This window comes from Embleya sp. NPDC025285 (assembly GCF_055558835.1).
The window spans coordinates 56,318-108,452 of the sequence record NZ_JBVHLU010000029.1; the positions used below are offsets into that span (position 1 = coordinate 56,318).

Consider the following 52,135-nt stretch of genomic DNA (forward strand, 5'->3'; position numbering starts at 1 on the left):
TCGGTCTACGGCCTCGCCGAGGAGTTCCCGACCACCGAGCGGCACCACCCGTACGACAACGACACGCTCTACGGCGCGGCCAAGCTGTTCAACGAGGGCCTGCTGCGCAGCTTCCGGGCGATGTACGGCCTGGACTACGTCGCGCTGCGCTACTTCAACGTCTACGGTCCGCGGATGGACGTGCACGGTCTGTACACCGAGGTGTTGATCCGCTGGATGGAGCGGATCGGCAAGGGGGAACCCCCGTTGATCTTCGGCGACGGCTTGCAGACCATGGACTTCGTGTACACCGAGGACATCGCGCGCGCCAACCTCCTTGCCGCGCGCGCCGATGCGAGCGGCGAGGTGTTCAACATCGCGTCCGGGAGCGAGACTTCGCTGCGCGGGTTGGCCGAGCGGCTGCTGGTGGTGATGGGCGCGGACGGGCTGGGGATCGAGTACGGCCCGGCCCGGGCGAGCGGCGGGGTGACCCGACGGCTGGCCGATACGACCAAGGCGGCAAGGGAGTTGGGCTTCACCGCCGAGGTGGACATCGACGAGGGGCTGCGTCGACTGGTGGCGTGGTGGCGGGACGCGGCCTGATCCGACCGGAGCACCGAGGGGGTTCGGTGCGTACCGGGTGCGGGCGGGCGCGGCGGGGACATGGGTTGGCAGGGCGGACCGGGCTGGGGGAACAGGCACGATGAGCATGGAACGAATTCCGGTGATGCGCCCCTGGATGGGCGAGGAGGAGGCCGCCGCGGCGGCCGACGCGGTGCGCTCGGGGTGGGTGGCCCAGGGGCCCCGGGTGGTCGCCTTCGAGCAGGCCTTCGCGGACCATGTCGAGGTGCCCGCGGCGATCGCGGTCTCCTCGTGCACCACCGCGCTGCACCTGGCGTTGATCAACGCCGGGGTGGGGCCGGGCGACGAGGTCGTGGTGCCCTCGTTGTCGTTCGTGGCGACCGCGAACGCGGTGCGCTACGTCGGCGCGCGACCGGTGTTCGCCGATGTCGATCTCGGCACCGGGAACCTGACCCCGGAGACGATCGAGACGGTACTCACCGCCGCGACGCGCGCGGTGATCCTGGTCGACCAGGGCGGCATCCCCGCCGATCTGGACGGCGTGCGGGCACTGGTGGACGGCCGGGGCATCGTGGTGGTGGAGGACGCGGCGTGCGCGGCGGGCTCGACCTACAAGGGCCGCCCGGTGGGCGCGGGCGCGATGTCCGCGACCTTCTCGTTCCACCCGCGCAAGCTGCTGACCACCGGCGAGGGCGGCATGCTCACCCTCGCGCGCGAGGGCGCGGCGCCTCGGCTGCGCCGGTTGCGCGAGCACGGGATGAGTGTGAGCGCGGCCGACCGGGACGCGGCGGACCGCGCGGGCGGGGCGCCCGTGGTGGAGAGCTACGACGAACTGGGCTTCAACTACCGGATGACCGACATCCAGGCGGCGGTCGGCCTGGTGCAGCTCGGCCGGTTGCCGGCCATGGTCGCCCGTCGGCGCGAACTCGCGGCTCGTTACCACGAGTTGCTCGCCGACGTGGCGGGCCTGGAGACGGCTGCGGACCCGGCGTACGGACTGACCAATTATCAGGCGTTCTGGGTGCTGCTGCCCGAGGACTTCCCCGTGTCGCGCGACGACCTGCTCGGCGAGCTCGCCCGGGCCGGGATCTCGGCGCGTCGGGGGATCATGGCGGCGCACCTGGAGCCGGCGTACGCGGACGTCGAGCACGTGCCGCTGCCCGCGACCGAGCGGCTGACCCGGGACTCGCTGATCCTGCCGCTGTTCCACGAGTTGACCGAGGCGCAGCAGGACCGGGTGGTCGCCGCGGTGCGGGCGGCGGCCGGCGTCCGGGCGGCGGTCTAGTGTCCTTTCGCGACCTGCTCCTGGTCGGAGCCGGGGGATTCGCCCGCGAGGTCGCCGCGGCGATCCCGGAGTTCCGCGCGCCGCGCGGTAGTTCCGGATGGCGGTTGCTCGGTTTCCTGGACGATGATCCGGCCCGGTGGGACACCGAGGTGGACGGCTTCGCGGTGCTCGGCGGGGCCGACGCGGCGCACAAGTGGCCGGACGCCCTGGTGGTGGTGTGTGTGGGGAGTCCGACGAACTGGTGGAGCCGCTCCCGGGTGGTGGCCCGGCTGGGCCTGCCGGACAGCCGCTGGGCCACACTCGTGCACGTGAGCGCGGTGGTCCCGCGCACGTGCGAGGTGGGGCCGGGCGCGGTGTTGATGGCGCAGACGGTGTTGACCACCTCGGTCCGGGTGGGCGCGCACGCGCACGCCATGCCGCAGGTGGTGCTGACCCACGACGACGACGTGCGCGAGTTCGCCACGCTGGCCTCGGGGGTTCGGCTCGCGGGTGGGGTGACGGTGGGCCGGGAGGCGTACCTGGGGGCCGGTGCGCTGGTGCGCGAGCAACGCGTGATCGGCGCCCGGTCGCTGGTGGGGATGGGCTCGGTCGTGACGCGGGACGTGCCGCCGGCCGAGGTGTGGGCGGGGGTGCCGGCCCGCCGACTGCGGTCGGCGCCGATTCCCGCCGCCGAGCCGCAACGACGAGGGGGAGATGCGGATGAGTGCTGACCTGGACCGGATTCCGTTGGTGGACCTGGCCGCGGCACACGCCGAGGTGGCGGCCGAGGTCGAGGCCGGCATCGCCCGGGTGCTGGCCACGTGCGCGTTCGTGGGCGGTCCCGACGTCGCGGGCTTCGAGGCCGAGTACGCCGAGTTCTCCGGCGTCGCGCACTGCGTGGGTGTGGCCAACGGCACCGACGCGGTGGAGTTGGCGCTGCGGGTGCTGGGCGTCGGCGCGGGCGCGGGAGTGGTGATGCCGGCGAACACGTTCGTGGCGACCGCCGAGGCGGCCGTTCGCGCGGGCGCGCGGCCCGTGTTCGCCGATGTGGACGACGAGTACCTGTTGCTGGACCCGCAGCGGGCCGCCGAGGCGCTGGGCGGCCCGGTCGAGGTCCGTGCGCTGCTGCCGGTGCACCTGAACGGGCAACTGGCCCCGATGGGCGCGCTGCGGGCGCTGGCGGACGCCCGCGGGCAGGCCCTGGTGGAGGACGCCGCGCAGTGCCAGGGTGCGACCCAGGACGGCCGCGGGCCCGGCACGTGGGGGCCCGACGCGATCGCGGCGACCAGCTTCTACCCGGGCAAGAATTTGGGCGCGTACGGCGATGGCGGCGCGGTGGTGACGAATAGCGAGGCGTACGCGCTCGCGCTGCGCGAGATGCGCGACCACGGCTCGTCGCGCAAGTACGTGCACACACGCCTTGGCTTCAACTCGCGCCTGGACACCATCCAGGCCGCGGTGTTGCGGGCCAAGCTGGGCCGGCTGGCGCAGTGGAACACGCGGCGGCGAGCGGTCGCGGCCCGCTACGACGCGCTGCTGGCCGGGGTCGAGGGGGTGCGGGTGCCGCGGACCGCGCCGGGCAACGAGCACGTGTGGCACCTGTACGCGGTCCGGGTGCCCGAGCGGGACAAGGTGCTCGCGCTGCTGAACGAGGCGGGGGTCGGCGCCGGCGTGCACTACCCGGTGCCGGTGCACCTACAGCCCGCGTTCGCCGAACTGGGCTACGCGCGCGGCGACTTCCCGGTCGCCGAGCGGGCCGCCGAGCAGATCCTGACGTTGCCGCTGTATCCGCAGCTCACCGTCGCACAGCAGGAGCGCGTCGTGGAGGTGCTCGCGGGAGCGCTGAGCCGGCTGTGAGGCCCGGGTCCGACGAACGGCCGGCGGGTGCGCCCGCGCCCGGCGCGATCCGCTATCTCGGCCACGCGGGCTTCACGGTCGCGCACGCGGGCGTCTCGCTGCTGATCGACCCGTGGTTCCATCCGGCCTTCCTCGGCGCGTGGTTCCCGTTCCCGGACAACCGCGAACTGCTGCCCGGGGTGCTCGCGGGCGGGCACGACCTGCTCTACCTCTCGCACCTGCACGAGGACCACTTCGACGAGCGGGTGCTGGACCGGCTCGACCGCGGCATCACCGTGGTGCTGCCCAGGTACCGGTCCAAGTCGATGGTCAAGCGGATGGGCGCGCTGGGCTTTCGCGAACAGGTGGTGCTGGGTCACCGGGAGTCGTTCACGCCCGCGCCCGGGCTGACCCTGACCATGTTGCTGGACACCAGCCACAAGGAGGACAGCGGCCTGCTCGTGGATCTGGCCGGCTTCCGCTTCCTGGACCTCAACGACTGCAACACCCCGCTGGGCGAACTACCGGGCGACATCGACCTGTTGTCCGCGCAGTACTCCGGTGCGATGTGGTACCCGAACGCGTACGCGTATCCGGAGGAGACCCAGCGCAAGAAGACCGCCGAGGTGCGCTCGGACCTGTTCGACACACTGGTGCGCAAGGTTCGGCTGACCGGGGCGCGCGCGTATCTGCCCTCGGCCGGTCCGCCGGTGTTCCTGGATCCCGAACTGGCCCGGTACAACGACCGGGAGGAGACGATCTTCCCGCTGTGGGACGCGTTCGCCGACGACTTCGCGGCGGCCTGTCCCGGCGTGCGGGTGATCGAGGCCGCGCCGGGCGACGACCTGAGCGCGCCGACCGGACCGGTGGCCCACTGGCGAACCGACGCGTACCTGAGCGCGTACCGGGACCGCCGCGAGGCCGAGTGGCGGGCGTACGGGGACCGCGCCTTCGAGCCGGTCACGGCGAACGAACTGGACGCCTATCTGGCCCGGTTGCAGAGCTGGAACAAGCGCTTCCTGGGCGACTGGCGCAAGGATGTGCGGCTGACCTCGGACGGCGGTTCGTGGTCGGTGCGGCTGGGTCGGATCGCGGGCGACATCGTGTTCGAGGAGGAACCGGTGGATCCCGCCTACACGATCGAGGTTCCGCAGCGGGCGCTGCGCGCGATCGTGGACGGCGCGGTCGGGTGGGAGGAGGCACTGCTGTCGATGCGCCTGGGTCTGGCCCGCGACCCGGACGTGTTCGACCTGACCCTGATGAGCCTGCTGCGCTACGGCGAGCACCCGGCGCAGACCATGCAGATGGTCCGTGAGCGCGAATCGGCCGCGCACGGCGAGTCGATCGAGCGGTGCGGGGTGCGGATGCAGCGCTTCTGCCCGCACGCCGGCGAGGACCTGTCGCACGCGGACATCGAGGCCGGCGTGCTGGAGTGCCCGCGGCACCACTGGAAGTGGCGCCTGGACACGGGGGAGTGCGTGTCGGGCGGCACGGTGCCGCTGCGGGTCGAGCCGACCGGTCCGGATGCCCCGAGTCGGTGAGGGTCGCCGCCGCTCGCTCGAGACACACATTCGGGCCGCATGGGTTGACATAACGTCTCGCGCCTATCGGCAGTCGACCGGCTCGTCTTGTGTGCCGTCACCCTTGCGAGCGAGCCCGCGCAACCCGTTCGGCCTATTTGTAATAGAAGATCATTGATCGCGGTATTGCATCCTTTGTATGTCGATAACGACGCGTTAGGCATTCGAAAGGAGAACGTTCTTCTCCGGAACGTCCTGGTTTCGTCACGAGCGTGTCATGGCGTGTCGAGTGTCGGTCGCGCGGCGGTCACAAGTGCTGCGGTGTGGCCGTCCGAGTCATTCGCGTCCCTCGGTCGGGACGGGGTGGCGCCCGTGATGTCTGGGAGGTTGTCCATGAGCACCTGGGGATGGGTCTGCCAGGAGAACGGTTGTTCGTCGAAGTCCGACGGCGCCCGTCAGCGATACCGGTCGAAGGACGCGGCACAGGTGGCGGCCAAGGCGCACACCAAGGCCACCGGGCACAAGACGAAGATCGTCGAGTACAGGTAGTCGGCGGGCGTCACCCGCCGGACGCGGATGACGGCACGAGCGGGAACAGGCCGGGCCGGCGCGCGGTGGTCGACATCCACGACCACCGCGCGCCGGCCGGAACGGCCCTACAACACCTCGATGTTGGGTCCCGCGCCGAGCACCCGACGACAGTCGAGCACATAGTCGGCGGCACGCAGCAGATCCAGGTCGACGTCGTCGTGATCGACGAGCAGGACGACCGCGTCCGCGGCGGCCACCGTCTCCGCGGTCAACTCCACCCGCCGCAAACGGGCGTCCACGACCTGGGCGAGATCCACGTGCGGGTCGGCGGCGGTGACCTCCGCGCCCAGGCTCAGCAACAGCCGGGCCACGTGCGCGGACGGCGACTCCCGGGCGTCGCCGGTGTTCTTCTTGTACGCGAGTCCCACCAGCAGCACCCGCGAGCCGTTGACCGACCGGCGCCGGGTGTTGAACGCGGCGGTGAGCCGGCGGATCACGTAGTCCGGCATGTGGTTGTTGACGTCGTTGGCCAACTCCACGAAGCGAAAGCTCTGACCGAGCGCGCGCTGCACCCGCCAGGACAGGTACGACGGGTCGATCGGCAGGCAGTGCCCGCCGACGCCCGGCCCCGGGGTGAAGCGCAGGAACCCGAACGGCTTGGTCGAGCAGGCGTCGATCGCCTCCCACACGTCGATGCCCAGATCGTGGGCGAACATCGCGACCTCGTTGACGAGCGCGATGTTCACGTGCCGGAAGGTGTTCTCGATCAGCTTGACCAATTCGGCCTCCTTGGGCGAGGAGACCGGCACGACACGGTCGATCAGCGACCCGTAGAAGTCCTCCACGACCGCGAGCGAGGCGGCGTCCACCCCGGAGACCACCTTCGGGGTGTTCACCAGGTTCCAGGTCGGGTTGCCCGGGTCGATCCGCTCCGGGCTGTAGCCCAGGTGGAAGTCCCGGCCCGCGGTCAGGCCGGAGCCCTCCTCCAGGATCGGGCCGACCAACTCCTCGGTGGTGCCCGGGTAGGTGGTCGACTCGAGCACCACGCAGGCGCCGGGCCGCAGGTAGCGGGCCAGCGTGCGCGCGCACTCCTCGATGTAGCTCAGGTCCGGGACGCCCTCGCGCAGCGGCGTGGGCACGGTGATCACCGCGATGTCGTAGCCGCCCAGGTCGCGCGGCTCGGCGGTGGCCCGATAGCTGCCCGCGTCCAGGATCGCCCGCACGTGCGCGGACGGGATGTCCTCGACGTACGACTCGCCCGCAGCCAGTCGCTTGACCCGCCCCTCGTCGACGTCGTAGCCGACCACCTCGTGGCCCACCTGTGCGGCCCGAACCGCCAGCGGCAGCCCCACGTACCCCTGACCGGCGATGACAACACGCATCCGAGAATCCCCCTCCTCGCGCAACCGCCCACCCCCGAGCGGCTGGTGACGCAACGTCAGGTGCGGCCCGGCACGTGATCGGCACGCGGCTTGGCCACCACCCAGGACGACACGAGCCCGGCCACGCGTTCGCCGCGCACCACCGCCCCGGGAAAGCGCGAGAGCAACTCGCCCCGCCGGGCCGGGAAAACCGCGGGCGCCGAACCGACGACCCGCGAGCGCACCCGGTCCGGCATCAGATGCAGCGCCGGCAGCGAGGTCTGCGGATCGAGCGGGTGCTCGCGGGCGGCGGCGCGCAGCCAATAGCGCTCCGCGCTCGCGTGCACGACGTCGGCCAGTCGGGCCCGCGCGGTCGGCACGGCCAACCGATCCAGCAGCCCGTCGCACACCACCAGGTCGCAACTCCCGGACCACTCCAGCGGATCGGCCGCCTCGCGGACCAACCACGAGGCGAGCTCGGCGGACTTGTCCGCGGCGTCGACCACGCGCACGTGCGCCGGCCGGACCGGGGCGTGCCACCAGAACTCGGCCGAGCCGCCCAGGTCCACCACCCGCAGCCGCTCGATGTCCGGGAACGCCTCGCGGAACCACAGCCATCGCCGCGCCCGCGCCCCGGCTTCCACCTGCGTGCGCGCGGCTCCCGCGCGCACCGACCAGGCCCGGACCAGACGTTGCGGTGGTGACATCGTGCGCGATCCCCCCTGACGAGCCCGCGACCGAGCGCCCCGGGCCGAGCTCAGGTTATGGCCATAACCCGACCCCCACGCGGGAAACCGGCGAACCCGGGACGGCCCGGACGCGAACATGCGAACGGCCCCGGGGAAGGATCCCGGGGCCGTTCGCGGTCATCGCGAGCGGTCAGGCACTGGGCCAGACGATGCTCTGGATCTCGCTGTAGGCGGCCAGTCCGTACGAGCCGCCGTCGCGGCCGACACCGGACTGCTTGAAGCCGCCGAAGGCGGCCTCCATGTTGCGCCCGACGGTGTTCACACCGACACCGCCCGAGCGCAGCCGGCGGGCGATGCGATAGGCGCGCGTGCTGTCGCCGGAGAACACGTAGGAGAGCAGACCGTAGTCCGAATCGTTGGCGATCCGGATCGCCTCCTCCTCGTCCCCGTCGAACGGGATCACCGTGACCACCGGGCCGAAGAACTCCTCGCGCGCGATGGTCATCTCGTTGGTCGCGTCCGCGAACAGCGTGGGCGCGACGTAGAAGCCCTTCTCGAAGTCCGGCCGCTCGCCGCCGACCACCAGGCGGGCGCCCTCCTCGCGGCCCTTGGCGATCAACGCCTCCACCCGGCCGCGCTGCACCGCCGAGATGACCGGGGTGACCTGGGTCGCCGGGTCCAGCGGGCTGCCGACCTTCAGACCGCGCGCGTGCTCCGCGAGCCGCTCCACCAGCCGGTCGTAGATGCCGCGCTGGGCGATCACCCGGGTCGGCGCGGTGCAGATCTGGCCCGCGTAGAAACTCCACACGGTGCCGATGCCGTGCACGGCCGCGTCCAGGTCCGCGTCGTCGAGCACGACGCACGCGCCCTTGCCGCCGAGCTCCATGAGCTGACGCTTGAACGTGCGTCCGGCGACCTCGGCGATCCGCGAGCCGATCAGCGTCGAACCGGTGAAGCTGATCATGTCCACGTGCGGCGAGGCCACCGCCGCCTCGGAGACGTCCACGCCCGAGCCGGTGATGATGTTCAGCACGCCGGCGGGCAGCCCGGCCTCGGCCAGCGCCTCGGCCATCCGGTACACCGCCAGCGGGTCCTGCGGCGCGGGCTTGACCACGACCGTGTTGCCCATCGCCAGCGCGGGCGCGACCTTGCCCGCGGTGTTCGCGAGCGGGTTGTTGTACGACGTGATGCAGGTGACCACACCGACCGGCTGGCGGATCTCCTGCGCGCCGAAGATGCCCGCGCGGCTCAACGCGGTCTCCGGGGTCGGCTGCGGGTTGAGCGCGAACTCGGTCGGCTCCAGCGCGCCCTTGGCGTAGCGCTTGAAGCGCGAGTATGTGGTGCCCAACTGCATCATGCCCGCGACCGCGAGCGTGGCGCCGGTCTCGGCGGAGGCGAGCGGGACCACCTCGGCGCCCATCTTCAGGAACAGGTCCGCGGCCCGGTCCAGGATGCCGGCGCGCTCCTCGGGAGTGGTCCTCGACCAGGTGTCGAACGCCTCGGCCGCCGCCGCCGCGGCCGCGTTCGCCTGCTCCACCGACGCCTCGGGCGCCAGGCCCACGACCTCCTCGGTCGCCGGGTTGATCACTTCGTAGTGACCACGCTCCGGCTCGACCCATTCGCCGCCGATGTAGAGCTTCTGCTGCGCGCTGCTCATCGTGTCCGTCGTCTCCCCTGGTCCAGCCGCTGCCCCGGACTCCCGACGCGCCGTCGAAAATCCGACGACCCGTCAGATTCCTGTTCGCAGGCCATTGGACCCCCTAACAGTCGCATTGCCAAGAGGGTGGGGTAGGCGGTGCTGGTCACAGTCACGCATTGTCATCGCGGGCCACACGGACCCCTTCGGGCGTAGGGTTGTCGGGGAACCCCGGTCCTTTTCCAAGGTCGGGGCCGTTCGCGTTGCGGAGGATCCAACCGGCCCATGAGCCTGACCGGTCTGCTAGACATCGTCGTCCAGGACCCCGCCGTCGCCGAGGCGGTGCGGGCCGCGTCCGAGGGCCGCGGTACCGCCCTCGACCTCGTCGGACCACCGGCACTGCGCCCGTTCGTGGTGGCCGCCATCGCGGCCCGCGCGGATCGGCCCGTGCTCGCGGTCACCGCCACCACCCGCGAGTGCGAGGACCTGGTGGCGGCCCTCGGGTCGCTGCTGCCCGAGGACTCCGTCGTGGAGTACCCCTCGTGGGAGACACTGCCGCACGAGCGGCTCTCCCCGCGCTCGGACACCGTCGGGCGCCGCCTCGCGGTGCTGCGCAGACTCGCGCACCCGACCTCGGGCGGCCTCGCCGACTCCGGCACCGGAACCCTCAAGGTCGTCGTCGCGCCGATTCGCAGTGTGCTCCAGCCCCAGGTCAAGGGGCTGGGCGAGCTGGAGCCGGTGGCCCTGACCGCCGGCCTGGACATCGCCCTGGACACCGTCGTCGAGCAGCTCGCGGCCGCCGCCTACTCCCGGGTCGACCTGGTGGAAAAGCGCGGCGAGTTCGCGGTGCGCGGCGGCATCCTGGACGTCTTCCCGCCGACCGAGGAGCATCCGCTCCGGGTCGAGTTCTGGGGCGACCAGGTGGAGGAGATCCGCTGGTTCAAGGTCGCCGACCAGCGCTCCCTGGAGACCGCCGAACACGGTCTGTGGGCACCGCCGTGTCGCGAGTTGCTGCTCACCGACGAGGTCCGCGAGCGGGCCCGCGAGTTGCTCGAGGAGCACCCGGGTCTGGTCGAGATGCTCGGGCGGATCGCCGAGGGCATCGCGGTCGAGGGTATGGAGTCGCTCGCGCCCGCCCTGGTGGACGACATGGAGCTGCTCCTGGACGTGCTGCCGGCCGGGAGCCATGTGCTGGTCTGCGACCCGGAGCGGGTGCGCACCCGTTCGGCGGACCTGGTGGCCACCAGTCGCGAGTTCCTGGACGCCTCCTGGGCCGCCGCGGCGGGCGGCGGGGAGAGCCCGATCGACCTGGGCGCGGCGTCGCTGTGGAGCCTGGCGGACGTGCGCGAGCACGCCCGCGAGATCGGCGTGCCGTGGTGGTCGCTGAGCCCGTTCAGCGCGGACGCCGACGACGCGGGCACCGAGATCGGCGCGGTCGAGGTCGAGGCCTATCGGGGCGACGCGCAGCGGGTGCTGGCCGAGATCAAGGGCCGGCTCGCCGAGGACTGGCGCGTGGTGCTGGTCACCGAGGGCCACGGCCCGGCCGCGCGCTTCGTCGAGACGTTGTCCGGCGAGGGCGTGGCCGCCCGCCTGGACGGCGACCTGGCCCAGGTGCCCGACACCGGCATCGTGCACGTGACCACGGGCTGCATCGGCCACGGCTTCAGCTCCGAGCCGCTGCGCACGCTGGTGCTCACCGAGGAGGACGTCTCCGGCCAGCGCACCTCCACCAAGGACATGCGCCGGCTCCCCAGTCGACGGCGCAACATGGTCGACCCGCTGCAACTGCGGGCGGGTGACTTCGTGGTGCACGAGTCGCACGGCGTGGGGCGCTACGTCGAGATGGTCCAGCGCACCGTGCAGGGCGCGCAGCGCGAGTACCTGGTCCTGGAGTACGCGCCGGCCAAGCGCGGCCAACCCGGCGACCGGCTGTTCGTGCCCACCGACCAGCTCGAGCAGGTGACCAAGTACGTCGGCGGCGAGAGCCCGTCGCTGCACCGGCTCGGCGGTGCCGACTGGGCCAAGACCAAGGCCAAGGCGAAGAAGGCGATCAAGGAGATCGCGGGCGACCTGATCAAGCTCTACTCGGCCCGGATGGCCGCACCCGGACACGCGTTCGGCCCGGACACCCCGTGGCAGCGCGAGCTGGAGGACGCCTTCCCCTACATCGAGACGCCCGACCAGCTCTCCTCGATCGAGGAGGTCAAGGGCGACATGGAGAAGCCGATCCCGATGGACCGGCTGATCTGCGGCGACGTCGGCTACGGCAAGACCGAGATCGCCGTGCGCGCGGCGTTCAAGGCGGTCCAGGACGGCAAGCAGGTGGCCGTACTCGTGCCCACCACGCTGCTCGTCCAGCAGCACTTCTCCACCTTCTCCGAGCGCTACGCGCAGTTCCCGGTCGTGGTCAGGTCGTTGTCGCGGTTCCAGACCGAGACCGAGGCCAAGGCCGCCCTGGAGGGCCTGCGCGAGGGCTCGATCGACATCGTGATCGGCACCCACCGGCTGTTCTCGTCCGAGACGAAGTTCAAGGACCTGGGCCTGGTGATCGTCGACGAGGAGCAGCGCTTCGGCGTGGAGCACAAGGAGCAGCTGAAGAAGCTGCGCGCGAACGTGGACGTGCTGACCATGTCCGCGACGCCGATCCCGCGCACCCTGGAGATGGCGGTCACCGGCATCCGCGAGATGTCCACGATCACCACGCCGCCCGAGGAGCGGCACCCGGTGCTCACCTTCGTCGGTCCGTACGAGGAGAAGCAGATCGGTGCCGCGATTCGGCGCGAGCTGCTGCGCGAGGGCCAGGTCTTCTACATCCACAACCGGGTCGAGTCGATCGACCGCACGGCCGCGAAGATCCGCGAGATGGTGCCCGAGGCCCGGGTGGCCATCGCGCACGGCCAGATGCACGAGAACGCGCTCGAACAGGTGGTCGTCGACTTCTGGGAGAAGGAGTTCGACGTCCTGGTGTGCACCACGATCGTCGAGTCCGGCATCGACATCTCCAACGCGAACACGCTGATCGTGGAGCGGGCCGACAACTTCGGCCTGTCCCAGCTCCACCAGCTCCGCGGCCGGGTCGGCCGAGGCCGCGAGCGCGCGTACGCGTACTTCCTGTACCCGCCGGAGAAGCCGCTGACCGAGACCGCGCACGAGCGGCTCGCCACCATCGCCCAGCACACCGAGATGGGCGCGGGCATGTTCGTGGCGATGAAGGACCTGGAGATCCGCGGCGCGGGCAACCTGCTCGGCGGCGAGCAGTCCGGGCACATCGCGGGCGTGGGCTTCGACCTGTACGTGCGCATGGTGGGCGAGGCGGTCAACCAGTACAAGGAGCTCGCGGCGGGCGGCGGGGGCGTGGAGGAGACCCCGGAGATCCGGGTCGAGCTGCCCATCGACGCGCACGTCCCGCACGACTACGTGCCCGGCGAGCGACTGCGGCTGGAGGCGTATCGGCGGATCGCGGCGATCACCTGCGAGGCGGACATCGACGCGGTGCGGGCCGAACTGGTGGACCGTTACGGGCCGTTGCCGCAGCCGGTGGAGAACCTGTTGGAGGTGGCCCGGTTCCGTGCGCACGTGCGCGGCGCGGGCGTCGCCGATGTCACCCTCCAGGGCAACTTCGTCCGGTTCGGGCCGGTCGACCTGCGCGAGTCGCAGCAGTTGCGACTCCAGCGGCTCTACCCGAAGACCCTGGTCAAGACGGCGACCCACCAGATCCTGGTGCCCAAGCCGATGACCGCGCGGATCGGTGGTCAACCACTGCGCGACGTCGCGCTGCTGGCGTGGGCGCGAGACCTGGTGGACGCGATCCTGCTGGAGCCGATCGGCGCGGCGAAGAAGTGACCAGGAATCCCGGGCCGGCGCGACCCGCCGGCCCGGGACCCGGTGCGGCCCGCCGGCCCGAGACGTCGCCGGTCCGCCGACCCGGCCCGGATGATCTTGGCCAAAGTGCGGACTTCGAGCGTGCCCACCCGTATCTTTGATCGTTGGTCATGGGTCGCACGCCTGCCGTGGCCGACAGTCGCACCGCCGTACAGCGCCATCGAGCCCCGGGAGTTCGTGTGAGTCGCACGTCGCGTTCCGTCCCTGTCGATTCCGCGCACCGCCGGTGCCGGTCCGCGGCCCGGGCCCGGGTGGCCGCGCTGGGCCTGGTGCTCGTCACCGGTTTCGCGCTCACCGGCTGCTCGGAGTCCAAGGCCGGCGCCGCCGCCGTGGTCGGTGGGGACCGGATCGAGATCTCCACCCTGAACGCCAAGGTCGACAAGCTGGAGCAGGCGTTCTCCCGGAACAACCTGTCGCTGGCCGGCACGAGCGCCCAACTGGAGGCCAATCAGGCCGAGTTGGTGCAGCTCATCTCGCGACGGGTGGTCGACGAGGCGGCCCGGCGCAACCACATCACGCTGAACGCGACCCAGGTGCTCGCGGCCCGGCGCACACTGGAGGCGCGCTTCCCCAGCCCGGAGGCGCTGCAGGTCCGGCTGTTGCAGACCGGTGTGCTGCCCGGTGAGGTGGACGACTTCGTCCGCACCGAGGCGCTCAAGCCGGAGATCGCCAAGGCACGCGGGATCCAGCTCGGCTCGGCCGATGCCCAGGAGCGGCTCGAGGCGTACCTGAGCGACGTGGCGAGCTCGATGAAGATCACGGTCAACCCCAGGTACGGCACCTGGGACTCGGCGAAGCTGACCACGGCCGCCGCGGCGTACTCGTGGCTCGCCCCGGGCACCCAGCCCGCCGGGGCCGGCCTCACCGAGGTCGTGCCCGGCGCGGGGGGCGGCGCCTGACCCGGACCGTAGGCTGGCCGGGTGAGTGACTCGCCTGCTTCCGCGCCGCCCGCCCGTCTCGTCCTGCTCGCCGGGACCCACCGGGTCGCACCCGGTCTGTTGAGCTGGCCCGCGTGGCACACGCTGCGCGAGGCCACCGACACGCCGACCGGCTGCGTGTTGTCCGCCGACGCCGACCACCCGCAGCTTCCATATCTGCGCGAGGCGGGGGTCGAGGTCGAGATCCTCGACCCGGACGCGGGCTCGCGGGTGCTCGCGCGCCGGCTGCTGGAGCGGGCCCGGACCGGCCTGGTGGTGTGGCTCGCGGCCACCGACGACGATCCGGGCCTGGGCGCCGCGCTCGCGCAGGTCGCGGCGGGCGGTGAGGACACCGAGCCGATCCCGGAGATCGAGCTGTTGCCCGGCGCGTGGGACCTGCCGGGCGCGCGACTGCTCGACCTGGTCGCGGTGATGGACCGGCTGCGCTCGCCCGGCGGTTGCCCGTGGGACGCGAAGCAGACCCACGAGTCGCTCGCGCGGTATCTGGTCGAGGAGACCTACGAGCTGGTCGACGCGATCGACTCGGGGGACCGCGAGCACCTGCGCGAGGAACTCGGCGACGTGCTGATGCAGGTGTTCTTCCACGCCCGGGTGGCCGAGGAGGACGAGGCCGACCCGTTCTCGATCGACGACGTGGCCGGCGCCATCGTGGACAAGCTGATCAGCCGTCACCCACACGTGTTCGCGGACGTCGAGGCGGATACGCCGGAGGCGGTCGAGGCCAACTGGGACGCGCTCAAGGCGGCGGAGAAGAGCGACCGGGACTCGGCACTGGACGGGGTGGCGCTGAGCCAGCCGGCGCTGGCGCTGGCGGCGAAGTTCCTGTCCCGCACCCGCAAATCGGGTCTGACCGTGCCCACACCCACGCTGCCGACGGCCTTCGAGGACGACGACTACACCGGCCCCGAGGCGATCGGCGACCTGCTCCTGGCCGTCACCGAACTCGCGGCCCGCCACGGCGTCGACGCCGAGACCGCACTGCGCGCCGCGACCCTGCGCCACGGCGACCGGGTCCGCGCGGTCGAGCGCGGCTAGAAACGCACGAGGGCCCGGAACCGATCGGTTCCGGGCCCTCCTCGCGTCAATCGATCACACGCGGCGGAAGATCAGCGCACGCTTCACTTCCTGGATCGCCTTGGTGACCTCGATGCCACGCGGGCACGCCTCGGTGCAGTTGAAGGTCGTACGGCAGCGCCACACGCCCTCCTTCTCGTTGAGGATCTCCAGGCGCTCCTCGGCGCCCTCGTCCCGCGAGTCGAAGATGAACCGGTGCGCGTTGACGATCGCGGCCGGGCCGAAGTACTGCCCGTCGCTCCAGAACACCGGGCACGACGTGGTGCACGCCGCGCACAGGATGCACTTGGTGGTGTCGTCGAAACGCTCGCGATCCTCCGGGCTTTGCAGACGCTCGCGCGTCGGCTCGTTGCCCGACGTGATCAGGAACGGCATCACGTCCTTGTACGCCTGCATGAACGGGTCCATGTCGACGACGAGGTCCTTCTCCAGCTTCAGGCCCTTGATCGCCTCGACCGTGATCGGCTTGGACATGTCCAAGTCCTTGACCAGGGTCTTGCAGGCCAGCCGGTTGCGACCGTTGATCCGCATCGCGTCCGAGCCGCAGATGCCGTGCGCGCACGAGCGCCGGAAGGTCAGCGAACCGTCCTGCTCCGCCTTGATCTTCATCATCGCGGTCAGGATGCGCTCGGTCGGGTCGGCCTCGACCCTGAAGTCCTGCCAGTACGGCTCCGCGTCGGTCTCCGGGTTGAAGCGGCGGATCCGCAGCGTGATCGTGATCAGGGTGTGGTCACGCTCGGCGGCCGTGGCTCCGTGCCCCTTGCCGGGCGCGGTCTCTTCCACTACGGCAGTCATCAGTACTTACGCTCCATCGGCTGGTAGCGGGTGACCACGACCGGCTTGTAGCCCAGGCGGATCGAGTGCTCGCCCTTCGCGTCGACCTCGCGGTACGCCATCGTGTGCTTCATGTAGTTCTCGTCGTCGCGCGCCTGGAAGTCCTCGCGCGCGTGCCCGCCGCGGGACTCCTTGCGGTTCTGCGCGCCGACCACCAGGACCTCGGCGAGGTCGAGCAGGAAGCCCAGCTCGATCGCCTCGAGCAGGTCGGTGTTGTACCGCTTGCCCTTGTCCTGGATGGAGACGTCCAGGTAGCGCTTCTGCAGGCTCTTGATGTCCGCGAGCGCCTGCTTGAGCGTCTCCTCGGTGCGGTAGACGCCGGCGTTGGCGTCCATCGTCTCCTGCATCTCGGCGCGGATCGCGCCGACCCGCTCGGTGCCCGCGCTGTCCCGCAGCCGCTCGATCAGCTCGACGACCGTGGCCTCGGGGGCCTCCGGCAGCTCGACGAAGTCGTGCGTCGTGGCGTATTCGGCGGCGGCGATGCCGGCGCGCCGACCGAACACGTTGATGTCGAGCAGCGAGTTGGTGCCCAGACGGTTGGAGCCGTGCACCGATACGCAGGCGACCTCGCCGGCCGCGTACAGGCCGGGCACCACCGTGGTGTTGTCCGAGAGCACCTCGGCCTCGACGTTGGTCGGGATGCCGCCCATCGCGTAGTGCGCGGTGGGGTACACCGGGACCAGCTCGGTGGTCGGCTCGACGCCCAGGTAGGTGCGCGCGAACTCGGTGATGTCGGGCAGCTTCTCCTCGATCTGCTCCGCCGGCAGGTGGGTCAGGTCGAGGTAGACGTAGTCCTTGTTCGGACCCGCGCCGCGGCCTTCGAGCACCTCCAGGACCATCGAGCGCGCGACGATGTCACGCGGCGCGAGGTCCTTGATGGTGGGCGCGTAGCGCTCCATGAAGCGCTCGCCGTCCGCGTTGCGCAGAATGCCGCCCTCGCCGCGCGCGCCCTCGGTGAGCAGGATGCCCAGGCCCGCGAGGCCGGTCGGGTGGAACTGGTAGAACTCCATGTCCTCCAGCGGCAGCCCGCGGCGCCAGGCGATGCCCATGCCGTCACCGGTGAGGGTGTGCGCGTTCGAGGTGGTCTTGAAGACCTTGCCGAAGCCGCCGGTCGCGAAGATCACCGACTTGGCCTGGAAGACGTGGATCTCGCCGGTGGCCAGCTCGTACGCCACCACGCCCGAGGTGGTCTTGTTGCCCGCCTCGTCCTCGGCCAGCAGCAGGTCGAGCACGTAGAACTCGTTGTAGAACTCGACGTTCTGCTTGACGCAGTTCTGGAACAGCGTCTGCAGGATCATGTGGCCGGTGCGGTCCGCCGCGTAGCACGAGCGGCGCACGGCCGCCTTGCCGTGGTCGCGGGTGTGGCCGCCGAAGCGGCGCTGGTCGATCCGGCCCTCGGGGGTCCGGGAGAAGGGGAGGCCCATCTTCTCCAGGTCCAGGACGGCGTCGATCGCCTCCTTGCACATGATCTCCGCGGCGTCCTGGTCGGTGAGGTAGTCACCACCCTTGACCGTGTCGAACGTGTGCCACTCCCAGTTGTCCTCCTCGACGTTCGCGAGGGCGGCGCACATGCCGCCCTGCGCGGCGCCGGTGTGCGAACGCGTCGGGTACAGCTTGGTCAGTACGGCGGTACGGCTGCGCTTGCTCGACTCCAGGGCCGCGCGCATGCCGGCGCCGCCCGCGCCGACGATGACGGTGTCGTACTTGTGGGTCTGCATGATGCTCGTTCAGTCCTCGGGGTACTGGTCAGCTGCCGATGTTCGGGTCGAAGGTGAAGATCACCAAGGTCCCCAGGAAAAGCACGATCAGCGCGGACGTGTAGAGCAGCGCCTTGAGCCAGAACCGGGTCTGGTCCCGCTCCGCGTAGTCGTTGATGATCGTGCGCAGACCGTTGACACCGTGCAGCTCGGCGAGCCACAGCATGATGAGGTCCCACGACTGCCAGAACGGCGAGGACCAGCGGCCCGCGACGAACGCGAAGCCGATCTTGGACACACCGCCGTCCAGGACGAGCTGAATGATCAGGTGGCCGATGACCAGGACGACCAGGAGGACGCCCGACAGCCGCATGAACAGCCAGCCGTAGAGCTCGAAGTTGGTCTTGGTCGAACGCGGTGAGCGCTTGCTGCGCGGAGACTCGATCGACGGACCGCCGCCGTGGATCTTGGGCGCGTTTTCGATGGTGGCGGACACTTCAGCTCCCGAAGATGGTCTTGATCGAGTGCTGCAGGATCGGGTAGGCACTCCCGGCCATCAGCACGACCCAGACGCCGACGACAGTCCAGAGCATCTGCTTCTGGTAGCGCGGGCCCTTCTCCCAGAAGTCCACCGCGATGATCCGCAGACCATTGAGTGCGTGGAACAGGATGGCCGCGACGAGCCCGTACTCGAGCAGGTTGACGAACGGGTTCTTGTAGATCTCGATCGTCTCGTCGTACGCCTCGGGCGATACGCGAACGAGTGCGGTGTCGAGGACGTGCGCGAACAGGAAGAAGAAGATGAGGACGCCGGTGACTCGATGAGCCACCCATGACCACATGCCTTCCCGGCCGCGGTAGAGCGTTCCAGCCGGCACGGAAACTACCCTCCGGGTGCGGTACAAGGGGGACGCGGCCGGCTGGGAGGGTGTCCGCATTCCGTGTCGGACCCTCTGGTTGTCGGTCGGCCCGGCCGGGTATCGGTCGCCCGGCCCCGGCCATGGTAGCCACCGATGAGGGAGCCTCTTGTGCCAGGGCGCGCGATGTGATCCATTCCGCATGACGGAGTGGAACCATCCGGGTGACCCGGACGTCGAGGGTCACGATTCGCTGACGCCCCGTCAGCACCCGTACGGGTGAAGCCGCACGGGTGCGGACGAAAGATCGAGGCAAGCGCTGCGCCGCAGGTCGAAGATGTGACCGGCGGGTAGGGCCGGCATCACATCGGCAGTGCGTATTCATCGGCCCCGTCGGTCCATACGATGCGACCCATGACGGAGGCTACTGTCGATGGCGGCACGTCTACCGGGTCCACCTTCGCGAGCCAATTCCCGCAGCCCACGCGGGAACAATGGCAGCGCCTCGTGGCCGGCGTGCTCCGCAAATCGAAGGTGCTGGGCGAGAACGACGCGCCCGAGCACCCCGAAGACCTGCTGGCGACCACTACCTACGACGGCATCAAGCTGTCCCCGCTGTACACGGAGGCGGCCGCCCGGCCGGGCGTGCCCGGGCTGAGTCCGTTCGTCCGGGGCTCGCGCGCGGCCGGACACGCCGCCGACGGTTGGGACGTGCGCCAATCGCACGCCGACTCCGATCCGGCCCGCGCCAACGAGAGTGTGCTCGCCGATCTGGAGAACGGGGTCACGTCCGTCTTCCTGCAGGTGGGCGACGGCGCGCTGGCGCCGGCGGACCTGGCCCGCGCGCTCGACGGCGTGCTGCTCGACCTGGCACCGGTGGCCCTGGCCACCGGTGCCGACTTCGTCGCGGCCGGCGACGCGTTGCTCGCGGTGTTCCGCGCGAGCGGCATCGCGCCGGGCGAGCCGCGCGGCAACCTGGGCGCCGACCCGATCTCGCACCACGCGCGCACCGGGGCGGGCGCCGACCTGGTGGCCGCCGCGGACCTGGCGGCCCGCGCGCACGCCGAGTTCCCCGGCCTTCAGGCGATCGCCGTGGACGGGCAGCCGTACCACGAGGCGGGTGGCTCGGAGGGCCAGGAGCTGGGCGCGGCCACCGCCGCCGGTGTCGCGTACCTGCGCGCGCTGACGGCTGCCGGGCTCGACGTGGACACCGCCCTGGGCCTGGTCGAGTTCCGCTTCGCGGCCACCGCCGAGCAGTTCCCGACCATCGCCAAGCTGCGCGCGGCCCGCCGGTTGTGGGCCCGGGTCGCGCAGGCGTCCGGTGCCTCCCCGGCGGCCGGCGCGCAGCGCCAACACGCGCTCACCTCGTGGGCGATGACCACCCGGCGCGACCCCTGGGTCAACATGCTGCGCACCACGGTCGCCTCCTTCGCGGCCGGCGTCGGCGGCGCGGACGCGGTCACCGTGCGCGCCTTCGACGCGGCGATCGGCCTGTCCGACCCGTTCTCGCGGCGGATCGCCCGCAATACCCAGGCGCTGCTCCTGGAGGAGTCGCACCTCGCACAGGTGATCGACCCGGCCGGCGGCTCGTGGTTCGTCGAGCAACTCACCGACGACCTCGCCCGCACCGGCTGGGCGTTCTTCCAGGAGATCGAACGACGCGGCGGGATCGTCGCGGTGCTCGACTCGGGCTGGCTCGGCGAGCGCCTGGCCGAGGTCCGAACCCGGCGGGACCGGGACATCGCCCACCGGACCGACCCGATCACCGGCGTCAGCGAGTTCCCGAACCTGACCGAGGCGCCCGTCGTGCGCGAACCCGCGCCCGACGTCCCGGTCTCCGCCGCCGGGCTGCCCCGGGTGCGTTACGCCGAGGCGTACGAGTCGCTGCGCGACGCCTCGGACGCGCTGCTGGCCGCGTCCGGCGAGCGCCCGAGCGTCTTCCTGGCCACCCTGGGCCCGCTCGCGCAGTACACCGCGCGGGCCGGCTTCGCGACCAACCTGTTCGCCGCCGGTGGCATCGCCGCCGTCGAAGCGGGCATCACCGCGGTGGACGAGGGCGCGGTCGAGCAGATCCTCGAGCGCTGGACGGCGGCCGGCCGCCCGGCGACCGCCGTGCTCGCCTCCTCGGAGAAGCTGTACGCGACCCTGGCGGCACCGGTGACCGCGGCGCTGCGCGCGGCCGGCGCCCGCCGGATCCTGATCGCGGGCCAAAAGGCGCACGGAGCGGAGCCGGACGGGTACGTGTACACCGGGTGCGACGCGCTCGAGGTCCTGCACGCCACGTACCAGACCCTGGCGGAATCCCCGGAGGGGGCGAAATGAGCATTCCCGACTTCACCCAGGTCGAGCTCGACGCGCCCGCGTCCGGTGACCTCGACGCGTGGCGGGACGCCGTGCGCGAGGAGACCGGCAAGGACGCGGACGCGCTGACCCACGACACCCCCGAGGGCATCCCGCTCAAGGCGCTGTACACCGAGGAGGACCTGGAGGGGCTCGACTTCCTGGGCACCTACCCGGGCATCACGCCGTTCCTGCGCGGTCCGTACCCGACGATGTACGTCAACCAGCCGTGGACGATCCGCCAGTACGCGGGCTTCTCCACCGCCGAGGAGTCCAACGCCTTCTACCGGCGCAACCTGGCGGCGGGCCAGAAGGGCCTGTCGATCGCGTTCGACCTGGCCACCCACCGCGGCTACGACTCGGACCACCCGCGGGTGACCGGCGACGTGGGCATGGCGGGTGTCGCGATCGACTCGATCTACGACATGCGGCAACTCTTCGACGGCATCCCGCTGGACCGGATGTCGGTGTCGATGACGATGAACGGCGCGGTGCTCCCGGTTCTCGCGCTCTACATCGTCGCGGCGGAGGAGCAGGGGGTGGCACCGGAACACCTGACGGGGACGATCCAGAACGACGTCCTCAAGGAGTTCATGGTCCGCAACACCTACATCTATCCGCCCAAGCCCTCGATGTCGATCATCTCCGACATCTTCGCGTACACATCGCAGAAGATGCCGAAGTTCAACTCGATCTCGATCTCCGGCTACCACATCCAGGAGGCCGGGGCCACCGCCGACCTGGAGTTGGCGTACACGCTCGCGGACGGCATCGAGTACCTGCGCGCCGGTGTCGCGGCGGGCCTGGACATCGACGCGTTCGCGCCGCGTCTGTCGTTCTTCTGGGCGATCGGGATGAACTTCTTCATGGAGGTCGCCAAGCTGCGCGCGGCGCGCCTGCTGTGGGCCGACATCGTCAAGTCGTTCGGCGCGAAGAACCCCAAGTCGTTCTCGCTGCGCACGCACTCGCAGACCTCGGGCTGGTCGCTGACCGCGCAGGACGTGTTCAACAACGTGGTGCGCACCTGCCTGGAGGCGATGGCCTCGACCCAGGGGCACACCCAGTCGCTGCACACCAACGCGCTCGACGAGGCGCTCGCGCTGCCGACCGACTTCTCCGCCCGGATCGCGCGCAACACCCAGTTGTTGCTCCAGCAGGAGTCGGGCACGTGCGACGTGATCGACCCGTGGGGCGGCTCGGCCTACATCGAGCGGCTCACCCACGACCTGGCGGTCCGCGCCCGCGAGCACATCGCCGAGGCCGAGCGGGCGGGCGGCATGGCGTCGGCGATCGCCGAGGGCCTGCCCAAGCTGCGGATCGAGGAGGCGGCGGCGCGCACCCAGGCCCGGATCGACTCGGGCCGGCAGTCGGTGATCGGCGTGAACAAGTACCTGGTCGCCAGCGACGAGGCGATCGACGTGCTCAAGATCGACAACAAGGCGGTCCGCGAGGGCCAGTTGGACAAGTTGCGCAGGTTGCGCGAGGAGCGCGACGAGGACGCGGTGCGCCGCGCGCTGGCCGCGCTGTCCGGCGCGGCGCAGGCCGACGTCGAGGGCACCCGGCCGCGCGACCTCGAACACAACCTGCTCGCGCTCGCGGTGGACGCCGCGCGGGCCAAGGCCACCGTCGGCGAGATCTCCGACGCGCTGGAGTCGGCCTACGGGCGCCACCAGGCGCAGATCCGCACGCTGACCGGGGTGTACCGGGAAGAGGTGGGCATGTCGCCGAACGTCGAGACGGCCCGCTCGCTGGTCGCCCGGTTCGAGGAGTTGGAGGGCCGCCGCCCGCGCATACTGGTCGCCAAGATGGGCCAGGACGGGCACGACCGGGGCCAGAAGGTGATCGCCACCGCGTTCGCCGACCTCGGCTTCGACGTGGACGTGGGCGCGCTGTTCCAGACGCCGGGCGAGGTGGCCCGACAGGCGGTCGAGGCGGACGTGCACGTGGTCGGTGTGTCCTCGCTCGCGGCCGGTCACCTCACCCTGGTGCCGGCGCTGCGTCAGGAACTCGCCGCGCTGGACGCCGAGGAGATCATGGTCGTGGTCGGCGGGGTGATCCCGCCCGCCGACGTGCAGCCGCTGCTGGACATGGGCGCCACGGCGGTCTTCCCGCCCGGCACGGTGATCGCGGACGCCGCGGTGGACCTGCTCAGGGGCCTGTACAGGCAGTTGGACCACGAGCTGCCGGTCGACTGATGGCACGCGTGATCGACGTCGGCGCGTACGCCGAGGGCGTGCTCGCGGGCAACCGGACGATCCTGGCCCGGGCGGTCACGCTGGTCGAGTCCACCCGGGCCGACCACCGCGACCTCGCGCAGGAGTTGCTGGTCAAGTTGTTGCCGCACGCCGGCGGTGCCCACCGGGTGGGCATCACCGGCGTGCCGGGGGTGGGCAAGTCCACCTTCATCGAGACGCTGGGCACCCGGCTGACCGGCGAGGGGCATCGGGTCGCGGTGCTCGCGGTGGACCCGTCCTCCTCGCGGCACGGCGGCAGCATCCTGGGTGACAAGACCCGGATGGGCCGACTCGCGGTGGACGACAACGCGTTCGTGCGCCCCTCGCCGACCGCCGGCACCCTGGGCGGCGTCGCGCGGGCCACCCGCGAGTCGATCGTGCTGATGGAGGCGGCGGGCCACGACGTGGTGCTGGTGGAGACGGTCGGCGTGGGCCAGTCCGAGACCACCGTGGCGAACATGGTCGACTGCTTCCTGTTCCTGACCCTCGCGCGCACCGGCGACCAGCTCCAGGGCATCAAGAAGGGCGTGCTGGAACTGGCCGACGTGGTCGCGGTGAACAAGGCGGACGGCGAGTACGCGCTCGCCGCCCGCCGCGCGGCCCGCGAACTGGCGGGCGCGCTGCGTCTGATGCGGCGCGCGGGGGAGTCGTGGACCACGCCGGTGCTGACCTGTTCCGGCCTGTCCGGGGAGGGTCTGGACGAGGTCTGGGAGACCATCCTCAAACATCGGCGCACGCTGGAGGAAACCGGCGAATTGGCCGAATTGCGCCGCCGGCAACAGGTCGACTGGACCTGGGCGACGGTGCACGACTCGCTGCTCGCCGAGCTGCGCGGGCACCCCTCGGTTCGGGCTATCGTGCCCGACCTCGAACGCGACGTCCGCGACGGCCATCTCACCGCGACGCTTGCCGCGTCTCGCATCCTGGACGCGTTCCATGGGCGGCAAGGGCAGTCCTGATCAATGGGGCGCTTGGTTGATACGCGGCCGAGTGGGCAGAAGCCCGCCAATGACGAAACGGACGGACAGTCATACCCCTACCGGCGGTAGCGCATGCGCCGGCGGGAGGCTTTTTTCTCACCCGAACGGGGGTAATTCGCTCTCTACCACGTCGCGAAGGCCGATGCAACGTACTCTTGCGTGGGTGAGCGAATCCCTCCACGCCCAGGCCGCCGCCAAAGCCGCGGCTTTCGCCGACGAGCTGGTCGCCTTTCGACGCGACCTGCACATGCATCCGGAGCTGGGTCGGGAGGAGTTCCGTACCACCGGGCTCATCCGGGAACGGCTGGTACGCGCGGGCCTGAGCCCGCGGCTATTGCCCGGCACGGGCCTGGTGTGCGACATCAGACCCCAGCGGGCCTCGCCCGGCACCCGGACCGCGAGTGAGCGGATGATCGCCTTCCGCGGCGACATCGACGCGCTGCCGGTGGACGACGTCAAGGACGTGGCCTACCGCTCGACGGTGCCCGGCCGCGCGCACGCGTGCGGCCACGACGTGCACACCTCGATCCTGCTCGGCACGGGCCTGGTGCTCGCGGAGTTCGCCCGGGACGGGCTGTTGCCTCGCCCGGTGCGGCTGATCTTCCAGCCCGCCGAGGAGAAGCTGCCGGGCGGCGCGCTCGACGTGATCAAGGCGGGCGGCCTCGCGGGTGTCTCCGAGATCCACGCCATCCACTGCGACCCCAAGGTCGAGGTCGGCCGGGTCGGGCTGCGCGCGGGCGCGATCACCTCGGCCTGCGACCGGGTGGTGGTCACCCTCACCGGCGCGGGCGGCCACACCGCCCGTCCGCATCGCACCACCGACCTGGTCACCGCGCTGGCCAAGCTCGCCTCGGAGCTGCCCTCGGCGTTCTCCCGGCGGATCGACCCGCGCTCGGGCGCGAGCCTGGTGTGGGGGCGGATCCAGTCCGGCTCCGCGCCGAACGTGATCCCGCAGCACGGCGAGCTGGAGGGCACCCTGCGCTGCCTCGACCTGGAGGCGTGGCGGCAGGCTCCGGACGTGATGCACGAGCTGGTGGACGCGATCGCCTCGACCTACGGCGCCAAGTGGGAGCTCGAACACCACCGGGGCGTGCCGCCGGTGGTCAACGACCCCGACGCGGTCGCCTCGATGCGCACGGTCGCCACCGGGGTGCTGGGCGCGAGCGCGGTCGAGAGCACCGAGCAGAGCCTGGGCGGCGAGGACTTCTCGTGGTTCCTGGACCAGGTCCCCGGCGAGCTCACCCGGCTCGGCGTGCGACCCGCCGGGCACCCCGTATACGACCTGCACCAGGGGAGTTTCGACGTCGACGAGCGGGCGATCGGGGTCGGGGTGCGACTCTTCGCCGGGCTGGCGTTGCGGCCCTTTCGTTGACCCCGACCGGACCGGGTGCGCGCCGCGCGGGCGGGTGCGCCGAGAAGGGACGTATGCGGAACTGTTAACCGCCGCGACCCCGGTCCCCGTTCCTCCCGCGTTCGTAAGTCTGTAATGTTCCGACCCGGTGCCGTTCGATCACGTGCGGCACCGGGTCTTTTCCGTCTGTCACGTCGCGGACTGCCCGGTTCCGCGCCGACCCGTTTCCGCTCCGGCTACTCGGCCGGGCTAACGGGGCGTGTTGCGGTGGCGATTCACGGTTTTTGTCGCTCATATTCTTTTACTAGGTATGCTCTCCGACGGCTAGCAGGTCTACGCGCGTTTACCAGGGATGCAAGCGCGTCAGAGTCTGCATCTGGGAGCAGCGCCCGAAGGGGCGCTCATCGGAAGGAGACACCCGTGCGCCGGGTATCCAAGGTGACCGCGGCTGCGGTCGGCGTCACTCTCGCCCTTACTGCCACCGCCGCGTGCGGTAGCAAGCCCAAGGACGACGACAAGAAGTCGAATGGCAGCAGTGCCACCCCGGGTGGTACGCAAGCGACCAAGATCGACTTCAAGGCATGCATGGTGACGGACACCGGCGGCATCGACGACCGCTCCTTCAACGCCTCCTCGTGGGCGGGTCTGCAGCAGGCCAAGTCGGAGCTCGGCGTCGACGTGAAGTACATCACCTCGAAGACCGAGAACGACTACGTGCCGAACCTGAACAGCCTCGTGAACGACAAGTGCGGCCTGATCATCGCGGTCGGCGGCCTGATGGCCGACGCGACCAAGGCCGCCGCGACGACGCACAAGGACCAGAAGTTCGCGATCGTCGACTCGTCCAGCATCGAGCCGAACGTGCAGGGTCTGCAGTTCAACACGGCCGAGGCCGGCTTCCTCGGCGGCTACCTCGCCGCGGGCTACTCCAAGACCGGCAAGGTCGCCACCTTCGGCGCGAAGGCGATCCCGCCGGTCACCGTGTTCATGGACGGCTACGTCCAGGGCGTCAAGTACTACAACCAGACCAAGGGCAAGAACGTCCAGGTCATCGGTTGGGACGAGGTCAAGGGCGACGGTTCGCTCACGGAGAAGTTCGACTCGCCCTCCGACGGTGAGCGCACCGCCAACGACTTCATCGCCCAGGGCGCCGACGTGATCATGCCGGTCGCCGGTCAGACCGGCCTCGGTGCCACCTCCGCCGTGCAGAAGAGCAACGGCAAGGCGAGCGTCATCTGGGTCGACACGGATGGCTACGAGAGCGCCTCGCAGTACAAGACGGTGTTCCTGTCGACCGTGACCAAGGACATCAAGGGCCAGGTGTTCAACGCGGTCAAGGCCGCGGCGACGAACCAGTTCACCACCAAGTCCACGATCGGCACGCTGGCGAACAACGGGGTCGGCCTGGCGCCGTTCCACGACTTCGACGCGAAGGTCCCCGCCGACCTCAAGAGCGAGCTGGACACGGTCAAGGCCGACATCATCAGCGGCAAGATCAAGATCACCTCGAAGAACCAGCCGAAGAGCTGACTTCGACGATCGGGCGCCGCGGAAGCAGATTCCGCGGCGCCCGTGTCCGTACCGCCCGGGCCCCGAGGGGACCCGGGTCGAACCCGTAGCGGCCCCTCGCGGGGGGCGTAGCCGAGGAGGTCTCCGCGTTGAAGCTCGAACTGCGCGGAATCACGAAACGGTTCGGGTCGCTGGTCGCCAACGACCACATCGACCTGACCGTCGAGCCGGGGGAGATCCACTGCCTTCTCGGTGAGAACGGTGCCGGCAAGTCGACCCTGATGAACGTGCTCTACGGGCTCTACGAGCCCACCGAGGGCGAGATCGTGGTCGACGGCACCCCCCGCAAGTTCCGGACCGCCGGCGACGCGATCGACGCGGGCATCGGCATGGTCCACCAACACTTCATGCTGGTCCCGGTCTTCACCGTCGCCGAGAACGTCATGCTCGGCCACGAGGAGACCAAGCCGCTGGGCTGGCTGGACCGCCGTCGGGCCCGCAAGAAGGTGCTCGACCTCGTCGACGAGTACGGCCTCAAGGTCGACCCGGACATGTTGGTCGAGGACCTCCCCGTCGGTCTGCAACAGCGGGTGGAGATCCTCAAGGCGCTGGTGCGCGACGCCAAGGTGCTCATCCTGGACGAGCCCACCGCGGTGCTCACCCCGCAGGAGACCGAGGAACTGTTCCGGGTGATGCGCGCGCTGCGTGCCTCCGGCCACTCCATCGTGTTCATCACGCACAAGCTCAAAGAGGTCAAGGCGGTCGCCGACCGGATCACCGTGATCCGGCGCGGCAAGGTCGTCGGCACCGCGGACCCCGCCTCCTCGGAGAAGGAACTCGCGTCGCTGATGGTCGGCCGGCCGGTCAAGCTGGTGGTCGACAAGCCCGAGGCGAAGCCGGGCGCGGTCCGGCTGGAGATCGACGACCTGACCGTGCTCGACGGCAACGGCCAGGCCGTGGTGGACCGGGTCGACCTGCGCCTGCGCGAGGGCGAGATCCTGGGCATCGCGGGCGTGGACGGCAACGGCCAGAGCGAGTTGACCCAGGCCATCCTGGGCCTGCGTACGCCCGCCGCCGGGAAGATCAGCCTGGACGGACACGACCTCGCGGGCCGCACCCCGCGGCAAATCCTCAACTCCGGCGTCGGCTTCGTGCCCGAGGACCGTCAGCACGACGGCATCGTCGGCGAATTCACGGTGGCCGAGAACCTGGTGTTGGACATGGTCACCCAGCCGCCGTTCGGTCGCCGCGGATCGATCAACCCGGGCGCGGTGCGCGACAACGCGCGCAAGCGGGTCGAGGAGTTCGACATCCGCACCCAGACCATCGACTCGCCGGCCGGCACGCTGTCCGGCGGCAATCAGCAAAAGGTCGTCGTGGCGCGCGAACTCTCTCGCCCACTGCGGCTGTTCATCGCCTCGCAGCCCACCCGAGGGGTGGACGTGGGGGCGATGGAGTTCATCCACAAGCGGATCGTGGCCGAGCGCGACGTCGGCACCCCGGTGATCATCGTGTCCACCGAGTTGGACGAGGTGGTCGCGCTGGCCGACCGGATCGCGGTGATGTATCGCGGTCGGATCGTGGACATCGTGCCGCCCACCACGTCCCGGGGCGACCTGGGTCTGCTGATGGCCGGCGTGATCCCGAACCGGGACGGGGCCCAGGCGAGTGCACCGGCCGGCGCCACCGCGGCGACCACGAAGCCGGACGCGGCCGAGACCGCCATCGACAGCGACGAAACCCCGGGGGAGGAGGACCCAGCGTGACCGAGGACAACAAGAGCACGCCCGGCGAGCCGAGCGAGGCGAAGCCGGCCCTGAACGAGAAGACGGCCGGGCCGGGCGGGGCGAGCCCGTCGGCGCCGCCGAAGCCCTCGCTCGGTCGGGCCGTGCTCGACGCGATCATCACCGGCAACTCGGCCGTGGTGACCTTCCTGGCGATCGTGCTCGCGCTGGTCGTCGGCGGCATCCTGATGATCCTCGCGGACCAGGACGTGCTCGACGAGTACAAGTACTTCTTCGCCGCCCCCGGCGAGGCGCTCTCCAGCTCCTGGACCCTGGTCTCGGACGCCTACACGGCGATGTTCAAGGGTGCGATCGTCAACCCGGACACCTTCTCCGACGGTTCGGTCGAGGAAATCTTCCGGCCGATCTCCGAGACGATCACCCAGGCCACGCCGCTGATCTTCGGCGGTCTCGCGGTCTCGATCGCCTTCCGGACCGGGTTGTTCAACATCGGTGCGCAGGGCCAGATCATCGCCGGCGCGGTGTTCGCGTCGTGGGTCGGGTTCGTCGTCGACCTGCCACCGGTGATCCACCTGGTCTTCGTGATCCTCGCCGGCGTGATCGGCGGCGGCCTGTACGCGGGCATCGCCGGTTTCCTCAAGGCCCGCTACGGCGCGCACGAGGTGATCGTGACGATCATGCTCAACCACATCGCGGTGCTGCTGCTCGGCTGGCTGCTGACCACCGACGCCTTCCGCCGGGGCGGTCAGTCGCAGCCGATCGGCAAGGACGCGAACGAGAACGCGGTGCTGCCGAACCTGTTCGGCGACAACCTGCGGATCCACTTCGGCATCATCCTGGCGCTGCTCGCGGCCGGGGTCTACTGGTGGCTGCTGAACCGCTCCACGCTCGGGTTCGAGCTGCGCGCGGTGGGCTCCAACCCGGACGCGGCGCGTACGGCGGGCATGAGCGTGGCCCGCGCGCAGATCCTGGCGATGGTGATAGCCGGTGCGATGGCCGGTCTCGCCGGTGTCTCGCAGGTGATGAGCTCGACCAACCCGGCGCACACGCTGACCCCGAGCATCGACGCCGGTATCGGCTTCGACGCGATCACCGTGGCCCTGCTCGGCCGTACCAAGCCGCTGGGCACCGTGCTGGCCGCACTGCTGTTCGGCGCGCTGCGCGCGGGCGGCTCGACCATGCAGGCGTCCGCGAACGTGTCCGTCGACATCGTCATCGTCATCCAGGCCGTGATCGTGCTGTTCGTCGCCGCGCCGCCGCTGGTGCGCTCGATCTTCCGGCTGCGCGGGGCCCGCAAGGGTGCCGAGGGCGGGCCGTTGGCCGCCAAGGAGACCGTGGGGGTCCAGGCATGAGCGAGCGGAACCCTGAAGGAGGCACGCAGGTGGCGGACACCGTGATCGCCCCCCACGTGGAGGCACCGGTGAACCCCACCGGCGAGGCCGCCGACGTGGTGCGGGCCGCGGCTCGCAAGAAGGCCCTGATCACGGGCATCGGCTTCGTCCTGGTCGGGCTGTACGCGCTGTGGGCGTTCGGCTTCGGTACCAAGAGCGGCGTCGACGCGGTCTTCGGGATGAACGTGCCCAACCGCGACACCACCGAGGTCGGCGACCTGTCGCTGCCCGCGCGGGCCGTCGCGATCGCGATGTCCGTGGTGTGCATGATCGCGGGCGGGCTGCGGATCGCGCTGGATCGCTCGCGCATGGCGATCCGCCTGAGCATCGCGCTGTTCCTGGTCGCGTTCGTGATCGCGTTCCTCGTGTGGGCGGTCGCGGGCAAGCAGATGTCCTTCGCCGGCGCCCTGCAGAACACGCTGCTGGCCGCCGTGCCGCTCGTGCTCGGCGCGCTCGCGGGCGTGATCGGCGAGCGCTCCGGCGTGGTCAACATCGCCATCGACGGTCAGTTCCTGTTCGGCGCGTTCGCCGCCGCGCTCACCGCCTCGGTCACCGGGTCGCTGTGGGCGGGGCTGGCCGCGGGCGCCGTGGCCGGTGGGCTGATCGGCGCCCTGCTCGCGGTCTTCGCGGTGCGCTACCTGGTCGAGCAGGTCGTCCTCGGTGTGGTGATCAACCTGCTGGTCACCGGCATCACCGGCTTCCTGTACACGCAGCTCCTGCAGAAGGACCCCGAGGGTTACAACAACCCGGGCGTGTTCGAGAACATCCGGATCCCCGGCCTCGCCGACATCCCGGTGATCGGCCCGGTGCTGTTCGACGTCAACATCATCGTGTACCTGATGTACGCGCTGGTCGTGATCGTGCAGCTCGGCCTGTTCCACACCCGCTGGGGTCTGCGGGCCCGCGCGGTGGGCGAGCACCCGACGGCGGCGGACACGGTGGGCATCAAGGTCAACGCGACGCGCTACCGCAACGTGATGATGGCGGGCCTGATCGCCGGCATCGGCGGCGCGTTCCTGACCATCGGCACGGTGGGCACGTTCTCGAAGGACATGACCTCGGGCGCGGGCTACATCGCGCTCGCGGCGGTCATCTTCGGGCGCTGGCGTCCGCTGGGCGCGGTGGCCGCGGCGCTGCTGTTCGGCTTCACGAGCGCGCTGGCCACGTCGTTGCAGCCGCTGAACACGTCGATCCCGAGCCAGTTCCTGCAGATGATGCCGTACGTCGTGACGATCTTCGCGGTGGCCGGTCTGGTCGGCAAGGTGCGCGCGCCCGCGGCGGCCAACAAGCCCTACACGAAGGGCTGACGGGGGTGCCGGAGATTGATTGGCGCGCGCTGCGGGACGCGGCGACCGCGGCGATGCGGGGTGCGTACGCGCCGTACTCGAAGTATCCGGTCGGCGCCTCGGCGCTGGTGGACGACGGCCGGATCGTGTCCGGGTGCAATGTGGAGAACGCGTCGTACGGTCTCACGTTGTGCGCGGAGTGCGGCCTGGTGTCCGCGCTGCACGCGAGCGGCGGCGGCAGGCTCGTGGCGTTTTGCTGCGTGGACAGCGAGGGCGCGGTCCTGATGCCGTGCGGGCGCTGCCGACAACTGCTGTGGGAGCACGGCGGCGCCGAGATGTTGTTGGAAACCAAGCACGGGGTACGGCCGTTGCGGGAGATCCTGCCGGATGCCTTCGGGCCCGACGATCTTCGCTAGCACGAGCTCGTGACCCGAACAGGTCGCCTCGGCGGCCAAGAGAGAACGGACAGCATGGACGCGATTTCGGTCATCCGTACGAAGCGGGACCGCGGTGAACTGACGGCGGCTCAGATCGACTGGGTGGTCGATGCGTACACGCGCGGCGAGGTCGCGGACGAGCAGATGTCCGCGCTCGCGATGGCCATCCTGCTCAACGGCATGAACGCGACCGAGATCAGCCGCTGGACCGAGGCGATGATCGCCTCGGGCGAGCGGATGGACTTCTCGGGGCTGTCCCGGCCGACCGCGGACAAGCACTCGACCGGTGGCGTCGGCGACAAGATCACCCTGCCGCTCGCGCCGCTGGTCGCCGCGTGCGGCGTCGCCGTCCCGCAGTTGTCGGGGCGCGGGCTGGGCCACACCGGCGGAACGCTGGACAAGCTGGAGGCCGTGCCCGGGTGGCGTGCGGCGCTGTCCAACGACGCGATGATGCGCGTGCTCGAGGACGTCGGCGCGGTGATATGCGCGGCGGGCGACGGTCTCGCTCCGGCGGACAAGAAGCTGTACGCGCTGCGCGACGTGACCGGCACGGTCGAGGCCATACCGCTGATCGCCAGCTCGATCATGAGCAAGAAGATCGCCGAGGGCACCGGGGCGCTGGTGCTCGACGTCAAGGTCGGCTCCGGCGCGTTCATGAAGGACCTGGCCGACGCGCGCGAACTGGCGCGCACCATGGTCCGGCTGGGTGTGGACCACGGGGTCAAGACGGTCGCGCTGCTGACCGACATGTCCACCCCGTTGGGGCTGACCGCGGGCAACGCGCTGGAGGTCCGCGAGTCGGTCGAGGTGCTCGAGGGCGGCGGTCCGGCGGACGTGGTCGAGCTGACCCTCGCGCTCGCGCGCGAGATGCTCGCGGCGGCCGGGCAGACCCGGATCGACCCGGCGGACGCGCTGCGCGACGGCTCCGCGATGGACGTGTGGCGCCGGATGATCCAGGCCCAGGGCGGCGACCCGGACGCGAAGCTGCCGGTGGCGCGCGAGACCCAGGTGGTCACCGCGGCCTCGTCCGGCGTGCTGACCCGGATGGACGCCTACGAGGTCGGCGTCGCGGCCTGGCGCCTGGGCGCGGGCCGGGCCCGCAAGGAGGAGCGGGTCCAGGCCGGCGCGGGCGTCGAACTGCACGCCAAGCCGGGCGACATGGTCACCGCCGGGCAGCCGCTGATGACTCTGCACACGGACACGCCGGAGCGGTTCGACTACGCCAGCGAGATCCTCGCCGACGCGGTCACGATCGCGCCGGCCGGCACCGCCTTCGAGGCCACCCCGATCCTGATCGACCGGATCGGCCCGACGGCCTGACGCTCCCCCGCGCACGACGAGGCCCTCGACTCCCGACCGGGAGCCGAGGGCCCGTTCGTGTACGGGCAGGCTCGCGTCCGGCAGCCGTCCGCGCGGCACCCGGGGCACGACACATCGGTCCTCCCGCGCGCCGACGGACCCGCCGAGATCCCGGGACGGATCCCGGTCACGACCCCGCGGCGCCGTATCGGCCGTGGAAGACGTTGCGCTCCAGGGCCCGGCGCCCGGGATGGCGCCGCTCCTCGGCCGGTCGGCCGACGGCGACGATCAGCGCGATCGCCAGGTCGTCGCGGTCCGCGACGCCGATCGCCCGTTTGACCAGGTCCTCGTCCCAGCCGTTCATCGGCGACGTGGCCAGACCCAGTTCGGTCGCGGCGAGCATGACGTACGTGGCGGCGATCATCGCGTCCTTGACCGCGTACTCGCGCAACAACCCGCGCGCCGCCAGGCCTTGCTGGAACTCCTGGGAGGCGGCCGCGAACATGGTCACGAACTCCTCGCTCCAGGCGCCGTTGCGGCGTGCCGACGCGTACACGTCGGCACGCTCCTCGCGCCAGGCCTGCGGCTCGGCGACGAAGACCAGCAGGACCGGCGCCTCCAGGGCCTGCGGTTGGCCGCCGGTGGCCTCGATCAGGCCCGCGCGGCCCACGTCGTCGGTGACCACCACGATCGAACGGTCCTGGAGGTTCCAGCTCGTGGGGGCCTCGACGGCGAGTTCGAGCAGCGTGCGCAGGGTTTCGGCGGGGACCGGCTCGGGGCGGTAGTGGCGGACGGTGCGGCGGGTGCGGATGGCCTCGGCCACCGAGTGGGCCCGGATCGAAGTGCCGTTGCCCGACCCGTGGTCGGCCGGTGTGCGGGTGTTCGACGTGTGGTTGCTCATGGCCACAATTCTTGGAGAGTCACTCTCCAGAAGGAAGTAGGCACTAATTGGTGCGCTACTCTCCTCTCATGGTGACCATCGTCGAATCGGTCGGCCTCCCCGCCGACGTCTACAGCGCCAAGTGCGCGACGCGTCAGGTGCTGGACCACATCGCCGGCAAGTGGACGGTGCTGATCGTGGACGCGCTGCGGGACGGCACGATGCGGTACACGGACCTGAGCCGGCGGATCGAGGGGGTGTCGCAGAAGATGCTCACGCAGACCCTGCGCAGCCTGGAGACGGACGGCTTCGTGCTGCGTACGGTGACCCCGACCATCCCGCCCCGGGTGGACTACGAACTCACCGAGCTCGGCCGCAGCCTGGGCGGGCCGATCCGCGCGCTGCGCGAGTGGACCGAGACGCACATCAACGAGATCGAGCGGGCCAGGATCGTGACCGCCGAGCGCAAGGCGGCCCAGGGCTACTGACCGCGTCGGTCACAATGCCCGCAGGAGCAGCGCGGTGATCGCCACGGCCGAGGCGAGGATCACGAACAGGCAGCCGAGCAGCGCGCAGCCCGCGCGCACGGTGTGCGGTCGGTACACCCGGCCGAAGTCGTCGCGGTCGCCCGGGCGGGGTCCCGGGGACGGGTCGTGCCGCTCGTCCATGGCGCCCCGGCATGCCAAAGCCGGCGGAGGGCCCGATCGGGCCCTCCGCCGGCCTGTGCGCACCGTTCAGGCGGTGGAGCGCACGTGTTGCGCGCGGGGCCGCCGCCGGATCGCCGCGGACGCCGTCGCCGCGCCGGTCACCCGGCCGTTGAGCCCGAAGGCCACCCACCCCGCCGCCGCCATCAGCACCAGCACGAGGAGCACCGCGCCCGCCCAGCCGTGACCGTGGAAGGCGACGCCGCCGATCGGTCCGCCCACGCTCGCGCCGAGGTAGTAGGCCGCCAGGTACAGCGCGGACGCCTGCGCGCGGCCCTCGGTGACCCGCAGGCCCACCGCCGAACTGGCCGCCGAGTGGCCCGCGAAGAAACCCGCCGTGAGCACGATCAGGCCCACCACGACCAGCGCCAGGTTGTCCGGCAGGGTCAGCAGCGCGCCCGCGGCGGTGATCGCCGCCGCGGCCCACAACGTCGCGCGGTGCCCGATCCGGCCGACCAGTCGACCCGACGCGGCCGAACTGAAGGTGCCCGCCAGGTAGATCACGAAGATCGCGCCGACCACCGTCTGCGGCAGCCCGAACGGCTCGGCGAGCAGCCGGTAGCCGAGGTAGTTGTAGACCGTGCCGAACGCCGCCATGAAGACCATGCCGAGCAGGTACAGCCGGCGCAGCACCGGATCGGCCAGGTGCGAGCGCAGCACGCCGGTGAGTTGCCGGGCGGTCATGGTCGAGGGGGTGAAGTTGCGCGACGGCGGCAGCAATACCCGGAAGGCGACCGCCGACCCGAGCGCCAGCAGGCCGACAGCCACCAGCGCGACCCGCCACCCGCCCAGGTCCGAGGCCAGGCCGGTGACCAGTCGGCCGCCCATGCCGCCGATGCTGTTGCCCGCCACGTACAAGCCCATCGCCGAGCCGAGCGAGGGGCCGTCGACCTCTTCGGCGAGGTAGGCCATCGCGGTCGCGGGCAACCCGGCCAGCGCCACGCCCTGCACCGCGCGCAGCGCCACCAGGGTGCCGAAGTCCGGTGCGAACGCGGCCAGTACGCCCAGCAGGGCCGCGCCGAACACGGAGATCGTCATCACCCGGGAGCGGCCCCACCGCTCGGACAACATGCTCACCGGGATCACCGCCAGGGCCAGTGCGCCGGTGGTCACCGACACGGACAGGCTGGCCGTCGCGGGGTCCAGGTGGAACCCGTCGGACAACTCCGGCAGCAGCGTCTGGGTGGCGTAGAGCATCGCGAAGGTCGAACAGCCCGCGGCGAACAGTGCCAGGTTGACCCGACGGTAGGCGCGCGAGCCGCGCGTGTGCCGGACGGGAGCGGCGGTGATCGGGTCGGTGGTTGGGGCGGGGTCCGAAGCACTGTTCGATGCGGGCATGTGTACGAAACTAGGCCGCGTCGTTTCATGCGTCCAATGCATGTTTAGGCCACAATCCATGCTGTGTCGTATGACAGCAGATCAGCCGAGGTTTCCGCGGCCATCGCCCCGCTCCTGACGCAATTCGCCGCGGTCGCACGCGAGGAGCACATCACGCGGGCCGCCGCCGGGCTGGGTGTTCCGCAGCCCACGCTCAGTCGCACGATGGCCCGACTGGAGGCCGACGTGGGTGTCCCGCTGCTGGCCCGGACCGGGCGCGGGGTCGTGCTCACCCGGCAGGGTCACACCCTGCTCGGCTACGTGGAACAGGCGCTCGCGCTGCTGGAGCGCGGGCTGGACGAGGTGATCGAGGACGCGGGTGGGGCGCGCGGCAAGGTCGCGTTCGGGTTCCTGCACACGATGGGCCCCGAGGCGGTGCCCGGCCTGCTGCGCGCCTTTCGGGTACACCACCCCGGAATCCGGTTCCAGTTGGTCCAGGACTCCGCCTCGGCGATGTTGGAGCGGATGCGGGCCGGCGAACTCGACCTGTGCCTGACCGCGCCGCTGCCGGACGCGCCGGACCTGGCCGTGCGCGCGCTGGACGATCAGCGGCTCTACCTGGTGGTGCCGGCCGACCATCGGCTCGCGCACCGCCGCCGGGTGCGGTTGGCCGAGGCGGCCGAGGAGGTGTTCGTGTGCATGGAGCCGGGCTACGGGATGCGCCGGATCACCGACGCGCTGTTCGCCGAGGCGGGGTTCGTGCCCAGGATCGCCTTCGAGGGCGAGGAGGCCGAGACGTTGCGCGGCCTGGTCGCGGCGGGCCTGGGCGTGTCGCTGCTGCCCGCCCCCGACGCCCCGCGCCCGGGCACCGTACACCTGGCCGTCACCGCCCCCCGGGCCTTCCGCACGATCGGCCTCGCCTGGATGCCGGCCCGCCCCGAAACCACCCCCGTACGCCTGTTCCGCGAATTCGCCCTCGGCCGCCGCGGCCATCTCCTGCACCCCGAGCATGCCCAGCCCACCCCTCGCGACCCGGCGCCGCCACAAGCCGCCCGGTAGGCCACCCGCAAAGCCGGCCCGAGGAAGAGCAGATGATCTACGCGCGTAGGCAGTAAAGTCCTTTCATGTACAGCAGTCACCCGAACACGCCCGCTGCCTCGCCCACGGTCGAGCAGATCCGGCGCGCACCCAAAGTCCTGCTCCACGACCACCTCGACGGTGGGCTCCGCCCCGCCACGATCATCGAACTCGCCGAGGCAATCGGATACGACCGCCTCCCCGACACCGACCCCGAGGCGCTCGGCACGTGGTTCCGCGAGGCAGCCGACTCCGGCTCGCTGGAGCGCTACCTGGAGACCTTCGACCACACCGTGGCGGTGATGCAGACCCGCGAGGGCCTGTTCCGGGTCGCCGCCGAATGCGCCGAGGACCTCGCCGCCGACGGTGTCGTCTACGCCGAGATCCGCTACGCCCCCGAACAACACCTGGAAGCCGGCCTGACCCTGGACCAGGTGGTCGAGGCGGTCGAGGCGGGTTTCCGCGAGGGCGAGCGCCGCGCGGCCGAGGCGGGCAACCGGATCAAGGTCGGCGCGCTGCTCACCGCGATGCGGCACGCGGCCCGCTCGCTGGAGATCGCCGAACTCACCAACCGGCACCGCGACATGGGCGTGGTCGGCTTCGACATCGCCGGCGCCGAGGCGGGCTTCCCGCCCACGCGCCACCTGGACGCGTTCGAGTACCTCAAGCGGGAGAACAACCACTTCACCATCCACGCCGGCGAGGCGTTCGGCCTGCCGTCGATCTGGCAGGCGCTCCAGTGGTGCGGCGCGGACCGCCTGGGCCACGGCGTGCGGATCATCGACGACATCACGGTCAAGGACGACGGCGGTGTCGAACTCGGCCGGCTCGCCGCATACGTGCGCGACAAGCGCATCCCGCTGGAGATGTGCCCGACCTCGAATCTGCAGACCGGCGCCGCCACGTCCTACGCGGATCACCCGATCGGCCTACTGCGCCGACTCTATTTTCGGGTGACCGTGAACACTGACAACCGTTTGATGAGCGGTACGTCGATGACCCGGGAGTTCGAGCACCTCGTCGAGGCGTTCGGCTACGGCTTGGACGACCTGGCCTGGTTCACCGTGAACGCGATGAAGAGCGCCTTCCTGCCCTTCGACGAGCGGCTCGCGATGATCAACGAGGTGATCAAGCCCGGCTATGCCGCGCTCAAGTCGGAATGGCTTTTCGGTCGGAACTGACCTTTCGTGGGTGCGCCCGACCGATTAAGACCGATTCAGACAGATTCGGACCGGTTCGGATCGCGGGCGCACCCCGAGGCCCCTCCGGGTTCGGGTGAACGGTCCGGCCCGGCTCGAAGGGGATGTTTTGCGCATTCCGCGTCCGATTCGCTACGTTGCGGTCTCACTTCGTAACGGGGTGTGTCTCGCCCCGCCCGAATCGAGAAACCGAGGATGCACATGCGATCGGTAACGCGTAAGGCGGCCATCACGGCCGGGCTCGGCGCGGCAATGGCAGCGGGCGCCGCAGGCTCCGCGAGCGCCATGCCGGTGACCGACCTGGTCGAGGGACTGGCCCCGGCCGCCGCAACGGCCCAGGCGGCCCTGCCGGATGCCGCCGCGCCGTTCCCGCTGTCCCAGGTCACCGACCAGCTCCCCGTCGGCGAGGTGCTCACCCCGGGCCACACGGCCGGGACCATGGCCCGCAGCATGGAGCAGGGTATGACCGGCTTCGCCGCGCAGGGCGCCCCGGCCAAGGGCGGCCTGGGCTCGCCGCTCAACACGCTGCCGACGGGCGAGTCCTCGCCGCTTGGTGGTACGCCGCTCGGGGACCTGCCGCTGGGTGGCCTTTCTCTCTGACACCCGCATCGGGTTCCGCACCTGCCGCCGGGCCGGGTCGTCGGCGCGGAACCGGTCGGTCCTGTCGTGCCACGGGCCGTGTCCATCGCGCGTCGATCCTGCGCGAGGACACGGCTTCGTCGCGCCGCACGCACGGCGTCGCCGCGCCCGCACGGCTTCGGCCCGCCGGCCCCGCCCCCTCACCCGCCGCCGACCCGTCACCGGCCGGCGACCCGTCACAGCGAGTCGTACATGTCCTTCGCCACATCGCCCAGATACGGCCCCGTCATGGTGCGCGAGTTCCGCGTGGTCACCCCCAGCGAGACGTTGCTCACCAGGTAACTTCGCCCGTCCACCTCGGCGAACCAGCCGCCGCCGGAGGACCCGCCGGTCATCGTGCAGCCCATCCACAACATGTCCGGCTGCGGCCAGCCGTCCTCACGGAAGTCCGTGGTCGGCGACGAGCACGTGTAGAGCGCGGTGCCGTCGTAGGGCGTGTCCCCCGGGTAGCCGAACGACTGCACGCGAAGGTGTCGCGGCGCGTTCCAGAGCACGTCCGCGCCCGCCCCCGCCGTGTCCTCCAGAGTGCGCCCGCCGCGCGAGTCGACGATGAAGGCGCCGTAGTCGAACGGTGACGCGCTCGCGTCCCTGCCGCCCGGATCGGCGTTCTGCGCCCACTGGTTGCTCACCGTGATCCGCCGGGCCGGCCACCGTCCGTACGGTTCGCGCTCCGCCGGGGTGCGACCCGCGCCGTTGTACGCGGGCACGAAGGTGACCCTGTCGTAGAAGTCCCCGTCCCGGCCACCGTGCAGACAGTGCGCCGCCGTCCACACCATGTTGCCGGTGGAGTGGTGCACGACCGTGCCGCTGCACTCGGCGACGCCCTCCGGCGTCCGGAAGAAGATCTTGCCCCGGATCGCCGTGTCGGGCTCGGTGTACGGCGGGGTCACCCGGCGCGCCTGGATCGTCGGCGGTTGGCGGTAGTCCGCCTCGGGCTGCTGCTGCTCCTGGTCGGGCAACTGCGGCGGCTGTTGGTCGGGCGAGATCTCCGCGCCCCGGGGCTTGGCCTCGTCCTGCCGGTCCTGGTCCCAGAACCCCCGGGTGTCCTCGACGTCCCTGTCGCTGTACTGCTTCGAGTTCATCGCCTGGGTGCGCCCGGCCTCGACCGCCAGCGTGCCGCTGAGCACCAGCCCGACCAGGGTCACCAGGACGCCGGCGAACACCGACATCGTGATGATGAGGTTCTTGTTGTGCGTGCTTCCCGGTTGCATGTCCCCGCCCCCCGACCGAGCGCACGGCCCGGAACCCTCCGGTCCCGCGAGACCACTCGATCGAACCGCCTACCCATCCGTTGATCGGATGATAGGCGCCGATGCGGTCGGGCCGTTGCCCCGTCCCGCCCGGCTCAGTCCTGGGGCAGCAGGATCCACAGCGCGATGTACAGCAGGAACTGCGGGCCCGGCAGCAGGCAGGAGAGCACGAACACCACGCGGACGGTGGTGACGGACCAGCCGTAGCGGCGGGCGATGCCGGCGCAGACGCCGGCGATCCGGCGGCCGTGACGCGGGCGACTGAGGGTCGCGGTGCTCATGGTCATGGCGGTTCCTCCTCGATGCGGCGGCGCCTGACGCGGCGTCGTCGTACTTCGAAGGTAGGACGATTCGGACCCGGCCACATCCATCGCAGGACCCGCCTTGCTCATCCGCCTTGGGGAGTAAGGGTCTTCCCGGAGGGGCGGGACTGCGGCCAGTCCTTGTCGAACGCCGACGGCGGACCGGAGGCCCGGGCGCCGGGGGACGGCGTGGCAGTGGTCTTGCGGCTGATGTCGAGGTAGTTCTCGCACCGGTAGCTCTCCGGCGGCGTGCGCCGACCCGCGAGCAGCACCGTGTCGCCGCCGGACGCGCTCTGCAGCGTGCAGACCACCTGCCCGAGCGCGATCGTGGCCAGCGCCGACAGCGGCGCGTCCAGCCGGAAGAGGGTGGGCGGGTCACCCTCGCGCCGGTCGGCCGCGATCAGGCCGCCGGCGGGCAGCGCGGTGGTGTACCCCTCCAACGCCTCGGCGTCGTTGGGGCCCAGGTGCAACTCCTCCAGGAGCTGGTTGACCTGGTCGGTGCGTGGCTTGTCCGGGACCGCCTCGGCGGGCCGCAGCACCAACCGCCCGCCCCGGGGCAGCGCCTGGAGCCGGTTGTCCTTCACCAGGTAGACGATGTGCCGCTCCGAGCCGGGCAGCCGGCTCTGCGCGGACGGCGCCGTACGATTGGCCGGCTTCCCGGCCCCCACCGGTCCCTCGGTCGGCCGGATCCCGCACGACGTGAGCGCGGCGAGCACCCCGGTCGTCGCGAAGATCACGATCGGAAGCCGCCGGCGGGGTCTCAACGCCTGTCTCCTCGCTCGTCGTGCGTGCCGGCACCGTTGCCGCCGAGGTCGGCGCCGGCGTGCTCCGGGTGCTCCGCGTTCTCGGCGTCCAGGTCGGCGTGCACACCGTCGTCCTCGACGCCCTCGTCCGGGTCGATTATCTCTTCGAGCTCGGGTGGCACCAGCGGCAGGCGCAGGGTGAACTTGGCACCGCCGCCCGGCATGTTCGACGCGTACGCGGTACCGCCGTGGATCCGCGCGTTCTCCATCACGATGGACAGTCCCAACCCGCTGCCCTCGGACCGCGCCCGCGAACTGTCCGCCTTGTAGAACCGGTCGAACACGTGCGGCAGTACGTCCTCGGGGATGCCCGGGCCGGTGTCGGAGACCTCGATCACGAGATCCTCCTCCGGACCGGCGAGCATTCCGGGTATCGCCACGCGCGGTTCGTGGTGGATCTCGACGGTCACCGGCGAGCCGCCGTGCCGCAACGCGTTGCCGACCAGGTTGGAGACCATGACGTCCAGTCTGCGCGGGTCCACCCGGGCCAGGATGCCCCGGGGTGCCCGAAGGTCCACCGCGTCCATCCAGGCGCGCGCGTCCAGGCACGCGGTGACCAGGTCGGTGATGTCCACCTCGTCCGCGACCAGCGCGGCGGTGCCCGCGTCGAAGCGGGACACCTCCATCAGGTCCTCGACCAGCGTGGCCAGCCGCTCGATCTCGGCGACCACCAACCGGGCGGCCGGCGCGCCCTGCTCGCCGAGGCTGTCCGCCTCCTCCTCGAGCAACTCGCTGACCGCGGTCATCGCCGCCAACGGGGTGCGCAGTTCGTGCGAGACGTCCGCGACGAAGCGGCGCGAGGACGACTCCAGCGCGCGCAACTCGGCGACGCTGCGCTCCAGCTTCTCCGCCGCGTCGTTGAACGTCCGGGACAGGTCGGCGAGTTCGTCCGAGCCGCGCACGTCCAGCCGGGTGTCCAGGCGACCCGCGCCCAGCTCGCGCGCGGCGTGCCCGAGCCGGCGTACCGGGCGCAGGATGTGCCGCGCGGCGAACAGCGCGACCACCGCCGCCGCGCCCAGCGCCAGCAGGGTGCCCACGATCAGGTAGCGGGCCAGCGAGTTGAGGTCGGCCTGTTCGTCCTTGAGCGACTTGAACATGTAGCCGGTGGGCCCGTTGGGCACCACCTTGGTGCCGCCGACCAGGTAGGGCTGTCCCTCGATGTCGATCCGCTGGAAGTACATGTGGAAGCCGCCACCGCCGTCCGCGGTCTGCACCACGCGCTGCAGCTTCGCGGGCACCCGCTCCAGCGGGAACCGGGTCGGGTCGGAGGCGACCGGGCGGCCGTCGGTGCCGACCAGGACCACGGAGTAGCCGAAACTGCTCTCCCGCATCTGGTCGACGGCGGGCCCCAGATCGGCCTGGTCCGGGTGCTCCGGGAGACCCGCGGAGACTCGGCCGAGGTTGTCCCGGAACTCGGTGAGCACCGAGTCCTGCGCGCGCTCCAGCACGGCGGTCCGGGTCAGCCAGTAGGCGATGCCGGACGCGGCGACCGCGGCGATCAACGCGACCAGCGCGAAGGCGACGAGTACCCGGAACCGCAACGAGCGCAGCTTCAGGGTCGGGGCGACCCGGCGGACGATCCGGCGTACCAGCGGCGGCCGGCCCGTCACTGGGGCGGGTCGAGGCGGTAGCCGACGCCCCGGACGGTGCGGATCAGTGTCGGCGCGGACGGGGTCTGCTCCACCTTGGCGCGCAGTCGCTGGACGCACGCGTCCACCAGGCGCGAGTCGCCGAGGTAGTCGTGCTCCCACACCAGGCGCAACAACTGCTGCCGGGAGAGCGCCTGACCGGGCCGCCGGCTCAGCTCGACCAGGAGCCGCAGCTCGGTCGGGGTGAGCTGGAGCTCCTCGCCGGCCTTGGTCACCGTCATCGCGTTGCGGTCGACCACCAGGTCGCCGAACACCGACGCGTCGGACACCTCGCGCTCGCCGCGGCGCAACACCGCGCGGATGCGGGCGTCCAGCACGCGCGGCTGGACCGGCTTGACCACGTAGTCGTCGGCGCCGGACTCCAGGCCGACCACCACGTCGATGTCGTCGTTGCGCGCGGTGAGCAGGATGATCGGCAGCGAGTCGGTGCGGCGGATCCGCCGGCACACCTCGAAGCCGTCGATGCCCGGCAACATCACATCGAGCACGATCAGGTCGGGGCGCTGCTCGCGCCACCGTTCCAGGCCGGCCTCACCGGTGGCGGCGGTGACCACGCGATGGCCCTGGCGCCCCAGGGCGAGTTCGAGTCCGGTTCGTACGGACTCGTCATCCTCGATAAGCAGCAGGTAGGGCACGCAGGCCATTGTGTCTGACGTCACGGCTGGGAAGAACACGGGGAGGCCCCTTCCGGTTCGCCGCCCGAGGTCGCTGTTGCATACCTGTGACAGCTCGCCGACCTGACGATGAAGCCCGCCCAGCAGGCTGTACATCGTGAACGAGCGCCGAACCGGGGGAGAAGTCATGCAGTCCCAGACGCAGTCGCAGGGCATCCGCAAGGACAACCGCCGTACCGTCGTCGCCCTTGCCCCGCTGAACGGCAACGCGCGTAGTGCTTCGTGCACGGACAGTGTCGACGACGAATTCACCGCGTATGTCCGTGAGCGCCGGTCGGCGCTGTTCGCCACCGCGTACCACCTCACGGGTGACCGCAACGAGGCCGAGGACCTGTTGCAGAGCGCGTTGATGAGCACGTACCAGGCGTGGGGTCGGATCCAGGACAAGGCCGCGCTGGGCGGTTACCTGCGCCGCACGATGACCAACCTGCATATATCGGCCTGGCGTCGTCGCCGGATCAACGAGTACCCCTCGGAGGAGCTGCCCGAGCGTCCGGACGGTTCGGACTCGATGGGCGACACCGAGTTGCGTGCGGTGCTCTGGCGCGCGCTGGCCAAGCTGCCCGAGCCGCAGCGCACCATGCTGGTGCTGCGCTACTACGAGGGTCGCACCGACCCCGAGGTGGCCGAGGTGCTCGGATGCAGCGTCGGCACGGTCAAGTCGAGCATCTGGCGCGCGCTGCGCCGGCTGCGCGAGGACGACGCGCTGAGCTTCGGTGCCGACGAGGCGTTCGCCGAACTCGTCGCCTGAGCCCGGGACTTCGTCGCCCGAGCTGTGCCCGGTCGGCCGATCCCACTCGTGTTCGCGATCCGCGTGCGCCGTGCGCACTCGCTCGCCCACGTCTTTCTCTCGTGTCGCGGTATCCCTGTGCAGTTGTGCGTCGTACCGGTGTCGATGCGTCCCGGGCCGAAGGTGTGTCATCGGCAGGGACGGCGGATGGGGCTGTGACGGTTCCGTCGAATTGGGAGCGAATTCGGGACATCGGCGCACGGGGCGCCGAATTGCGCTCGACGTAGCCGAGTGGCTACGTTGCGTGGTCAATCTCCTAGTCGACTGGGAAGGGCCACCGCCATGTCCTCCGTTCTTCGCACCGTGCTCGCCGCCACATCCCTCGGCGCCGCCGCCGCGTTCGGCATCGCCGGGAGCGCCACGGCCGCGCCCGTCGCGCCCGACGAGATCTCCCGTACCGACGTGCCCGCGGCCGGCCAGGGCGCCGCTGCGGCGACCGGAGCCGTGCTCGGCGTCGTGGAGCGCGCGCAACTCAACCCGATGAACGGCGGCGGCCTGAACCCGCTGTCCAACAGCGTCGGCACCGACGTGGGTGACACGCCGGTCGGCACCAGCCTGGTCACCGGCGACCTCGCCGACGGGATGACCGTGCAGGAAGCGCTCGATCGGCTCTGAGCCGGCCGGCCACCGCACCCGGCGCCCGTCGGCGCCCTGCCGCGAGGCCCGCGCCCGTCTACCCTGAGCCGCGAACACGGCCACGGGGAGGCAGTCGGATGCGGCAGGAAACGGATCGTTTGCGGGAACCGGCGGCATGGGCGCTGGTCGGCTTCGTGGCACTGCAGTTGGCGGTCGACGCGTTGCGCGTCCTGTTCGGCGTGGGCTCGGGGGTGCACGGCTTCCGGGCGCGTGCCTACGGCGGTCAGTCCGCCCTGCTCGACGTGCTCACGCCGGTGCTGCTCGCAGGCGCGGTGCTGCTGGCGACCCATGCCGGCCGGCCCACGTCCCGGGCCCGGGTGATCACCCGTGTCGCGCTCGGAGTGCTCGCCGTACAGGGCGCCGTGGGACTCACCGCGGCGCTGGGCGGGCTCGCCTACGACGGCGGCGGGTTCGCCGACATACCGGCCGGGGCCCGGGTCGAACAGAGCGCGATCAACGTGGGTGTCCTGGTCATGTTCGCGCTGTGCGCCTGGTTCCTGATCGTGGTCCTGGGCGCGCCGGTCACGCCGACGGTCACCCGCGGCAAGTCGCTGCCGCATCAGGAGTGGCTCTCGCACGGGCGGGACGCGACGGGCGCCGGCCAACCGGTGAGCACGTCCGGGCAGTACCCGGCGTACTCCGGGACGGGCACCCGGTACGCCGGGTCCACCGGTGAACACGTCACCCCGACGGACGCGGACCGGACCCGGGCGAGGGGTTCCGAACCGAGTGCCGAGCCGGCGTCCACGCCGCCGCACGGCGCCGCGACCGGGCCACGGGCCGCCGTTTCCGAGACCGGCCCGCAGACCGTCGTCTCCGCGAGCACTCCGGGCACCGGCACCCCGGCCGTGCCGCCCCGGCCGGCCACTCCGCCGGCGCCGCCCACGCACGGAGGGACCCGGCCGTGACCGCCGAGGTCGAGACCGAGTCGGCGCGGGAGATCCCGCCGCCGCCTCGGCTGTGGCGGGTGCGCCGGCGCACCCGCACGTTCGGCCGCAGCGTGGTCGGCCTGATCTTCGCGGGCGCGGTGCTGGTGACGGGGGCGCGGCTGCTCGTGTTCGACGCGATGTGGCCGGTCGCGATCGTGACCGTCTTCGCCCCGTACGCGGCGGTGGCCTCGGTGCTCGTGCTGCTCGGGGCCGCGCTGCTGCGGATGCGGCTGACCCTGCTCGTCGCGCTGGGTCTGGTGGTCGTCCACACCCTGTGGATGTTGCCGAGGCTGACCCCTGCCGATGCTCCCGCGCCCGGCGGCGCGCGGTTGCGGGTGATGACCTCGAACGCCTACTTCGGCAAGGCGGATCCGGTACGGATCACCGACCTGGTGCGCCGCGAGCGGGTGGACGTGCTGGCCGTGGAGGAGTTGACGCCCGAACTGGCGGCGGGCCTGGAGCGGGCCGGCCTCACCCGGGAACTCCCGTACTCGGCCGGGACCGGCGAGCCCGGCGCGGCCGGACTGGCGATCTACGCGCGCCGGCCGCTGACCGAGGAGCGGCCGTTGCCCGAGCGGACCACGATGCCGATGCCCGGCGCCACCGTGGAGGTGTCCGGGCGCCCGGTCCGGATCCAGGGCGTGCACACCATCCCGCCGATGCGCGGGCAGGCCGGGAAGTGGGCCCACGACATGGACGCGCTGCGCCGCGAGGCGGAGCGGCGCACCCTGCCCGCGATCTTCCTCGGCGACTTCAACGCGACCTCGGACAACGCCTCGTTCCGCGCGCTCACCGGCGCCGGGCTGCGGGACGCGCACGAGGAGCGCGGCCGGGTCCTGGCGCGCACCTGGCCGATGGCGTACTTCCACGGCCTGCCGCCGCTGTTCGGGATCGACCACGTGCTGGTCACGGGCGGGATCGAGGTGGTCTCGGTGTCCGAACACCGCGTGCCGCACACCGATCACGCCGCGGTGATCGCCGAGCTGTCGCTGCGCTGACCACTCGTCAAGATCCCGTCGGGAATGCCCTCACCCGCGTCGACGCCGCGTCAACAGGCCCGAGACGGTCGCCGCGCGCGGCCGGCGTCGAGTCTCGTAAGGCGGTTCGCCCGGCGACCGCACCTTCGCAACTCCGAGGATTCGATCGCATGTCCGCTCTGTTCGCCCTCTTCGCCGTCGTCGTGATCGTCCGCGTCCCGGCCACCTGGAAGCTCTCCACCCGGCGGGCCGCCGACGCGAAGGGCCCGGCGACGCAGACCCGCGCCGATCACGTGCTCGCGGCCTGAAGACGCGAGGACCGTCACCCGCGTGGGTGACGGTCCTCGCGCTGTCGCCGCCCGGAGCGCTCCGGCGATCAGTGCCCGGTCGGGTGCCAGACCGTGCGGGTCTCGGTGAACGCCAGCATCCGACCCGTGCCCGGGTCCGCCGACCAGTCCGGCTCCTTGGCCTCGGGGCGCAACACGCGCTTGAGGTTGTCCGCCGCCGCGATCTCCAGGTCGCGCGCCGACGCGACTCCCGCGTCCGGCGCCACGCCGGTCAGGTCGATCGCGTTGACGTCCTGGTGGGACGCGAGCGTCGGGGCGATCTCCGCCGGGTGCCCGGTCAGGATGTTGATCACCCCGCCCGGCAGGTCGGACACCGCGAGCACCTCGGCGAAGGACAACGCGGGCAGCGCCGAGGAGCCGGCCGCGAGCACGACGGCGGTGTTGCCGGTGGCGATCACCGGCGCGACCGCGCTCGTCAGGCCCAGCAGCGACGAGCGCTGCGAGGCGATCACCGCGACCACGCCGGTGGGTTCGGGCGTGGACCAGTTCGCGAACGGACCCGCGACCGGGTTGGCGCCGCCCGCGACCTGGGCGAGCTTGTCGGTCCACCCGGCGTACCAGACCCAGCGGTCCACGGCCGCGTCCACCGACGCGAGCGCCTTGGTCCGGCCGATGCCCTCGGCCGCGGCGACCTCGGTCGCGAACTGCTCGCGCCGACCCTCCAGCATCTCGGCGATCCGGTACAGGATCTGACCCCGGTTGTAGGCGGTGGCGCCCGACCAGCCCGGGAATGCCTTGCGCGCCGCGACGACCGCGTCGCGGGCGTCCTTGCGGCTGCCGCGCGGCGCGTTCGCCAGGGTCCGGCCCTTGCTGTCGGTCACCGCGTACACCCGCCCGCTCTCGGACCGGGGGAACTTGCCCCCGACGTACAGCTTGTAGGTCTTCAACACCTCAAGGCGCTCAGACATCGAGGTAGGCCTCCAGCCCGTGGCGGCCACCCTCGCGGCCGAAGCCCGACTCCTTGAACCCGCCGAACGGCGAGGCCGGGTCGAACTTGTTGAACGTGTTGGTCCACACGACGCCCGCCCGCAACCGCTGCGCGGTCCACAGGGCCTTGGCGCCCTTCTCCGTCCACACGCCGGCGGACAGGCCGTACGCGGAGTTGTTCGCCTTCTCCACCGCCTCGGCCGGGGTACGGAAGGTCTGCACGGTCAGCACCGGGCCGAAGATCTCGTCCCGGGCGATCCGGTGTGCCTGCGTGACGTTGGTGAACACCGTCGGCGGGAACCAGAAGCCCTTGCCGGGCAGCTCGCCGGCCAACGACCAGCGCTCGGCGCCCTCGGCCTCGCCCGCCGCGACCAGTTCCTGGATCCGGGAGAGTTGCGCGGCCGAGTTGATCGCGCCGACGTCGGTGTTCTTGTCCAGCGGGTCGCCCACGCGCAGCGTCTTGATCCGCCGGGTCAGGCTCGCCAGCAGCTCCTCGGCCACCGACTCCTGCACCAGCAGCCGCGAACCGGCGCAGCAGACCTGGCCGCCGTTGAAGAAGATGCCCTCGACGATGCCGTCCACGGCGGAGTCGATCGCGGCGTCGTCGTAGACGATGTTGGCGGCCTTGCCGCCGAGTTCGAGGGTGACCCGCTTGCGGGTGCCCGCGATGGTGCGGGCGATCTCCTTGCCCACGGCGGTCGAGCCGGTGAACGCGACCTTGTCCACGTCCGGGTGCGCGATCAGCGCGCGACCGGTCTCGCCGGCACCGGTGACGATGTTCAGCACACCGTCCGGCAGCCCGGCCTCGACGCAGATCTCGGCGAATCGCAGCGCGGTCAGCGGCGTGCTCTCGGCCGGCTTGAGCACCACGGTGTTGCCGCCCGCGAGGGCCGGCGCCACCTTCCAGGCCAGCATCAGCAGCGGGAAGTTCCACGGGATGACCTGACCGGCCACACCGATCGGCTTCGGGTCGGACCCGAAGCCGGCGTGCGCGAGCTTGTCGGCCCACCCCGCGTAGTGGAAGAAGTGCGCCGCGACCAGCGGGATGTCCACGTCGCGCGACTCGCGGATCGGCTTGCCGTTGTCGATCGACTCCAGGACCGCGAGTTCGCGCCCGTGCTCCTGGATCAGCCGAGCGATCCGGAACAGGTACTTGGCCCGCTCCGCGCCGGGCAGCGCCGACCACGACTTGAACGCCTTGCGCGCGGCCTTGACCGCGCGGTCCACGTCCGCCTCGCCGCCGACCGCGATCTCGGCCAGCACCTCCTCGGTCGCCGGGTTCACCGTCTTGAGCCGACCGCCGTCCGCCGCGTCGGCGAACTTTCCGTCGATGAACAGCCCGTACGCCGGGGCGATGTCGACGATCGCGCGCGACTCGGGCGCGGGCGCGTACTCGAATGGGTTGCCCATGGCTGTCAGTCCACCGTCACGTAGTCGGGGCCGGAGTAGCGGCCCGTGGCCAGCTTCTGGCGCTGCATCAGGAGGTCGTTGAGCAGGCTGGAGGCACCGAGCCGGAACCAGTCGGGGTCCAGCCAGTCCGAGCCCACCGTCTCGTTGACCAGCACGAGGTACTTCATCGCGTCCTTGGTGGTGCGGATCCCACCGGCCGGCTTGACGCCGACCTGCGTACCGGTGGCCTCGCGGAAGTCGCGGACCGCCTGGAGCATCACCAGCGTCACCGGCAGTGTCGCGTTGACCGCGACCTTGCCCGTGGACGTCTTGATGAAGTCGGCACCCGCGAGCATCGCGAGCCACGACGCGCGGCGGACGTTGTCGTACGTCGACAGTTCACCGGTCTCCAGGATCACCTTGAGGTGGGCACTGCCCCCACCGGCGGCGGCGCCGCGGGCGCACGCCGCCTTGACCGCGACGATCTCGTCGAAGACTGCCCGGTAGCGACCGGACAGGAACGCGCCCCGGTCGATGACCATGTCGATCTCGTCGGCGCCGGCGGCCACCGCGTGGGCGACGTCGGCCAGCTTCACGTCGAGTGCGGCGCGTCCGGAGGGGAACGCGGTCGCGACGGCCGCGACATGCACTCCCGAATCGCCGAGCGCGGCCCTGGCCTCGGCGACCAGGTCGCCGTAGACGCAGATCGCGGCGGGCCGGGGCGCGTCCGGTGCGCCCGGGTCCGGATGCAGCGCCTTCGCGCACAGGGCCCGGACCTTGCCCGGGGTGTCGGCACCTTCCAGTGTGGTCAGGTCGATCATCTTGATGGCGAGGTCGATCGCGGCGACCTTGGCCTCGTTCTTGATCGAGCGGGTGGCGAGCATTGCTGCCCGCGCTTCGGTCCCGACCCTGTCGACGCCGGGAAGCCCGTGCAGAAAGCGTCGAAGGGCCGCTTCGGACGAGGTGACCTCGGCCGGGTCGGCGAGAATTGCAGACGGCATGCTCACAAGACGAGCATATCTACTCGCGTAGCGTCGGGCCCAGTGGTCCGGTCGAGCCAAACCCGGCCGGTGTCGTGCGGCACAATCACCGGTCATGAGCAGCGACGAGGACATCACCACGTATCGCTCCCGGCCGGCGATGGCCGTCGGGGTGCTTCTGATCGCCGCCGGGGTGTGGATGGTGATCGACACGCTGATCCGCGGCGAAGGCAGCACCAAGTGGCTCGCCATCGCCGTCGTGGTCTTCTTCGCGGTCCTGGTGGTCGCGCTCACCCTGCGCTCGGCGGTGCTGGTCGGGCCGGAGCACCTGGTGATCCGCAACCCGTTCCGCACCATCGTGGTGCCCTGGGGCGCGGTGGAGCGGGTCCGGGCCGAGTACTCGATCGAGGTGCGCGCGGACGAGAAGTCGTTCCACATCTGGGCCATCCCGGTCTCCCTGCGCGAACGCAAGCGGGCGCTGCGCCAACAGGGCCGCTCGGCGGCGGAGGACCCGTACGGCCACGGCGCGCACGACCTGCCCCAACTCTCCCGTGCCGACCAGGTCGTGGACGACCTGCGCGGGATGAGCGAGCAGTTCGCCGCGAAGTCCACCGGCCCGGTCCGAGTCCAGTGGTCGATGGAGATCCTCGGCGGCCTCGTGCTCTCGGGCGCGGCCTCGCTGGTGCTGGGCCTGATCTGAGGTGCCGGCCCTGATCCGATCCGATCGGGCCCGGAACGACACGAACGCCGACCGAGCCTTGTGCGGGCCCGGTCGGCGGGTGGTGCGCGTCGGTCGTCCGGCCGCGTTCAGCGACCCCGTCGGCGCAGTACGCGCGCGGCGCTGTACAGCACGATCAGAGCGGCGGTGACGGCGAGCGCGGCGCCCGTGACCGGCTCGACCACCGCTCCGCCGAAGCCGCGTCCGGCGGTGAGATCGTCCGCCGAGGTGTCGAAGAGGGTGTCGGCGACGCCCGAGAACAGCGGATAGGCCGACACGAACGCGAGCACCGGCAGGATCAGCAGGCCGACGAAGGTCGCGAGCGCGGGGACGGAACGCCCGGCCTTCGCCCACTGCCAGACGTGCCGCGGCCGGATGCGCGGGGCGGTGTTCGGAGCGGGGAACTCGGACAGGGTGCTCATGGCGTCCTCTGGGAGCCGGGGGATCGACTGACCCTTCCACGATCCGCCGGCGACCCGTTCGGGCACATCCACCCGAAGAGCCGGCTCCGCCCCGTACCGCGGTACCACGCGCCCCCGGGCCCGTCCTCCGAAGGGCTGGGCCCGGGGGTCGTACGCGAGCGGGGGGGGGGGGGGGGGGGGGGGGGGGGGGTAGGGGGGGTGGGGGGGGGGGGAGGTGTAGCCTGCGACGTAGAGTGCGAAGGCGCGGCCGTGGCCCAGTCTGAAGGGGCGGTCG

48 protein-coding genes (1 of these 48 only partly in view) are annotated in these 52,135 nt (G+C 71.2%); 29 read left to right on the forward strand and 19 right to left on the reverse strand.

What is annotated here, in order from left to right; translation table 11 throughout:
• The 6 genes from ACZ4FV_RS21100 to ACZ4FV_RS21125 form a co-directional block, all read left to right on the forward strand.
• Positions 1 to 582: the 3' portion of an NAD-dependent epimerase/dehydratase family protein gene (locus ACZ4FV_RS21100; RefSeq protein WP_465323058.1), read on the forward strand. It extends 384 nt beyond the left edge of the window; the window shows 582 of its 966 coding nt (coding positions 385-966); the start codon falls outside the window, past its left edge; the stop codon is at positions 580 to 582.
• 100 nt (positions 583 to 682) lie between these two features.
• Positions 683 to 1,846, forward strand: coding sequence for a DegT/DnrJ/EryC1/StrS family aminotransferase (locus ACZ4FV_RS21105; protein WP_395869899.1), 1,164 nt, complete (start codon positions 683 to 685; stop codon positions 1,844 to 1,846).
• Entirely contained in the window at positions 1,846 to 2,556 is a 711-nt protein-coding gene (locus ACZ4FV_RS21110) for an acetyltransferase (RefSeq protein ID WP_395869897.1), read from the forward strand. Before ACZ4FV_RS21105 ends, ACZ4FV_RS21110 begins: the two co-directional genes overlap by 1 nt.
• Positions 2,546 to 3,682 carry a DegT/DnrJ/EryC1/StrS family aminotransferase gene (locus tag ACZ4FV_RS21115; protein ID WP_465323059.1) on the forward strand — a complete coding sequence of 379 codons (1,137 nt, stop codon included), beginning with the start codon at positions 2,546 to 2,548 and terminating at the stop codon, positions 3,680 to 3,682. Before ACZ4FV_RS21110 ends, ACZ4FV_RS21115 begins: the two co-directional genes overlap by 11 nt.
• Positions 3,679 to 5,202, forward strand: coding sequence for an MBL fold metallo-hydrolase (locus tag ACZ4FV_RS21120; protein ID WP_465323060.1), 1,524 nt, complete (start codon positions 3,679 to 3,681; stop codon positions 5,200 to 5,202). The genes ACZ4FV_RS21115 and ACZ4FV_RS21120 overlap by 4 nt, the downstream gene beginning before the upstream one ends.
• 372 nt (positions 5,203 to 5,574) lie before the next feature.
• Positions 5,575 to 5,730 carry a hypothetical protein gene (locus tag ACZ4FV_RS21125; RefSeq protein WP_395869891.1) on the forward strand — a complete coding sequence of 52 codons (156 nt, stop codon included), beginning with the start codon at positions 5,575 to 5,577 and terminating at the stop codon, positions 5,728 to 5,730.
• 107 nt (positions 5,731 to 5,837) lie between these two features.
• Here ACZ4FV_RS21125 and ACZ4FV_RS21130 read toward each other — a convergent pair whose 3' ends face one another.
• The 3 genes from ACZ4FV_RS21130 to ACZ4FV_RS21140 all read right to left on the reverse strand — a co-directional run bounded on the left by ACZ4FV_RS21130 (position 5,838) and on the right by ACZ4FV_RS21140 (position 9,419).
• On the reverse strand, positions 5,838 to 7,094 hold the full coding sequence (locus ACZ4FV_RS21130; RefSeq protein ID WP_395866496.1) for a nucleotide sugar dehydrogenase: 1,257 nt from the start codon (positions 7,092 to 7,094) through the stop codon (positions 5,838 to 5,840).
• A 56-nt stretch (positions 7,095 to 7,150) separates the two neighbouring features.
• The gene (locus ACZ4FV_RS21135; protein ID WP_395866494.1) at positions 7,151 to 7,780 is read right to left on the reverse strand and encodes a hypothetical protein; all 630 of its coding nucleotides are present in this window, start codon (positions 7,778 to 7,780) and stop codon (positions 7,151 to 7,153) included.
• 172 nt (positions 7,781 to 7,952) lie between these two features.
• The gene (locus tag ACZ4FV_RS21140) at positions 7,953 to 9,419 is read right to left on the reverse strand and encodes an aldehyde dehydrogenase family protein (RefSeq protein WP_395866492.1); all 1,467 of its coding nucleotides are present in this window, start codon (positions 9,417 to 9,419) and stop codon (positions 7,953 to 7,955) included.
• Between the two features lie 264 nt (positions 9,420 to 9,683).
• Here ACZ4FV_RS21140 and mfd point away from each other — a divergent pair, with 264 nt between their 5' ends.
• The 3 genes from mfd (at position 9,684) to ACZ4FV_RS21155 (ending at position 15,253) form a co-directional block, all read left to right on the forward strand.
• Positions 9,684 to 13,241 carry a transcription-repair coupling factor gene (mfd, locus tag ACZ4FV_RS21145; protein WP_465323061.1) on the forward strand — a complete coding sequence of 1,186 codons (3,558 nt, stop codon included), beginning with the start codon at positions 9,684 to 9,686 and terminating at the stop codon, positions 13,239 to 13,241.
• 218 nt (positions 13,242 to 13,459) lie between these two features.
• Complete coding sequence (locus tag ACZ4FV_RS21150) at positions 13,460 to 14,179, forward strand: SurA N-terminal domain-containing protein (RefSeq protein ID WP_465323062.1); 720 nt, start codon at positions 13,460 to 13,462, stop codon at positions 14,177 to 14,179.
• Between the two features lie 21 nt (positions 14,180 to 14,200).
• Positions 14,201 to 15,253 carry a nucleoside triphosphate pyrophosphohydrolase gene (locus ACZ4FV_RS21155; RefSeq protein WP_465323063.1) on the forward strand — a complete coding sequence of 351 codons (1,053 nt, stop codon included), beginning with the start codon at positions 14,201 to 14,203 and terminating at the stop codon, positions 15,251 to 15,253.
• Positions 15,254 to 15,307: 54 nt separating this feature from the next.
• Here the strand turns inward: ACZ4FV_RS21155 and ACZ4FV_RS21160 are convergent, their stop codons facing one another.
• The 4 genes from ACZ4FV_RS21160 to sdhC are packed head-to-tail and all read right to left on the reverse strand — an operon-like array spanning position 15,308 to position 18,701.
• Positions 15,308 to 16,090 (reverse strand): succinate dehydrogenase iron-sulfur subunit, encoded by a 783-nt coding sequence (locus ACZ4FV_RS21160; protein ID WP_395866534.1) that lies wholly within the window; start codon positions 16,088 to 16,090, stop codon positions 15,308 to 15,310.
• Complete coding sequence (gene sdhA, locus ACZ4FV_RS21165; RefSeq protein WP_395866484.1) at positions 16,087 to 17,844, reverse strand: succinate dehydrogenase flavoprotein subunit; 1,758 nt, start codon at positions 17,842 to 17,844, stop codon at positions 16,087 to 16,089. Before sdhA ends, ACZ4FV_RS21160 begins: the two co-directional genes overlap by 4 nt.
• A gap of 28 nt (positions 17,845 to 17,872) precedes the next feature.
• Entirely contained in the window at positions 17,873 to 18,319 is a 447-nt protein-coding gene (locus tag ACZ4FV_RS21170; RefSeq protein ID WP_395866482.1) for a succinate dehydrogenase hydrophobic membrane anchor subunit, read from the reverse strand.
• 1 nt (position 18,320) lies between these two features.
• Complete coding sequence (gene sdhC, locus ACZ4FV_RS21175) at positions 18,321 to 18,701, reverse strand: succinate dehydrogenase, cytochrome b556 subunit (protein WP_360307991.1); 381 nt, start codon at positions 18,699 to 18,701, stop codon at positions 18,321 to 18,323.
• A 393-nt stretch (positions 18,702 to 19,094) separates the two neighbouring features.
• Between sdhC and ACZ4FV_RS21180 the strand changes: the two genes are divergently transcribed.
• The 10 genes from ACZ4FV_RS21180 (at position 19,095) to ACZ4FV_RS21225 (ending at position 33,273) form a co-directional block, all read left to right on the forward strand.
• Positions 19,095 to 21,002 (forward strand): methylmalonyl-CoA mutase subunit beta, encoded by a 1,908-nt coding sequence (locus ACZ4FV_RS21180; protein WP_395866480.1) that lies wholly within the window; start codon positions 19,095 to 19,097, stop codon positions 21,000 to 21,002.
• Positions 20,999 to 23,215 carry a methylmalonyl-CoA mutase gene (gene scpA / locus ACZ4FV_RS21185; RefSeq protein ID WP_395866478.1) on the forward strand — a complete coding sequence of 739 codons (2,217 nt, stop codon included), beginning with the start codon at positions 20,999 to 21,001 and terminating at the stop codon, positions 23,213 to 23,215. Before ACZ4FV_RS21180 ends, scpA begins: the two co-directional genes overlap by 4 nt.
• On the forward strand, positions 23,215 to 24,213 hold the full coding sequence (gene meaB / locus ACZ4FV_RS21190; RefSeq protein WP_395866476.1) for a methylmalonyl Co-A mutase-associated GTPase MeaB: 999 nt from the start codon (positions 23,215 to 23,217) through the stop codon (positions 24,211 to 24,213). The genes scpA and meaB overlap by 1 nt, the downstream gene beginning before the upstream one ends.
• 184 nt (positions 24,214 to 24,397) lie before the next feature.
• On the forward strand, positions 24,398 to 25,606 hold the full coding sequence (locus ACZ4FV_RS21195) for an amidohydrolase (RefSeq protein WP_395866474.1): 1,209 nt from the start codon (positions 24,398 to 24,400) through the stop codon (positions 25,604 to 25,606).
• Positions 25,607 to 26,005: 399 nt separating this feature from the next.
• Positions 26,006 to 27,115 carry a BMP family lipoprotein gene (locus ACZ4FV_RS21200; protein WP_395866472.1) on the forward strand — a complete coding sequence of 370 codons (1,110 nt, stop codon included), beginning with the start codon at positions 26,006 to 26,008 and terminating at the stop codon, positions 27,113 to 27,115.
• A 128-nt stretch (positions 27,116 to 27,243) separates the two neighbouring features.
• Positions 27,244 to 28,860 (forward strand): ABC transporter ATP-binding protein, encoded by a 1,617-nt coding sequence (locus ACZ4FV_RS21205; protein WP_395866470.1) that lies wholly within the window; start codon positions 27,244 to 27,246, stop codon positions 28,858 to 28,860.
• Complete coding sequence (locus tag ACZ4FV_RS21210) at positions 28,857 to 30,191, forward strand: ABC transporter permease (RefSeq protein ID WP_395866468.1); 1,335 nt, start codon at positions 28,857 to 28,859, stop codon at positions 30,189 to 30,191. Before ACZ4FV_RS21205 ends, ACZ4FV_RS21210 begins: the two co-directional genes overlap by 4 nt.
• Before the next feature lie 29 nt (positions 30,192 to 30,220).
• On the forward strand, positions 30,221 to 31,537 hold the full coding sequence (locus ACZ4FV_RS21215) for an ABC transporter permease (RefSeq protein WP_465323064.1): 1,317 nt from the start codon (positions 30,221 to 30,223) through the stop codon (positions 31,535 to 31,537).
• A 5-nt stretch (positions 31,538 to 31,542) separates the two neighbouring features.
• Positions 31,543 to 31,932 (forward strand): cytidine deaminase, encoded by a 390-nt coding sequence (locus tag ACZ4FV_RS21220; protein ID WP_395866464.1) that lies wholly within the window; start codon positions 31,543 to 31,545, stop codon positions 31,930 to 31,932.
• A 54-nt stretch (positions 31,933 to 31,986) separates the two neighbouring features.
• On the forward strand, positions 31,987 to 33,273 hold the full coding sequence (locus tag ACZ4FV_RS21225; RefSeq protein ID WP_395866462.1) for a thymidine phosphorylase: 1,287 nt from the start codon (positions 31,987 to 31,989) through the stop codon (positions 33,271 to 33,273).
• Between the two features lie 166 nt (positions 33,274 to 33,439).
• Here the strand turns inward: ACZ4FV_RS21225 and ACZ4FV_RS21230 are convergent, their stop codons facing one another.
• Positions 33,440 to 34,153, reverse strand: coding sequence for a nitroreductase family protein (locus ACZ4FV_RS21230; protein ID WP_465323065.1), 714 nt, complete (start codon positions 34,151 to 34,153; stop codon positions 33,440 to 33,442).
• Between the two features lie 68 nt (positions 34,154 to 34,221).
• On the opposite strand from ACZ4FV_RS21230, the gene ACZ4FV_RS21235 reads away from it, so the two are divergent.
• The gene (locus ACZ4FV_RS21235; RefSeq protein WP_395866458.1) at positions 34,222 to 34,620 is read left to right on the forward strand and encodes a winged helix-turn-helix transcriptional regulator; all 399 of its coding nucleotides are present in this window, start codon (positions 34,222 to 34,224) and stop codon (positions 34,618 to 34,620) included.
• Positions 34,621 to 34,629: 9 nt separating this feature from the next.
• Here ACZ4FV_RS21235 and ACZ4FV_RS21240 read toward each other — a convergent pair whose 3' ends face one another.
• Entirely contained in the window at positions 34,630 to 34,800 is a 171-nt protein-coding gene (locus ACZ4FV_RS21240) for a hypothetical protein (protein WP_395866456.1), read from the reverse strand.
• Positions 34,801 to 34,866: 66 nt separating this feature from the next.
• The gene (locus tag ACZ4FV_RS21245) at positions 34,867 to 36,174 is read right to left on the reverse strand and encodes an MFS transporter (RefSeq protein WP_395866454.1); all 1,308 of its coding nucleotides are present in this window, start codon (positions 36,172 to 36,174) and stop codon (positions 34,867 to 34,869) included.
• A 63-nt stretch (positions 36,175 to 36,237) separates the two neighbouring features.
• Here ACZ4FV_RS21245 and ACZ4FV_RS21250 point away from each other — a divergent pair, with 63 nt between their 5' ends.
• The 3 genes from ACZ4FV_RS21250 to ACZ4FV_RS21260 all read left to right on the forward strand — a co-directional run bounded on the left by ACZ4FV_RS21250 (position 36,238) and on the right by ACZ4FV_RS21260 (position 39,029).
• Entirely contained in the window at positions 36,238 to 37,212 is a 975-nt protein-coding gene (locus ACZ4FV_RS21250) for a LysR family transcriptional regulator (protein WP_402230370.1), read from the forward strand.
• Between the two features lie 65 nt (positions 37,213 to 37,277).
• Positions 37,278 to 38,411, forward strand: a complete 1,134-nt coding sequence (locus ACZ4FV_RS21255) for an adenosine deaminase (protein ID WP_402230373.1) — start codon at positions 37,278 to 37,280, stop codon at positions 38,409 to 38,411.
• Positions 38,412 to 38,630: 219 nt separating this feature from the next.
• Positions 38,631 to 39,029, forward strand: coding sequence for a hypothetical protein (locus ACZ4FV_RS21260; protein ID WP_395866447.1), 399 nt, complete (start codon positions 38,631 to 38,633; stop codon positions 39,027 to 39,029).
• Between the two features lie 215 nt (positions 39,030 to 39,244).
• Here ACZ4FV_RS21260 and ACZ4FV_RS21265 read toward each other — a convergent pair whose 3' ends face one another.
• The 5 genes from ACZ4FV_RS21265 to ACZ4FV_RS21285 all read right to left on the reverse strand — a co-directional run bounded on the left by ACZ4FV_RS21265 (position 39,245) and on the right by ACZ4FV_RS21285 (position 43,707).
• Positions 39,245 to 40,279, reverse strand: a complete 1,035-nt coding sequence (locus ACZ4FV_RS21265) for a trypsin-like serine peptidase (RefSeq protein WP_402230375.1) — start codon at positions 40,277 to 40,279, stop codon at positions 39,245 to 39,247.
• 134 nt (positions 40,280 to 40,413) lie between these two features.
• Positions 40,414 to 40,605, reverse strand: coding sequence for a PspC domain-containing protein (locus ACZ4FV_RS21270; protein ID WP_395866443.1), 192 nt, complete (start codon positions 40,603 to 40,605; stop codon positions 40,414 to 40,416).
• Between the two features lie 101 nt (positions 40,606 to 40,706).
• Positions 40,707 to 41,357, reverse strand: coding sequence for a hypothetical protein (locus ACZ4FV_RS21275; protein ID WP_395866441.1), 651 nt, complete (start codon positions 41,355 to 41,357; stop codon positions 40,707 to 40,709).
• A 23-nt stretch (positions 41,358 to 41,380) separates the two neighbouring features.
• Positions 41,381 to 43,033: an ATP-binding protein gene (locus ACZ4FV_RS21280; RefSeq protein ID WP_395866439.1), complete on the reverse strand. Its 1,653-nt coding sequence runs from the start codon at positions 43,031 to 43,033 to the stop codon at positions 41,381 to 41,383.
• Positions 43,030 to 43,707, reverse strand: coding sequence for a response regulator transcription factor (locus ACZ4FV_RS21285; protein WP_174861367.1), 678 nt, complete (start codon positions 43,705 to 43,707; stop codon positions 43,030 to 43,032). The genes ACZ4FV_RS21280 and ACZ4FV_RS21285 overlap by 4 nt, the downstream gene beginning before the upstream one ends.
• Positions 43,708 to 43,873: 166 nt before the next feature.
• Here ACZ4FV_RS21285 and ACZ4FV_RS21290 point away from each other — a divergent pair, with 166 nt between their 5' ends.
• The 5 genes from ACZ4FV_RS21290 to ACZ4FV_RS21310 all read left to right on the forward strand — a co-directional run bounded on the left by ACZ4FV_RS21290 (position 43,874) and on the right by ACZ4FV_RS21310 (position 47,386).
• Positions 43,874 to 44,497 (forward strand): SigE family RNA polymerase sigma factor, encoded by a 624-nt coding sequence (locus ACZ4FV_RS21290; protein WP_395866437.1) that lies wholly within the window; start codon positions 43,874 to 43,876, stop codon positions 44,495 to 44,497.
• Between the two features lie 321 nt (positions 44,498 to 44,818).
• A complete protein-coding gene (locus tag ACZ4FV_RS21295) occupies positions 44,819 to 45,151 on the forward strand; it encodes a hypothetical protein (RefSeq protein WP_395866435.1) in 333 nt (110 codons plus the stop codon).
• A gap of 98 nt (positions 45,152 to 45,249) precedes the next feature.
• Entirely contained in the window at positions 45,250 to 46,080 is an 831-nt protein-coding gene (locus ACZ4FV_RS21300) for a hypothetical protein (protein ID WP_465323066.1), read from the forward strand.
• Positions 46,077 to 47,099 carry an endonuclease/exonuclease/phosphatase family protein gene (locus ACZ4FV_RS21305; RefSeq protein ID WP_465323067.1) on the forward strand — a complete coding sequence of 341 codons (1,023 nt, stop codon included), beginning with the start codon at positions 46,077 to 46,079 and terminating at the stop codon, positions 47,097 to 47,099. Before ACZ4FV_RS21300 ends, ACZ4FV_RS21305 begins: the two co-directional genes overlap by 4 nt.
• A gap of 149 nt (positions 47,100 to 47,248) precedes the next feature.
• Positions 47,249 to 47,386, forward strand: a complete 138-nt coding sequence (locus tag ACZ4FV_RS21310) for a hypothetical protein (protein ID WP_465323068.1) — start codon at positions 47,249 to 47,251, stop codon at positions 47,384 to 47,386.
• Positions 47,387 to 47,454: 68 nt separating this feature from the next.
• Here ACZ4FV_RS21310 and ACZ4FV_RS21315 read toward each other — a convergent pair whose 3' ends face one another.
• The 3 genes from ACZ4FV_RS21315 to deoC are packed head-to-tail and all read right to left on the reverse strand — an operon-like array spanning position 47,455 to position 50,742.
• Positions 47,455 to 48,333 carry an aldehyde dehydrogenase family protein gene (locus ACZ4FV_RS21315; RefSeq protein ID WP_465323069.1) on the reverse strand — a complete coding sequence of 293 codons (879 nt, stop codon included), beginning with the start codon at positions 48,331 to 48,333 and terminating at the stop codon, positions 47,455 to 47,457.
• Complete coding sequence (locus ACZ4FV_RS21320) at positions 48,326 to 49,762, reverse strand: aldehyde dehydrogenase family protein (RefSeq protein WP_395866425.1); 1,437 nt, start codon at positions 49,760 to 49,762, stop codon at positions 48,326 to 48,328. The genes ACZ4FV_RS21315 and ACZ4FV_RS21320 overlap by 8 nt, the downstream gene beginning before the upstream one ends.
• Before the next feature lie 5 nt (positions 49,763 to 49,767).
• Positions 49,768 to 50,742, reverse strand: a complete 975-nt coding sequence (gene deoC, locus ACZ4FV_RS21325) for a deoxyribose-phosphate aldolase (protein ID WP_395866533.1) — start codon at positions 50,740 to 50,742, stop codon at positions 49,768 to 49,770.
• Positions 50,743 to 50,836: 94 nt separating this feature from the next.
• Here deoC and ACZ4FV_RS21330 point away from each other — a divergent pair, with 94 nt between their 5' ends.
• Positions 50,837 to 51,421, forward strand: a complete 585-nt coding sequence (locus ACZ4FV_RS21330; protein ID WP_395866423.1) for a PH domain-containing protein — start codon at positions 50,837 to 50,839, stop codon at positions 51,419 to 51,421.
• A gap of 107 nt (positions 51,422 to 51,528) precedes the next feature.
• Here the strand turns inward: ACZ4FV_RS21330 and ACZ4FV_RS21335 are convergent, their stop codons facing one another.
• Positions 51,529 to 51,861: a hypothetical protein gene (locus ACZ4FV_RS21335; protein WP_395866421.1), complete on the reverse strand. Its 333-nt coding sequence runs from the start codon at positions 51,859 to 51,861 to the stop codon at positions 51,529 to 51,531.
• Positions 51,862 to 52,135: the final 274 nt, after the last annotated feature.

What these genes read in the sequence shown, in the direction of transcription:
- ACZ4FV_RS21105 (WP_395869899.1), top strand. Translation starts at nt 683, where the DNA reads ATGAGCATGGAACGAATTCCGGTGATGCGCCCCTGGATGGGCGAGGAG.
- ACZ4FV_RS21115 (WP_465323059.1), top strand. Translation starts at nt 2,546, where the DNA reads ATGAGTGCTGACCTGGACCGGATTCCGTTGGTGGACCTGGCCGCGGCA.
- ACZ4FV_RS21125 (WP_395869891.1), top strand. Translation starts at nt 5,575, where the DNA reads ATGAGCACCTGGGGATGGGTCTGCCAGGAGAACGGTTGTTCGTCGAAG.
- ACZ4FV_RS21130 (WP_395866496.1), bottom strand. Translation starts at nt 7,094, where the DNA reads ATGCGTGTTGTCATCGCCGGTCAGGGGTACGTGGGGCTGCCGCTGGCG.
- ACZ4FV_RS21135 (WP_395866494.1), bottom strand. Translation starts at nt 7,780, where the DNA reads ATGTCACCACCGCAACGTCTGGTCCGGGCCTGGTCGGTGCGCGCGGGA.
- ACZ4FV_RS21140 (WP_395866492.1), bottom strand. Translation starts at nt 9,419, where the DNA reads ATGAGCAGCGCGCAGCAGAAGCTCTACATCGGCGGCGAATGGGTCGAG.
- mfd (WP_465323061.1), top strand. Translation starts at nt 9,684, where the DNA reads ATGAGCCTGACCGGTCTGCTAGACATCGTCGTCCAGGACCCCGCCGTC.
- sdhA (WP_395866484.1), bottom strand. Translation starts at nt 17,844, where the DNA reads ATGCAGACCCACAAGTACGACACCGTCATCGTCGGCGCGGGCGGCGCC.
- ACZ4FV_RS21180 (WP_395866480.1), top strand. Translation starts at nt 19,095, where the DNA reads ATGACGGAGGCTACTGTCGATGGCGGCACGTCTACCGGGTCCACCTTC.
- scpA (WP_395866478.1), top strand. Translation starts at nt 20,999, where the DNA reads ATGAGCATTCCCGACTTCACCCAGGTCGAGCTCGACGCGCCCGCGTCC.
- meaB (WP_395866476.1), top strand. Translation starts at nt 23,215, where the DNA reads ATGGCACGCGTGATCGACGTCGGCGCGTACGCCGAGGGCGTGCTCGCG.
- ACZ4FV_RS21225 (WP_395866462.1), top strand. Translation starts at nt 31,987, where the DNA reads ATGGACGCGATTTCGGTCATCCGTACGAAGCGGGACCGCGGTGAACTG.
- ACZ4FV_RS21230 (WP_465323065.1), bottom strand. Translation starts at nt 34,153, where the DNA reads ATGAGCAACCACACGTCGAACACCCGCACACCGGCCGACCACGGGTCG.
- ACZ4FV_RS21235 (WP_395866458.1), top strand. Translation starts at nt 34,222, where the DNA reads ATGGTGACCATCGTCGAATCGGTCGGCCTCCCCGCCGACGTCTACAGC.
- ACZ4FV_RS21240 (WP_395866456.1), bottom strand. Translation starts at nt 34,800, where the DNA reads ATGGACGAGCGGCACGACCCGTCCCCGGGACCCCGCCCGGGCGACCGC.
- ACZ4FV_RS21245 (WP_395866454.1), bottom strand. Translation starts at nt 36,174, where the DNA reads ATGCCCGCATCGAACAGTGCTTCGGACCCCGCCCCAACCACCGACCCG.
- ACZ4FV_RS21255 (WP_402230373.1), top strand. Translation starts at nt 37,278, where the DNA reads ATGTACAGCAGTCACCCGAACACGCCCGCTGCCTCGCCCACGGTCGAG.
- ACZ4FV_RS21260 (WP_395866447.1), top strand. Translation starts at nt 38,631, where the DNA reads ATGCGATCGGTAACGCGTAAGGCGGCCATCACGGCCGGGCTCGGCGCG.
- ACZ4FV_RS21265 (WP_402230375.1), bottom strand. Translation starts at nt 40,279, where the DNA reads ATGCAACCGGGAAGCACGCACAACAAGAACCTCATCATCACGATGTCG.
- ACZ4FV_RS21270 (WP_395866443.1), bottom strand. Translation starts at nt 40,605, where the DNA reads ATGACCATGAGCACCGCGACCCTCAGTCGCCCGCGTCACGGCCGCCGG.
- ACZ4FV_RS21290 (WP_395866437.1), top strand. Translation starts at nt 43,874, where the DNA reads ATGCAGTCCCAGACGCAGTCGCAGGGCATCCGCAAGGACAACCGCCGT.
- ACZ4FV_RS21295 (WP_395866435.1), top strand. Translation starts at nt 44,819, where the DNA reads ATGTCCTCCGTTCTTCGCACCGTGCTCGCCGCCACATCCCTCGGCGCC.
- ACZ4FV_RS21300 (WP_465323066.1), top strand. Translation starts at nt 45,250, where the DNA reads ATGCGGCAGGAAACGGATCGTTTGCGGGAACCGGCGGCATGGGCGCTG.
- ACZ4FV_RS21310 (WP_465323068.1), top strand. Translation starts at nt 47,249, where the DNA reads ATGTCCGCTCTGTTCGCCCTCTTCGCCGTCGTCGTGATCGTCCGCGTC.
- ACZ4FV_RS21315 (WP_465323069.1), bottom strand. Translation starts at nt 48,333, where the DNA reads ATGTCTGAGCGCCTTGAGGTGTTGAAGACCTACAAGCTGTACGTCGGG.
- ACZ4FV_RS21320 (WP_395866425.1), bottom strand. Translation starts at nt 49,762, where the DNA reads ATGGGCAACCCATTCGAGTACGCGCCCGCGCCCGAGTCGCGCGCGATC.
- deoC (WP_395866533.1), bottom strand. Translation starts at nt 50,742, where the DNA reads ATGCCGTCTGCAATTCTCGCCGACCCGGCCGAGGTCACCTCGTCCGAA.
- ACZ4FV_RS21330 (WP_395866423.1), top strand. Translation starts at nt 50,837, where the DNA reads ATGAGCAGCGACGAGGACATCACCACGTATCGCTCCCGGCCGGCGATG.
- ACZ4FV_RS21335 (WP_395866421.1), bottom strand. Translation starts at nt 51,861, where the DNA reads ATGAGCACCCTGTCCGAGTTCCCCGCTCCGAACACCGCCCCGCGCATC.